52 protein-coding genes and 4 pseudogenes (2 of these 56 running past the window's edge) are annotated in these 57,671 nt (G+C 38.2%); 47 read left to right on the forward strand and 9 right to left on the reverse strand.

Annotated features, from left to right (window positions below):
- Positions 1-1,127, reverse strand: the 5' portion of a protein-coding gene (locus tag QUF86_RS16850; protein ID WP_289334946.1) for a cytochrome P450. 259 nt of this gene lie to the left of the window's left edge; only the first 1,127 of its 1,386 coding nucleotides appear in the window; it begins with the start codon at positions 1,125-1,127; its stop codon lies off the left edge, out of view.
- Between the two features lie 552 nt (positions 1,128-1,679).
- On the opposite strand from QUF86_RS16850, the gene QUF86_RS16855 reads away from it, so the two are divergent.
- The 6 genes from QUF86_RS16855 to QUF86_RS16880 all read left to right on the forward strand — a co-directional run bounded on the left by QUF86_RS16855 (position 1,680) and on the right by QUF86_RS16880 (position 8,122).
- Positions 1,680-3,050 (forward strand): sigma-54 interaction domain-containing protein, encoded by a 1,371-nt coding sequence (locus tag QUF86_RS16855; RefSeq protein ID WP_289334947.1) that lies wholly within the window; start codon positions 1,680-1,682, stop codon positions 3,048-3,050.
- A gap of 410 nt (positions 3,051-3,460) precedes the next feature.
- Positions 3,461-3,778, forward strand: coding sequence for a nitrilase-related carbon-nitrogen hydrolase (locus QUF86_RS16860; RefSeq protein ID WP_289334948.1), 318 nt, complete (start codon positions 3,461-3,463; stop codon positions 3,776-3,778).
- Between the two features lie 34 nt (positions 3,779-3,812).
- Positions 3,813-4,058, forward strand: coding sequence for a nitrilase-related carbon-nitrogen hydrolase (locus QUF86_RS16865; protein ID WP_289336246.1), 246 nt, complete (start codon positions 3,813-3,815; stop codon positions 4,056-4,058).
- 270 nt (positions 4,059-4,328) lie between these two features.
- On the forward strand, positions 4,329-5,675 hold the full coding sequence (locus tag QUF86_RS16870) for an APC family permease (RefSeq protein ID WP_289334949.1): 1,347 nt from the start codon (positions 4,329-4,331) through the stop codon (positions 5,673-5,675).
- Positions 5,676-5,715: 40 nt separating this feature from the next.
- The gene (locus tag QUF86_RS16875) at positions 5,716-7,338 is read left to right on the forward strand and encodes an amidohydrolase (RefSeq protein WP_289334950.1); all 1,623 of its coding nucleotides are present in this window, start codon (positions 5,716-5,718) and stop codon (positions 7,336-7,338) included.
- A 610-nt stretch (positions 7,339-7,948) separates the two neighbouring features.
- A complete protein-coding gene (locus QUF86_RS16880) occupies positions 7,949-8,122 on the forward strand; it encodes a hypothetical protein (RefSeq protein ID WP_169732069.1) in 174 nt (57 codons plus the stop codon).
- 1,044 nt (positions 8,123-9,166) lie between these two features.
- On the opposite strand, the gene QUF86_RS16885 is transcribed toward QUF86_RS16880, so the two are convergent.
- From QUF86_RS16885 to QUF86_RS16895, 3 genes and pseudogenes are all read right to left on the reverse strand, one after another.
- The gene (locus QUF86_RS16885) at positions 9,167-10,378 is read right to left on the reverse strand and encodes a Ger(x)C family spore germination protein (protein WP_289334951.1); all 1,212 of its coding nucleotides are present in this window, start codon (positions 10,376-10,378) and stop codon (positions 9,167-9,169) included.
- On the reverse strand, positions 10,362-11,465 hold the full coding sequence (locus QUF86_RS16890; RefSeq protein WP_289334952.1) for a spore germination protein: 1,104 nt from the start codon (positions 11,463-11,465) through the stop codon (positions 10,362-10,364). Before QUF86_RS16890 ends, QUF86_RS16885 begins: the two co-directional genes overlap by 17 nt.
- Positions 11,466-11,490: 25 nt before the next feature.
- A pseudogene (locus tag QUF86_RS16895) lies at positions 11,491-13,058 on the reverse strand (spore germination protein).
- Between the two features lie 615 nt (positions 13,059-13,673).
- On the opposite strand from QUF86_RS16895, the gene QUF86_RS16900 reads away from it, so the two are divergent.
- The 14 genes and pseudogenes from QUF86_RS16900 to QUF86_RS16965 all read left to right on the forward strand — a co-directional run bounded on the left by QUF86_RS16900 (position 13,674) and on the right by QUF86_RS16965 (position 26,747).
- Complete coding sequence (locus QUF86_RS16900; RefSeq protein ID WP_098177340.1) at positions 13,674-14,306, forward strand: type 1 glutamine amidotransferase family protein; 633 nt, start codon at positions 13,674-13,676, stop codon at positions 14,304-14,306.
- A 297-nt stretch (positions 14,307-14,603) separates the two neighbouring features.
- A pseudogene (locus QUF86_RS16905) lies at positions 14,604-15,337 on the forward strand (class I SAM-dependent DNA methyltransferase).
- A gap of 153 nt (positions 15,338-15,490) precedes the next feature.
- On the forward strand, positions 15,491-15,997 hold the full coding sequence (locus QUF86_RS16910; RefSeq protein WP_289334953.1) for a DUF4367 domain-containing protein: 507 nt from the start codon (positions 15,491-15,493) through the stop codon (positions 15,995-15,997).
- 693 nt (positions 15,998-16,690) lie between these two features.
- On the forward strand, positions 16,691-17,026 hold the full coding sequence (locus QUF86_RS16915; protein ID WP_137020278.1) for an ArsR/SmtB family transcription factor: 336 nt from the start codon (positions 16,691-16,693) through the stop codon (positions 17,024-17,026).
- Between the two features lie 40 nt (positions 17,027-17,066).
- On the forward strand, positions 17,067-18,065 hold the full coding sequence (locus tag QUF86_RS16920; protein ID WP_289334954.1) for an NADP-dependent oxidoreductase: 999 nt from the start codon (positions 17,067-17,069) through the stop codon (positions 18,063-18,065).
- A 458-nt stretch (positions 18,066-18,523) separates the two neighbouring features.
- Positions 18,524-18,909: pseudogene (locus QUF86_RS16925) on the forward strand (IS3 family transposase); the annotation flags it as partial.
- 773 nt (positions 18,910-19,682) lie between these two features.
- A complete protein-coding gene (locus QUF86_RS16930; protein ID WP_289334955.1) occupies positions 19,683-20,393 on the forward strand; it encodes a GntR family transcriptional regulator in 711 nt (236 codons plus the stop codon).
- 57 nt (positions 20,394-20,450) lie between these two features.
- On the forward strand, positions 20,451-21,488 hold the full coding sequence (locus tag QUF86_RS16935; RefSeq protein WP_289334956.1) for an NAD/NADP octopine/nopaline dehydrogenase family protein: 1,038 nt from the start codon (positions 20,451-20,453) through the stop codon (positions 21,486-21,488).
- Positions 21,489-21,531: 43 nt separating this feature from the next.
- Positions 21,532-22,302 carry an amino acid ABC transporter ATP-binding protein gene (locus QUF86_RS16940; protein ID WP_289336247.1) on the forward strand — a complete coding sequence of 257 codons (771 nt, stop codon included), beginning with the start codon at positions 21,532-21,534 and terminating at the stop codon, positions 22,300-22,302.
- A 5-nt stretch (positions 22,303-22,307) separates the two neighbouring features.
- Positions 22,308-23,141, forward strand: a complete 834-nt coding sequence (locus QUF86_RS16945) for a transporter substrate-binding domain-containing protein (protein ID WP_289334957.1) — start codon at positions 22,308-22,310, stop codon at positions 23,139-23,141.
- 191 nt (positions 23,142-23,332) lie between these two features.
- Positions 23,333-24,004, forward strand: coding sequence for an amino acid ABC transporter permease (locus tag QUF86_RS16950; RefSeq protein WP_289334958.1), 672 nt, complete (start codon positions 23,333-23,335; stop codon positions 24,002-24,004).
- Between the two features lie 32 nt (positions 24,005-24,036).
- The gene (locus QUF86_RS16955; RefSeq protein WP_188402312.1) at positions 24,037-24,726 is read left to right on the forward strand and encodes an amino acid ABC transporter permease; all 690 of its coding nucleotides are present in this window, start codon (positions 24,037-24,039) and stop codon (positions 24,724-24,726) included.
- Between the two features lie 413 nt (positions 24,727-25,139).
- Positions 25,140-25,403 (forward strand): hypothetical protein, encoded by a 264-nt coding sequence (locus tag QUF86_RS16960; protein WP_289334959.1) that lies wholly within the window; start codon positions 25,140-25,142, stop codon positions 25,401-25,403.
- Between the two features lie 573 nt (positions 25,404-25,976).
- Complete coding sequence (locus QUF86_RS16965) at positions 25,977-26,747, forward strand: class I SAM-dependent methyltransferase (RefSeq protein ID WP_289334960.1); 771 nt, start codon at positions 25,977-25,979, stop codon at positions 26,745-26,747.
- A 509-nt stretch (positions 26,748-27,256) separates the two neighbouring features.
- Here QUF86_RS16965 and QUF86_RS16970 read toward each other — a convergent pair.
- A complete protein-coding gene (locus tag QUF86_RS16970; protein WP_289334961.1) occupies positions 27,257-28,054 on the reverse strand; it encodes an HAD family hydrolase in 798 nt (265 codons plus the stop codon).
- Positions 28,055-28,373: 319 nt separating this feature from the next.
- Here QUF86_RS16970 and QUF86_RS16975 point away from each other — a divergent pair.
- Positions 28,374-28,664 (forward strand): annotated as a pseudogene (locus QUF86_RS16975) (beta-propeller fold lactonase family protein); the annotation flags it as partial.
- A 418-nt stretch (positions 28,665-29,082) separates the two neighbouring features.
- Complete coding sequence (locus QUF86_RS16980; protein WP_289334962.1) at positions 29,083-29,709, forward strand: cysteine hydrolase family protein; 627 nt, start codon at positions 29,083-29,085, stop codon at positions 29,707-29,709.
- 353 nt (positions 29,710-30,062) lie between these two features.
- Here the strand turns inward: QUF86_RS16980 and QUF86_RS16985 are convergent, their stop codons facing one another.
- The gene (locus tag QUF86_RS16985; protein WP_289334963.1) at positions 30,063-30,695 is read right to left on the reverse strand and encodes a hypothetical protein; all 633 of its coding nucleotides are present in this window, start codon (positions 30,693-30,695) and stop codon (positions 30,063-30,065) included.
- A gap of 158 nt (positions 30,696-30,853) precedes the next feature.
- Here QUF86_RS16985 and QUF86_RS16990 point away from each other — a divergent pair, with 158 nt between their 5' ends.
- The 6 genes from QUF86_RS16990 (at position 30,854) to QUF86_RS17015 (ending at position 37,470) form a co-directional block, all read left to right on the forward strand.
- Positions 30,854-31,963, forward strand: coding sequence for a lactonase family protein (locus tag QUF86_RS16990; RefSeq protein WP_289334964.1), 1,110 nt, complete (start codon positions 30,854-30,856; stop codon positions 31,961-31,963).
- Between the two features lie 341 nt (positions 31,964-32,304).
- Entirely contained in the window at positions 32,305-32,529 is a 225-nt protein-coding gene (locus tag QUF86_RS16995; RefSeq protein WP_289334965.1) for a hypothetical protein, read from the forward strand.
- A 594-nt stretch (positions 32,530-33,123) separates the two neighbouring features.
- Positions 33,124-35,298 carry a DNA topoisomerase III gene (locus tag QUF86_RS17000; protein ID WP_289334966.1) on the forward strand — a complete coding sequence of 725 codons (2,175 nt, stop codon included), beginning with the start codon at positions 33,124-33,126 and terminating at the stop codon, positions 35,296-35,298.
- A gap of 102 nt (positions 35,299-35,400) precedes the next feature.
- Positions 35,401-35,829, forward strand: coding sequence for a transcriptional regulator MntR (gene mntR, locus QUF86_RS17005; RefSeq protein ID WP_063234342.1), 429 nt, complete (start codon positions 35,401-35,403; stop codon positions 35,827-35,829).
- A 250-nt stretch (positions 35,830-36,079) separates the two neighbouring features.
- Positions 36,080-36,775, forward strand: a complete 696-nt coding sequence (locus QUF86_RS17010) for a class I SAM-dependent methyltransferase (RefSeq protein ID WP_289316011.1) — start codon at positions 36,080-36,082, stop codon at positions 36,773-36,775.
- Positions 36,775-37,470, forward strand: coding sequence for an AIM24 family protein (locus QUF86_RS17015; protein ID WP_289334967.1), 696 nt, complete (start codon positions 36,775-36,777; stop codon positions 37,468-37,470). Before QUF86_RS17010 ends, QUF86_RS17015 begins: the two co-directional genes overlap by 1 nt.
- Positions 37,471-37,576: 106 nt before the next feature.
- On the opposite strand, the gene metA is transcribed toward QUF86_RS17015, so the two are convergent.
- Positions 37,577-38,485: a homoserine O-acetyltransferase MetA gene (gene metA / locus QUF86_RS17020; protein ID WP_289334968.1), complete on the reverse strand. Its 909-nt coding sequence runs from the start codon at positions 38,483-38,485 to the stop codon at positions 37,577-37,579.
- A gap of 169 nt (positions 38,486-38,654) precedes the next feature.
- On the opposite strand from metA, the gene QUF86_RS17025 reads away from it, so the two are divergent.
- The 9 genes from QUF86_RS17025 (at position 38,655) to QUF86_RS17065 (ending at position 48,057) form a co-directional block, all read left to right on the forward strand.
- Positions 38,655-39,188 (forward strand): hypothetical protein, encoded by a 534-nt coding sequence (locus QUF86_RS17025; protein WP_289316014.1) that lies wholly within the window; start codon positions 38,655-38,657, stop codon positions 39,186-39,188.
- Positions 39,189-39,267: 79 nt separating this feature from the next.
- Positions 39,268-39,744 (forward strand): glutathione peroxidase, encoded by a 477-nt coding sequence (locus QUF86_RS17030; RefSeq protein ID WP_289325440.1) that lies wholly within the window; start codon positions 39,268-39,270, stop codon positions 39,742-39,744.
- Between the two features lie 149 nt (positions 39,745-39,893).
- Positions 39,894-40,739, forward strand: a complete 846-nt coding sequence (locus tag QUF86_RS17035; RefSeq protein ID WP_289334969.1) for a DegV family protein — start codon at positions 39,894-39,896, stop codon at positions 40,737-40,739.
- A gap of 53 nt (positions 40,740-40,792) precedes the next feature.
- The gene (locus tag QUF86_RS17040; protein ID WP_289334970.1) at positions 40,793-41,437 is read left to right on the forward strand and encodes an HD domain-containing protein; all 645 of its coding nucleotides are present in this window, start codon (positions 40,793-40,795) and stop codon (positions 41,435-41,437) included.
- The gene (locus QUF86_RS17045; RefSeq protein WP_289334971.1) at positions 41,434-43,311 is read left to right on the forward strand and encodes an ABC-F family ATP-binding cassette domain-containing protein; all 1,878 of its coding nucleotides are present in this window, start codon (positions 41,434-41,436) and stop codon (positions 43,309-43,311) included. Before QUF86_RS17040 ends, QUF86_RS17045 begins: the two co-directional genes overlap by 4 nt.
- A gap of 129 nt (positions 43,312-43,440) precedes the next feature.
- The gene (locus QUF86_RS17050; RefSeq protein WP_289316019.1) at positions 43,441-44,577 is read left to right on the forward strand and encodes a conserved virulence factor C family protein; all 1,137 of its coding nucleotides are present in this window, start codon (positions 43,441-43,443) and stop codon (positions 44,575-44,577) included.
- A gap of 290 nt (positions 44,578-44,867) precedes the next feature.
- Positions 44,868-46,553 carry a dihydroxy-acid dehydratase gene (gene ilvD / locus QUF86_RS17055; protein ID WP_289316020.1) on the forward strand — a complete coding sequence of 562 codons (1,686 nt, stop codon included), beginning with the start codon at positions 44,868-44,870 and terminating at the stop codon, positions 46,551-46,553.
- A gap of 207 nt (positions 46,554-46,760) precedes the next feature.
- Positions 46,761-47,198, forward strand: a complete 438-nt coding sequence (locus QUF86_RS17060; RefSeq protein WP_289316021.1) for a BrxA/BrxB family bacilliredoxin — start codon at positions 46,761-46,763, stop codon at positions 47,196-47,198.
- Between the two features lie 67 nt (positions 47,199-47,265).
- The gene (locus tag QUF86_RS17065) at positions 47,266-48,057 is read left to right on the forward strand and encodes a class I SAM-dependent methyltransferase (RefSeq protein WP_289334972.1); all 792 of its coding nucleotides are present in this window, start codon (positions 47,266-47,268) and stop codon (positions 48,055-48,057) included.
- Here the strand turns inward: QUF86_RS17065 and ggt are convergent.
- Positions 48,045-49,733, reverse strand: a complete 1,689-nt coding sequence (ggt, locus tag QUF86_RS17070) for a gamma-glutamyltransferase (protein WP_289334973.1) — start codon at positions 49,731-49,733, stop codon at positions 48,045-48,047. The genes QUF86_RS17065 and ggt overlap by 13 nt on opposite strands.
- Positions 49,734-50,179: 446 nt before the next feature.
- Here ggt and QUF86_RS17075 point away from each other — a divergent pair, with 446 nt between their 5' ends.
- The 4 genes from QUF86_RS17075 to QUF86_RS17090 all read left to right on the forward strand — a co-directional run bounded on the left by QUF86_RS17075 (position 50,180) and on the right by QUF86_RS17090 (position 52,982).
- Positions 50,180-50,797, forward strand: coding sequence for a YpjP family protein (locus QUF86_RS17075; RefSeq protein ID WP_289334974.1), 618 nt, complete (start codon positions 50,180-50,182; stop codon positions 50,795-50,797).
- 199 nt (positions 50,798-50,996) lie between these two features.
- Positions 50,997-51,767, forward strand: a complete 771-nt coding sequence (locus tag QUF86_RS17080; RefSeq protein WP_289334975.1) for a TerC family protein — start codon at positions 50,997-50,999, stop codon at positions 51,765-51,767.
- A gap of 209 nt (positions 51,768-51,976) precedes the next feature.
- Complete coding sequence (locus QUF86_RS17085; RefSeq protein WP_289336248.1) at positions 51,977-52,504, forward strand: dihydrofolate reductase family protein; 528 nt, start codon at positions 51,977-51,979, stop codon at positions 52,502-52,504.
- A gap of 238 nt (positions 52,505-52,742) precedes the next feature.
- Entirely contained in the window at positions 52,743-52,982 is a 240-nt protein-coding gene (locus QUF86_RS17090; RefSeq protein ID WP_289334976.1) for a hypothetical protein, read from the forward strand.
- Between the two features lie 52 nt (positions 52,983-53,034).
- On the opposite strand, the gene QUF86_RS17095 is transcribed toward QUF86_RS17090, so the two are convergent.
- Complete coding sequence (locus QUF86_RS17095) at positions 53,035-53,277, reverse strand: hypothetical protein (RefSeq protein ID WP_289316028.1); 243 nt, start codon at positions 53,275-53,277, stop codon at positions 53,035-53,037.
- Positions 53,278-53,500: 223 nt separating this feature from the next.
- On the opposite strand from QUF86_RS17095, the gene QUF86_RS17100 reads away from it, so the two are divergent.
- The 6 genes from QUF86_RS17100 to tatC all read left to right on the forward strand — a co-directional run.
- Positions 53,501-54,211: an anthrax toxin lethal factor-related metalloendopeptidase gene (locus QUF86_RS17100; protein WP_289334977.1), complete on the forward strand. Its 711-nt coding sequence runs from the start codon at positions 53,501-53,503 to the stop codon at positions 54,209-54,211.
- Between the two features lie 57 nt (positions 54,212-54,268).
- Positions 54,269-55,063: a thymidylate synthase gene (locus QUF86_RS17105; protein WP_289316030.1), complete on the forward strand. Its 795-nt coding sequence runs from the start codon at positions 54,269-54,271 to the stop codon at positions 55,061-55,063.
- Complete coding sequence (locus QUF86_RS17110; RefSeq protein WP_289334978.1) at positions 55,060-55,545, forward strand: dihydrofolate reductase; 486 nt, start codon at positions 55,060-55,062, stop codon at positions 55,543-55,545. The genes QUF86_RS17105 and QUF86_RS17110 overlap by 4 nt, the downstream gene beginning before the upstream one ends.
- Positions 55,546-55,695: 150 nt before the next feature.
- Positions 55,696-56,964, forward strand: a complete 1,269-nt coding sequence (ilvA, locus tag QUF86_RS17115) for a threonine ammonia-lyase IlvA (protein ID WP_289325424.1) — start codon at positions 55,696-55,698, stop codon at positions 56,962-56,964.
- Positions 56,965-57,157: 193 nt separating this feature from the next.
- The gene (gene tatA, locus QUF86_RS17120) at positions 57,158-57,349 is read left to right on the forward strand and encodes a twin-arginine translocase TatA/TatE family subunit (protein ID WP_034307557.1); all 192 of its coding nucleotides are present in this window, start codon (positions 57,158-57,160) and stop codon (positions 57,347-57,349) included.
- Between the two features lie 86 nt (positions 57,350-57,435).
- Positions 57,436-57,671, forward strand: partial view of a twin-arginine translocase subunit TatC gene (gene tatC / locus QUF86_RS17125; protein WP_289316033.1) — the start only. It continues 511 nt past the right edge of the window; the window shows 236 of its 747 coding nt (coding positions 1-236); its start codon is at positions 57,436-57,438; the stop codon falls past the right edge of the window.

Raw genomic sequence — 57,671 nt, forward strand, 5'->3', positions numbered from 1 at the left:
TTGTTTTCAAATCGCTCAGGTTTAAAGGAATCTGGATTATCAAAATACTCAGGCTTGTGGTGCATCACATACTGACTCAACAGGATCATATCGCCTTTTTTAAAAAGATACCCTCCAATTACCACATCCTCCGCCACTTCCCGTTGTATGATATAGGCAGGCGGGTATATGCGCATTGATTCATAGATAACATTTTGTGTGAATGTTAATTTCATAAAATCGCCAGGTGTTAGATTACGGTTACCGATTACGCTATCTATTTCATTGAAAAGTTTAGTTTCCACATCAGGGTGTTGGGAAAGCAAGTATAAGGTCCAGGAAAGCACGTTTGCTGTTGTTTCGTGACCGGCAAGGAAAATGGTCATTAACTCATCACGTAACTGCTTGTCTGTCATAGCTAAGCCATCCTCATCATCTCGAGCATCCATTAGAATCCCAAGCATATCCTCATGTCTCTCTGCCTCTGTTCTACGTTTTTCAATAAAGCTATAAATCACCTTATCAAGTCTCTGTTTCGCAATATTATATTCACGGTTGTTTTTAGTTGGAACCCATAGTGGCATTTGAAGTGTTCGCATTCTTTTAACGGCAATTCTCATGAAGGATTCTATAGGTTCCCCGAGCATGCCATATCCTTCTTTGAGGTTCATGCTGAACATGGTCTTGCTGATAATACCCAGTGCAAGGCTCATCATATCCTCCGTAATAATCCTTTCTTCTCTGTTTTTCCAAGTGGAAATATAGTCCATTGTTATATCAATCATATCCTGACCATAATTGCTAATATGAGACTTTTTGAAAGAGGGTTGAATAAGCCTTCTTTGGCGCATGTGAAATTCTTTTTCACTTGTAAGAAGGCCTTCTCCGAGTACTGGTTTTAAAGCAGAGAAGTCCTTTGATTTCAAGAAGGATTTTTGTTTTGTTACAAGTACCTGCTTAATTAAATCTGAATTTGAAATAAGGTAAACATTATGGAAAGGTCCAAAACGAATTTTAGCAACTTCTCCATATTCATTTGCTAAACGGGTTAGAAAGCCAAGTGTATCTGAAATAAACTCCTTTGAATGGCCAGTAATTAATTTTCCTTTTGGGCCTGGAGAATCATTTGAAAAATCTGTGTCACTCATTGGTTTGTTTCCTCCATTTCTGTATAATTACTTGTATTCATTCTATGAGGAAAGTATCGATTGGTTTGGACAAGTTGTTAATAAGAAGACTAACAAATACAATATTTTTTAAAGATAGTTAATCAATTTGAATGAAATAATAAGTGTGTATAAAGGAATACTATTAATAAACGAAATCAAAGTGTTTATGAAATTGAAAAGGCACCCATCCCTGGTTGTCACTTTCTTTTACTAATGAAAGCAGGTATGTATGGAACTACCTTACAAAAGTTATTATCTTGTTGAACTAACAAATATGGGGTTGGAAACAGCTCCATTTTCTTATGCAACTAACGGGGCAGGTTAGTTCAACAATAAAATGTTAAAATAGGGAGTTGAAACGTGGTGATGGTGAGTGAATGTATTCCCAGAATAAAACGACTTTCTTTCATTATTTGAGTGTGAACCTACATTATTTGATACACTGGGTCTAAGAAACAAGATATTCCCAAAGTGGTAGTGTAAGATTGTTGTTTAACAGTTATAATATTAGTTTTAGTGCGAGGTGTATCTATGCTATCTAGAGAAGAGTGTATTTTAATTTTTGAACATATTGATGGGCTAATCGTTGTTGATAAAGAGGCAAAAATTATCTATATGAATCAGAAAACAGCTAATTCAATAAGAGTTAACCCCAAGGAAGTCGTTGGAAAGCATATAAAAGATGTGATACCTACCACAAAAATCCACTGCACTGTAGAAACCATGAAGCCCGATTTGACTGATGCGTATTTTCTAGATGACTGTACAATTATTAGCACCCGATATCCAATTTTCGACGATGATAACCAATTTTTTGGCGTCGTAGAGTATGATGTATTCGATAATAAAGATTTATTGATGAATTTCTTAAAAAAAATCAAAAGTTTAAACAATGAGTTAGATTATTTTAAAAATGAATTAAAGCGACTTCAAAGTAGCAGATATTCCATCAATAACATTATTGGTGAGAGTGCGTCTATAAAAAAGTTAAAGGGAGAAATTAGGCAGGCAGCTAGCACGAACTCCACTGTTTTAATTACCGGAGAAACAGGCTGTGGAAAGGAGCTGGTTGCACATGCAATTCATGATTTAAGTAATCGCAATCACAGTAATTTTGTACGTTTAAATTGTTCGGCTATACCATCTGAACTATTTGAATCTGAACTTTTTGGCTATGAAGACGGTGCATTTACAGGTGCTAAAAAAGGTGGGAAATTAGGTAAATTTCAATTGGCCAATAATGGAACATTATTTTTAGATGAAATAAATCAAATGCCGTATTTCTTACAACCTAAAATTTTAAGAGCGTTACAAGAAAATGAAATTGATAAAGTAGGTGGGAGTCATAGTTTACCTATTGATATTAGAGTTATAGGTGCGGCGAATGAAAATTTAAGAAGTTTGATTAAAGAAGGGAAATTTCGCGAGGATTTATATTATCGCCTAAATGTAATTGATATTCGTGTTCCTCCATTAAGGGAGAGAAAAGAAGATATTCCTATAATAGCAGAATCATATATTAATCATCTTAATCAATTTTTAAATAGAAATGTAGAATCAATTTCTGAAGAAGTCTTTATAATGTTTATGAACTATCACTGGCCAGGAAATATTAGAGAATTACAAAATATGATTGAGAGAGCAATGAATCGCATTAGTTGGAATGAAGATATGCTAAAGATAGAGCATTTTGATCATCTTTTTAATGAAGAAGATCAAAACAATGTAATAGAATTTAATACAGACAATCCAATTGAAGAGGCGAAGAAGAAGGCTGAGCGTGAAGTTATAATGGAAGCGTTTAAAGTTTGTGATGGAAACAAGACAAAAGTTGCAGATCTTTTAAAAATAGATCGGTCGCTCTTATATCAAAAGATGAAAAGATTAAATATAAGAAATTAATAGGTGAATAATTGTTCTATTCAAAGACTATGGTGATTCTGTACTAACAGTGTGATTCTAAAATCACATCCACTGAAATTCATTATATTTACTAAAACGAATTGTTAAACCGAAAGAAAAGGTGTGAGTGTATAATCACACCTTATTTTTGTTTTACGAAAAAATCATTGATATATAAGTGTTTCAATTATTGGCACAATAATTGCTATTTAATCTTATGTAAGTATCTTAATCACCGAAGGGAGGATTTTGTTATGAGAAAGGTAAATGTCGTATTGGCACAATTCATTGTGAAACCGGGTCAAATGTGAATAGTCTTACTCGTTTGGATAACGTTAGAGAAGTAATTTTCTCGATCTCATTTTGTTTCCTGAGTACATGGGATTACCATCTCCAGAGGTATCCGTATATTGACCGAGCCATTAAACGGACCTATTGTTAAAAATTTGGAACGCCAAGCGAGGGATGCTAATACCTCAATTGTTGTTGTTGGTTTATACGAAAAGGAGGGAGAGAACGTATATAACACAACTTTTCTAGTTAATCCGACAGGTCTGTTGCTCTCTTATCGTAAAACTCATTTGTGGGTAGGGGAATCTGCACAAGTTAAAGCCGGTGATTGTTTTCGGAGCTGCAACTGGCAAGGTACAAAAAAAATAGGGTTACTCATTTGTTACGATGTTGAATATCCAGAAACAGCACGTGCAGTTGCGAGTATGGGAACCTAGCTATTGTTGTTAACAAATGAAAATATGGCTCCTTATGGTCCGGTACACGCGCTGCTATTCAAGTCAGAGGGCAGAGAATCAAATGTTTGTCGCTATGGCAAATCAAGTTGGACGGGTAGGGGAAACTATTTTTGTTGGGGGGAGCGTAATTGTGGATCCGTATGGAAGAATTATTGCAGAAGCTGGATGCGGTGAAGAGATTATATCTTTATCAATCGATTTATCGCTTGTTCAGGAGAGAGGGAAAAATACCATTAAAATAACGTCATGTACAAATTAATACAACTAAAGAAGGTCGGAAACGATTCATGGGAATCAAACATTTGAAATATCAGATACAAAGGTACAGTAACGATAGTTGATGGTAAAGTAGTTTATGATCATATTGGGTCATTGGTAATTTAATAAACGACGAAAAAAAGGCTCCCTAACGGATGTGCGTCAATGTTATCTAACGAAATTTTGGGTATGGAGGATTGGTAGTAGAATTAGAAGGTATTGGAATAAGAATGGCTACGATGTAGCTAATTTAGACAAGGGAGACTGATATGTGAATAATCCAAACTCACCAACTCTTAAACGTTCTCTTTCATTAAAATATGTTGTGTTTTTTGGTTTAGCCTATATGGCTCCATCGACTTTGTTTTCAACATATGGAGTAGCTGTTCATGGCACGAACGGGATGATTTCAACTGCCTATATCGTTGCCTTAATCGTTATGCTATTTACAGCCTACAGCTATGCGCAAATGGTTAAAGCTTTTCCAAATGCGGGTGCTGCTTATACGTTTACGCAAAAATCCCTAAATCCTCACATTGGTTTTCTCGTAGGTTGGTCAATATTACTGGATTATTTGTTTTGTCCAATGATTAGTGCTTTATTGGCAGGAATAGCAATGAAGGCATATTTCCCTTCGATTCCTATGTACATTTGGATTATTATCTTTATCATTACGATTACTATCGTAAATATACTTGGCATAACTGTAGCAGCTAAGTTTAATACAGCAATTCTGTTCCTTCAATTCGGAACATTCGCACTCTTCATTACCTTTTCAATTAAGGGTCTTCTAAATGGTAATGGAGCAGGAACACTTTATTCTATACTTCCGTTTATTGATTCAAGTGTAAATGCGCCGGACTTCATGTCCGTGATCCCTATTTTATGCTTTTCCTTTTTAGGATTTGATGCAGTAACAACTCTTTCAGAAGAAACAAAAAACCCTCGAAAATCTATACCTAGGGCTATTTATTTTATTACAATCATTGGTGGAGTATTATATATTTTCGGTTCTTATTTTTTACAGGTAGTCTGGCCAGACTACCAATCATTTAAAGACCCGGAATCTGCTTATGTGGAAATTGCAATGTATATCGGGGGTAACTTTTTGGCAAGTTATATTCTTGCTGAAGGAATCATGTCAAGTTTTTCATCAGCGGTTGCGTCAGGAACAAGTGCTTCACGTATTTTATACGCAATGGGACGTGAACGTGTACTACCTGTCAAAGTATTTGGATATCTTTCACCAAAATATCGTACACCTGTATACAACATATTAATTATAGGAGGCGTTGCTTTAAGCGCTCTTTTCTTAAGTCTTACTACTGCAGTATCTCTCGTGAATTTTGGTGCATTTTTTGCTTTTACTTTCGTTAATCTTTCGGTTATCTCTTATTTTTATTTCCGAAAAAAACAGAGGTCCATTATGGGGACAATTCGGTACCTTATTATTCCGTTAATTGGTGCTACACTTACAGGATTCTTTTGGGTAAAGTTAGACATCCATTCACTTATGCTAGGTGGAGTGTGGCTTGCGTTAGGATTTGTGTACCTTCTAAACCTTACAAAAATGTTTAGACAACCTCCTCCTGAGCTTGCCTTTGAAGAAGCTCAATAATTAGGGAGTTAATCTATATAAATGAGAGGATTGATTGATAATGAGTCAACAACTAGCTGATGTGATTATTTCAAGTAATGCTGTATTTACAGGACTTTCTGATCAACCGGAGCCTGCTTCAATTGCGATTAAGGATAACAAAATCTTTGCGATTGGTTCTGAGGAGGAGATTAAACCTTATTTAGGTGAGGATACGAAAATTTATCAATTTAATGACCAATTAATTATGCCAGGATTTCATGATTTCCACCTTCATATTATGGATGGGGCAGTTGCCCTCAATAGTGTAAATCTGTTCGCGGCTCGTTCAGAAGATGAAGCGCTAGAAATGATTCGCGAATACGCAGAATCAAAACCGGAAAATCAGTGGGTAATCGGATTTACATGGGATGCAGGTTATTGGGATACACAACAATTACCGACTCGCCATGCATTAGATCGTATTCTCCCCGATCGTCCAGCACTCATGTTTCACGCTGAATGTCATTATGCATGGGTAAATACGAAAGCATTGGAGATTGCTAACATTACTCGAGATACCGAAAACCCTTCTTACGGTATGATCAGTAAAGACGAAAACGGAGAACCCGACGGTCTTTTATACGAAAAAGCCATGAATGCGGTCACCCGCCATGCCTATGATTTTACAAAAGAACAAAAGAGAGAATTTATAACCAGTTTCCTCGCTCATGCAGCTAGTTTAGGAGTAACAGCCGTCCACGACTTATTTTCACCGGAATCGGAAATTCTTAATGACTACGATCTTTTCAAAGAATTTGAAGACAACGGAGAATTAACAACGCGTATTCATTTATGGCCTGCTTTAAATGGCAATCTTGAACATGCCAAACAATTGCGAGATACGTATCAATCGGATAAACTTCGTGTGTCAGGACTGAAACAATTTATCGATGGCGTTATTACATCACGTTCAGCTTATTTACTCGAACCTTATGAGGATCAAACAGAAACACGTGGAGAGACATCTTTCCCTCCCGAGACGATAAAAAAATGGGTAGTTGATGCAGATAAAGAGGGCTTCAGCATTCGTTTTCATGCGATTGGGGATGGAGCGATTCGTCTTGCTTTAGATGCCTATAGGGATGCACAAATGGTCAATAGTAAGCGAGATTCACGTCATTCCATTGAGCATGTAGAAGTGATTCACCCTGATGATATTCATCGTTTCAAAGAGCTTGGTGTTACTGCTTCGATGCAGCCAGATCACTTAGCGATGTCCGAAAGAGGTGTTTACACCGATCGAATGGGTACTGAACGAGAAAAGCAAGTTTTCTCGATTAATGCATTGCATAAAGCCGGTGCAAAATTGGCATTTGGAACAGACTTCCCAATTGATATCCTTAATCCTCTTCTACAAATCTATTGTGCAGTAACGAGAATCGACAGCAGCGGAAAAACGGTATGGCATCCACATGAACGCATTACACTTGCCGAAGCATTGAAAGCTTATACATCTGGATCCGCTTACGGTACATTTAGAGAGCATGAATTAGGGAAATTGGAAGTAGGTAAGCTTGCTGATATTGTCGTCTTGGAACGAAATCTCTTTGAAGTACCCGTGGAAGAAATACCAGATACAAAGGTAAAGTTAACGATTGTTGATGGAAACGTTGTTTTTGATCATACCTATGCAACCAAATAAACACATGAATGAACCATAAACAAAAATAATGTAAATTAAGGAGACCAATTATGTTATGTAGTTCTCTAGAATCTTCACCGGGGATCTTAATATATTATTAGGGCTAGTATTTTAAGTTAAGAAGGGGCAAACGCGCCAAATTGTTGAAGGTTCATGCAAAAAGGTTATTGAAGATAGGCCCTTTTTAAAAGGTTAACTAGATACAAAACTTAAGATAATGAAACAGAACTTGTGATTGTTTTATAAAAATGTTTTAATTCACGAAGACATTATTGATAAACAAAAACGACTTAATGCATTAAGTAAACCATATGATGGATACACAGATGGATGAGGAGTTATGGTTGATTGATTTAATAGCTGTTCTTTTTATTAAATTACCAGTTCTTAATGAACTAACGCTTGCTTTACTTCATTACCAGAAGCTGATCAGCAGCTCCTTTTCTTATGCAACTATAGGGGCAGGTTAGTTCAACAAGCGTAGTGTATACGAACTGTGCATATTTATATTTATTAACTTATCGATTTCCTCTCTTTCAAAAGTTGAATAAAAAGCACTTTCTATTCAACTTTTCTAGAAATATAATTAAACAGAAAGGAGGCAATAAGAATGAAACATAATTCTATGCACCAATGGCATAAAGAGCATAATAAACGGGTAGCAGAATTTCACCAAAAACACGCTACTCAAGTAGCTAATGGAGAAAACGGAAACGGTTGGTTAGCCAAGCTCGAAACGTCTTTTTTTAATAAAGTACTTGTTCCACTTAAAGTTGTGAAATAACATCTTTTTTTCTGCTCCTGCTCTTTGAGGAGCAGTTATTTTTTGATTTTATTTAAATACTTTGTGACACAGTATGTGTCAACTCTGCTATAAGTCTTATAGAACTATCGGGTGCGTTAGTTGCGTAAGGAACACAAAAATGATCAATCTTTTTTATAAGAATAATCCAATTAATTAGTATAAAGGTATGTTTTGATCAATCTTTTTTCAAAACATGCCCTTTCTATTTATTCATTTATCAAGATTTCTTGTATTAGTTTGATCAATTAGTTTCAAATCTAAATTTTAATAGGTTATTGGACGTAGAATAATGAACAGGGTTTTATAACGTGAATGGTAACAAAAAAAGACTTATTCAAAGCGCCATGACATGTGCTCAGAAAAGGACGAGTTTTGGAACATTGATGGTAGAGTTGAATATGCAAAAGAAAACAGTAATTAGGTTATGTATAATGAATGGTTATGTGTTCAGCTTACATGGAACTGTATTTTGTTCTTTCATATAGATTCAATAAGTGATCTAACTCTTGGCTTCATTGGATCGTTTTAAGATGATTGAGTCCATGGTGTTCAACTATATTTAATAACTGAGCTTTTTTCTCTCTAATTAAGTTTTCTAGCATCAAAATATCCATCCATGTCATTGTCAATCTCCTATTTAATACTTTTTCATAGAGGTTGTTAAAAACTATAAGAGAAAATGAGAGTCAAATTGACGAAGAAAATTTTTCTTACTAAAATAAATAAGTAAGCGACCTTGATCATCCATTCGGAATCACAAGGTCGCTTAGGTTATTTCGCCTTCCATTAACCTGAAATCCTTTCATAAGATTGTAGAGGATGTACTAAGAAATAAAATTATAATATTCGTCTGTTTTTAATTATGTTCGTAAAAGTACACTTTTAAAGCCTTTAAATATATTGCTACTAGCTTTTTGATTTAAAGTAGATGTTTAGACTTTTTGTAGTTTGAACATCTTCTTTAATCTTTTCATTCTTCACATTCAAAAGAGGCTAGAAGGTTCAATGTATTGAACCTTAGGCTCACCTCTTTGATCCTCCTGACGTTCCATAATCTTTAATGGCTAATTTTACATTAATGTTGATCGGAGTTTCACTAAATGTTTGATCCCAATCCTTTTTGACCTTCTTCCATACTTTGGGGTTCTCAATTCTCAATCGACGTCCGAAACCAGCAACGTCCACTTGGTATTCTTTTTGCATTTTTTCTAATGAATTCCTCACCAAGCGTTTCACTTCTTTTTCAGATGATTTTTCTGCTTTTTTTAGAAATTCATTTTTAAAAGTATCTCCCGGAACCACCCGACTTTCGGATAACCTTCCCTCTGATTCAATGTTTACATCAAAAGAGATGTTGCTTCCTTTAACTCGAGGTTTAATACTGCTTTTCATGGACTCTATTTCATACACAATCAGCTTACCAGTCTCCTTTTCAAAGCTTTTGACTACACCACCTTTCCCCTTACCTGTTATCCATGTTACGCCCTCCAGTTCTTCCTCATTCAAAGTACCAGTCATTTTGTGTGTCTTTCCATCGATCACCGCAGCTCCCGCAAATTTGACTTTCCCATTCACTGATAGTACATTTTGCAACAGAAAACTAGATTCTGAATGGAGCTTGCTCTCTAATTTAAAAAGCGGCATAGGGGGCAAAATCCTCGTTGTTCGATAGATATTTTCTACAATACCAACCAGACGAAACGCTGGAATTTCTCCTGCTTTCTTTGATTCCAGTGTCTTGCTTGCCCTACCTTTACTAATGAGCACAAGACAGCTTGGTCTATAATCATTATCACGAAGATTATGATCAAGGAATTGTTCTAAATCATACGATCTTGCAAGATCTTCACCGATAACAATCACTTTCATATGGTGAGCTGTTAAGGGTTGTTCACTCAATGATAATTCACGAGCCATTTGAATGACGGAATCTCCAGTTTCAGAAACATTAATATAAGCTTTTTTCTGTGGTCCAGCTTGTTTCGTTGTGGAACTTGCTACTTGTGTAGTGATAAGTTGAAAGGTTGAAGTAATCAGGTCTTTTTTAATATATCCATCCATTTGTTCATTTAACTCTTTCTCGATGGAGGACTGCTTACCTTTATCGAATGCCAAACCTATACCTAAACTTTGCTCTTCAATTTCATGACTGCTCCAACATCCTGTAAGTGATACGAACAAAAGAACGGAGAGCGAAATGAAGAGGGGGCGTATAATGTTATGTGATTGTTTCATATTTTCCTCCCTTTACTCTTGAGATAATAAGCAGGAGAAGCGGGAATAAACCAAATAAAAACAATGCGGTATTGCCTATGATATCTCCAAGTTTAAATAAGTCATTGATATTTTTCGGAATCATGGCAATGATGTAAAGAATGGGAAGCAACCCAAACATGAATGGGTGAATGCTCTTTTTTGAAAGTTGAGCCAGCCCTAAAGCAGCTGCGTAGAATGTTATGGTAAATGTGGCGAATATTTGCATAATCCATACTACCAGTAATAAAGATTCAAACCGTTCAAAGATCAAACCGGCGACTTCAAAACTTCGTATAAGATCAAGTGTCGGCCATGTTCTAGTAAGCACTCCATCTACAGATAATGCTCCGATAACCATGACAACCGTTATCACATAAAATATTAAGGGAATGGAAACTCCAACAAGCATGGCTTTTACTGCTTTTTTAGGCTGATTCATAAACGGGATAAGCAGTAACATGATTTCAGGTCCTGTAAAAGCGAGAGTTGTCGTTTTTACTCCTTTTAGTACAGGGATGACTCCTTCTTCTAATACCGGACGCAGATTATCGATATCGAATATTTTAATGCTCATAAATGTAACGACCAAAAAAAGGATTACCGTCAAAGGTAAAATAATTTCAAAAAGGCGGGCAATCGGGGTAATGCCACCGATGATTAGATAGAGACCTACCCACATGAAAATCATCATAATTGCCCATGTCGGGGTACCTTCCAGAAGCAAATATCTTATTACTTCCGCCATTGAACGAATCTGAAACCCTGAAGTTGTAAGAAAATAACATATTATAAGTAAACTGAGTAATCTCCCCACCCATTTTCCAACAATTTCATTGCTGTATTGATAAAAGGTTTTTTCAGGAAACCGTTGGCTTAATTTCACCATGATAACCCCGGCCATTATGGTGATAACCCCACCTATAATAACGCTTATCCATACATCTGGTGTATGTACCTTCTCCGTAGATGATCGGGGCAGAGTGAGTAGTCCTGTACCAAGTATATAGTTGATGACAATGACAGCTGTTTGAGGAGTTGTAATTTGGTCTTTCGGACTGAGAATCATTCGTTAACCTCCTTTCACCGATAGGTTATCCTTTACGTATGGGGTTTTTTGTATGCATCATCTTTGGACGGCGTTTCATCATCATGAGTGGCATGCGAACCATCAAGTCTTTCCATTCACTTAAGCGATAAGGAACGGCTGGACTCATATAAGGTACACCAAAGCTTTTTAATTTCACTAAATGGCTGGTCATTAAAAGAAAAAAGAGAATGACCCCGTATAATCCAAATGTGGCAGCACATAGCATTGCGGGAAAACGAAGCATCCGTAATGTAATCCCAATACTATAGTGAGGAATGGAAAATGATGAAATAGCCGTTAACGCTACTACAATCACCAAAACAGGGCTAACGATCCCTGCCTGTACAGCAGCTTCCCCAATGATTAATCCACCGACGATACCCATTGCTGGACCAATTGGCTTAGGTAAGCGCAGTCCTGCTTCCCTCAGAATTTCGATGGATATTTCCATGAATAATGCTTCGATAAGTGCCGGAAACGGAACCCCGGCCCTTGTTCCTATAATGGAGATGGCCAGTTTGGTCGGAATCAACCCTGAATGAAATGAGATGAAAGCTATATACAAAGACGGTGTAAAAAGAGCCAGAATAGATGCGAGGTAACGAAGCATACGGATGAATGTGCCAGGAATCCATCTTTCATAATAATCTTCCGGTGACTGCAACATCATGCTTAAGGTAACCGGAACGATCAAAGCGAATGGCGTCCCATCCAATAAGATGGCAACTCGACCTTCCATCAAAGCAGCGGTTACTCGATCAGGACGCTCTGTATTCTGACCTGCGGAAAAGGACTAAGGTAATTATCCTCGATAAGTTGCTCTACATAACCTGATTCCGGCACACTATCAATATCAATTTTCTTAATTCGGTTTTCTACCTCTTGAACTAATTCGGGATCAACAATATCTTTTATGTAAGCGACAACTAAGTCCTTTTTTGAACGCTTTCCTACTTGGAATTTTACTAACGATAAATTTTCAATTTCACCACTACCCCTTAAAAAGGATGTATTATCACTCAATGATTCAGTGAAACCGACCCGTGGACCTCTGACTAATGCCTCTGATACCGGTTCTTCAATCGACCTTGTTTTAAGTTTTGTCGTTCCGAGGATTAGTGCATCCACTGATCCCTCAATTAAAAGAGCGGTAGACCCTGTTAATACTTTTGATGCTAAATCTTTAATGGAACCAACCTCTTCTATGCCACTAATAGATAACACTTCATTTTTTATGAATTCTTTTGAAATGCTTCCTTTGGTATAAGGAAGGTTCTGTTTATATTCTGCTGAAAAATCAACCATCAATGATGGCATAATATGTTTATCAATGAGGTCTTTATCCGATAGTCCATCCACAAAAATGATAATTGACCGAATATCGGTTCGCCCTATATTAAATTCCCGAAAATGCACATCCCAATTATGGCCAATTTCTTGCCTAACCATTTCTAGATTAAAATTAAAATTATCTGTAAACTGACCAGTTGAATCTTGGGAGGAATACGCTTCTTGTTTGTCTTTATCGGTAACTTTTCCTTTTTTACTAATCTTTGATATCCACTCTTTCATTTTCATCACTCATCCTTTGAGTTACGAAGCCTATAAAATAATTTGGCAATCAAAAACGGAATAAGAAACACTATAAAAGCTTGTATAAAAACCTGCCATTCTGGAAGGTAGGAAACAATCGTTTTCCACATTTTCATCACCCTATACTTGCCTAATATCAGCAGCTAAAATCTCTGGAATTTATATGTGAAATTCCTTTATTCCTTAAATAGTATTATTATCTTCTACGTTTCTTATGTGAGAAAGTTTAAAGCAATTAGCCGTATTTCTCTCACTTTATATTTGGTATTAGCTACACTGATACAATAAATATCCTCCTACAATATCCAATGGCTTAATTGGATTAGTTACAGATATCGATTTTTCCTCTTCACTCCTCAAAAATTTTAGTGGAAGTTATTGACATCCTATTAGCTGGTTTAGCTGAAGATCGGAGCTGTCTTTAAGGCAGCTCTCTCTTTATGCAACTAACGGGGCAGGATAGTTCAATAAGAAATAGACTATTGGTTAATTGTGGTATATAATCGCATTAAAAGGAACGTACGTTCTTTTTGATGGAGTAGCTTTTGATGTGGAAAAAATAAACTATGAAAATTATGATTGGAGTGTTAGTGGATGAAAATAAAAAAAGTTTATCTATATGTATTTAATACAATGTCAGACTGGGAATATGGATATTTAATTGCTGAACTAAATTCAGGAAGATATTTCAAAAAGGATTTAGCACCTTTAAAAGTAATTACAGTAGGAGCGAATAAAGAAATTATTACTACGATGGGGGGACTGAGTATAAAACCAGATATTGCCCTTGATGAATGTAACTTTGATAGTAAAGATGTTGTAATTCTACCTGGAGGGAATACATGGGGAGAAGCTATTCATGAACCTATCTTGAAAAAAATTGGCGAGGCTTTAAAGCTTGGCACTATTGTTGCTGCTATTTGTGGTGCAACTGAAGGACTAGCGAATATGGGATATCTAGATTCTAGAAAGCATACAAGCAATAGCTTAGAGTATATTAAAATGGTCTGTCCTAATTATAAAGGAGAAAATTTTTATGAGATGGAACCTGTAGTAACTGGTGAAAATTTGGTTACTGCATCAGGAGTAGCTCCTTTGGAATTTGCGATGGAAGTACTGAAAAAATTAGATGTATTTGCACCAGATACATTACATTCGTGGTATAACCTAAATAAGACTCACAAACTTGAATACTTCTTCCAACTAATGAACTCAATAAATAAGTGAGTTTAAAAATCAACTTGGCAGTTTTATTTTACTTGAAATAATCTCCATACTTTATGCGATGTCAAAGTATAGTTTTTGTACATAACTTAAAAATTTTAGAGAGAAGTTAATAGAGATTGTGAATGATTATACTTAAACTATCGGGTGCGTTAGCTGAAGATCGGAGCTGTCATTATGGCAGCTTTTCTTTATGCAACTATCTGGGCAGTTTAGTTGATGAAGGGGAAACTTTTTGACAAAAAAATAAGGGAAATTTACGATATGATTATTAGGGTTTATCTACTAGGGAGGATTTTAATGGAGTACAGAGGCGCATTAGCTTACAACGATGATAAATTTTTCGAGAATTATATCAACAGAAGAAATCGTGAGGAAAGTCCAAACAATATTATTGAAAAGAGCCTATATTGCTAGAACTTATTGGTGATGTAGAAGGAAAAAAAGTGTTAGATTTAGGTTGTGGAGACGCTAAATTTGGTGTTGAGCTTCTACGAAAAGGATGTATTTCTTATGACGGAGTAGAAGGTTCAGAAAATATGGTTAGAGAAGCTACTAAAAACCTAAATAAGACAGAGGGGAAAGTGCATCTTTCTTCAATGGAAATTTGGAAATTTCAAACAGAAAATTATGATCTTGTTGTTTCACGATTAGCTCTACATTATTTAGCAGAATTAAAGGATATATTTCAAGAAGTTCATAATTCCTTAGCAGATAACGGAAAATTTATATTTAGCGTTCAGCATCCTGTATTAACTTCATCAATAAAAAGTGCAGCAGCTTCTTCCTCAAAAGCAAATTGGATTGTGGATGATTATTTTAATAGTGGCAAAAGAGTAGAGCCTTGGATTGATAAAAAGGTTGTTAAATATCATCGAACGTTTGAAGAATATTATCAACTTTTAAAGCTAGTTGGATTCAAGATTGAAGATATTAGAGAAGGCACTCCAAGAGTTGAGAAATTCAGCAGTGAAAGTGAATATAAACGACGAATGAGAATTCCTCTCTTCTTAATTTTTTCTTGTGAAAAATAAAAGGTTTTTTCACTAACTGGGTGCTTTCCTTCAATAAGGAAGGTTGCTGAGGCAGCCTTTTTCTTATGGCACTAAAGGGGCAGATTAGTTTAATAAGAAACATCAAATTGGTAAAACTACCTATGTAAAAACCAAATAGGAAGAGGTAGTAAATTGAAATTACATTTTATACGTTTATTAGTTGTATTTATTCTAATTCAAAACATTCCACTAATAGTTCAAGCTAAAGAAATCAAATATAATCACGAAAGTATAACTCTTTCTGAAATCAAGAGGAAAGTTGATTTTAAAGTAGTTGTTCCTCAAAATATTCCTAATGATTGGACGTTGGAAATAAAAACATACCCCTGGGATGAAAAAGACAAAATAACTAATTTTAGATTGCACTATATGGATAGCGACGATAAATATTTGCTAATTGGTATTGAGCAAAGTAAGGAATCTTCTAATAAAGAAATGAACATAAATGCAGATCAGGTAGATATAAACGGTCATAAGGGCTTTTTTGTAGAATGGGGTAATAGTGGTGAGTTAGATAAAAAGGGAGAAATTGTTACTGGAGGTTTACTTCGTTGGATACAAGAAGGAACTTATGTAGAAATGGAGAGCTCACGGGTATCAAGGAATAAAATGTTGGAAGTTGCAAGATCAATGAAATAATTTATAGAACTAACAGGTGCTTTAGCTGAAGATCGGAGCTGTCTTTAAGGCAGCTTTTTCTTTATGCAACTATCGGGGCAGGATAGTTTAATAAGGTTCCAATTTCTAATGGGTTAATTTGGTAACGAATAAATTGAAACATATTTCTTCGAGCAACGTAAAAGAAGAAACTCTAAAAAGGAATTGAGAAAAATGGATGCTTTGGTTATTGGATTGTTATTTTTAATTCCAGGATTAATCTATTTCATATGGGTCTTGTTTAAATATACGAAAGAGGAACATTTGAAGGAAGTTAACAAGTGGAAATGGTAAGAAATGATACCTATGCTTCTTGGGCAGAACAAGAGATGATTCTTTTCCACAAAATAGCAAGTAAATCCTACATATTAGCGAAAATAATTCTTATACTGGTATCACTTATTCCAGTTGTAATAGGTGCTTTTGCATTATGGCTCTTTTTTTCGTAGATTGTTCCAGATCATGCTCTCAATTCAAGGCAGCATTTTTGTTATGGAACTATCGGGGCAGGTTAGTTCCAAAACATTAAAAGTTAACGATACCCCCTCTAAGATGTATTCGTCTCGATTTGCTTTCTCAATATTGCACCTAACAGAACAATAGTATATTGTTCTGTTAGGTGATATGGTTCATCAACTTAAACCATTAAACTGATTACTGGAGGTATTTTACTGAATGAATAAACAGGACCAACTAAATATTATCAAAGAGGATTTTATTAATTGTCAAAAAGTACTATTGGCAATTGGTGATGAAACACGGCAATCGATCTTGTTAGTTCTAATGGGGACGGATTGTCAAACAGGATTACGTGTGGGTGAAATCACTAAACAAACTCATCTTTCTCGACCTGCTGTGTCCCATCATCTTAAGGTTTTACGAGATGCCGGTGTTATTTTAATGCGTAAAGAAGGGACAAAAAACTTTTATTATATTAATGTACGTACAGAATTAGGTTTATTAAGAACGCTTGTGTTGGATATTGATAAGTTCATGCAGAACTTTTATTGAAATTATGGAATATAAACACACATTAGTTGGAGGTATAGGTATGAGAGCAATGGTTATTGATAGGTATGGTAAAATTCCAATGCGTTTGGTAGAAATGTCCACACCTGAAATTGGTGAATATGAGGTACTCGCAGAAATTCTTGCAGCTAGTATTAATCCTGTTGATTTTAAGATACGCGATGGGAAAGTGAAATTGTTAGTTAAATATAAAATGCCTCTTATCTTAGGAAATGACTTTTCTGGTGTCGTTGCAAAGGTTGGCACAAAAGTGACTCGTTTTAAAGTTGGTGACGAAATATATGCACGTCCACGTAAGAGTAAAATCGGTACTTTTGCTGAATATATCGCTATTCATGAAGATGACATCGCTTTAAAACCTAAAAATTTAAGCTTTGAAGAAGCAGCATCGATCCCACTGGTTGGATTAACCTCCTATCAAGCCCTAACTGACATTTTGCAATTACAAAAGGGACAAAAGATTTTAATTCAAGCTGGGGCTGGTGGTGTCGGTACCTTTGCTATTCAACTGGCCAAATTAATGGGTGCCACTGTTGCAACGACTGCCAGTGAAGCTGGTGCGAATTTAGTTAAATCTCTTGGTGCAGATGAAATTATCAATTACAAGACAGAAAAATTTGAAGAGAAACTGAAAAACTATGATGCCGTATTTGATACACTTGGGGGTGAGATACTCGAAAAATCATTCGAAGTGATAAAAAACGGAGGGAAAATTGTTTCCGTTTCGGGATTACCGAATGCTCGTTTTGGTAAAGAATATGGTTCCGGATTTTTTAAAACGTTGTTGTTTTCTGCAGCAAGTAATAAACTTACTGCGCTTGAAAAAAAGCATAATGTTCAATATACGTTTTTGTTTATGAAGCCGAGTGGAGAGCAATTGCGTATAATCGCAAACTTTATTGAGACTCGTAAAATTAAACCTATAATTGATAGAGTTTTTCCTTTTGAAGATGCTCAAAAAGCGATGGAATATGCGGAGTCAGGAAGGGCGAAAGGGAAAATAATATTAAAAATCAGATAGTTGTCAAACGAAGTAAAAAATATTTCCCAACTTTCCATTTTTTCTTTTTAATAACTCTATAAAGTCACTCCCTTTTAATCAACCTTTTTTCAGTATGGAGTCTTTTGTATGGATGTTAAATATATGGTAAAGGTAACTTTTCGATCAATCTTTATTCTAAAGCTACAAATGATCTTCAACGAACCGGCGCTTTAATGAAGTAACCAAAGCCTAAATTCACACTTATAACACCGGGAATTTAGGATTAATGTATTGTGGTTTCCTTAACGTTGTAAATCCGCATTTTCCTGACGCTCCCCCTTAATGAACTATCGGGGCAGTTTAGTAAAAGAACAAGTTTATTTGAAACGGAATTATAAATAATATGGTCTATATAGTAAAGGAGGAGGTGAATTTGAAGTTTAAACATTTTTTGTTTCCCTAGTGTAACAGATTTAAAGATTAAGATTTGTTAGAAATATGTAATAAGATTGCATAAAACGCTGAAAATGTCTATTGATACGCTCGCTAAGTTGAGAGAAAAATTAGATGGAAATGTTCATCCAGAAGCCATAATACACTCCGATCAGGGGTTCCATTATACACATCCAGAATTTCAAAAACGTGTGAAACAAATGAATTTGAAGCAATCTATGTCTCGAAGAGGCAACTGTATCGATAATGCGCCAATGGAATCCTTCTTTGGTCACATGAAAGATGAGATGGAATATTAACAATCACAAACCTTTGAAGAATAAAAAAACTGGTCGATCGCTACATGATCTTCTACAATGAATCAAGAAGACAATGGAATCTAAAAAAGATGACTCCGGCGGAATACCGAAGTCATCTGATAGCTGCTTAAATAGAAGGTTGCTTTTATTATACTGTCCGAAATTTATGGCGCAGTTCACTGAAGATGTAGCGCCTTCTATTACCATCTACTAATTGCAGAATCTAGAGTTTCCAATCTCACCAAACCTTTTTGCACAAGCTTTGTTGTACTGCATTATTTTTTCATTCACTTTTGTCACCCTAAATTGTAGACCTTCTTTTTCATCAGCTGCATATTTGCGAGCAATATCGTGCAATTCATCATTTATCTCATGCTGAAACTTTAACCAGTGTGGTTTAAATCCCGCATCCTTCGCAATTTTTTGGAAGTGTTGAAAGATGTCGCCGAAGAAGATGCCAGAATTTCCTGAAGCCTATGTCGTTGCACAGCCTATTTCTTCATAAACTCGCCCATAATTAAATGATAAAAAAAGGGAACCGAATCGTCTTTAGAGATCCGGGTCCTTTTTTTAATTTCAGCAGTCAAAATTTGTTGTAAAATTATCCATATTTGTGCGTGTATAACTAATAAGCAACACTAGCGCACCCGTCGAATTTATACACTACGTATATTTATTCACCACCCCTTGCTGCAGCGAGGTCTTTCTTTATGCAGAGTGAATATGGATGTATAGATTAATTGTTCGGGTGATAGGCACCAAATGGATAAATGCTAGGAATGACGTGGTAGCTACTAATGTCGAGAAATTATTCGATTAGTGCGCACAGGTACACACAAAAAAAACAGAAAAAACTAAATATTCTGTTTATTTTTTAAAAATGTGTGCTAGAATAACTTTATAATTGTATACAATTATTTTAAAGGCGGTGAACCAGTTGAATGAAAGAGCAAAAGCCAGTCGAGTCTCTACGAAAGATATTGCACATAAAGCGTTGAGAGAAATGATCATCAAAGGTGAACTGGAACCGGGTCAACCAATTGGGGAGGAAGAGGTAGCCAAAGAGCTACAGATCAGTCGAACCCCTCTTAGAGAAGCTCTTCAGATCTTGGAACTGGAAGGATTGGTCAATCGTAGTTTAAACGGCCGAATGAATGTGGCGCCGATTTCGATCCAAGAAGTGAAAGAAATATTTGTTATCCGTAGCAACTTGGAAGGGATTGTCGTTGAAGATGCCATTGATAATATCACGCAAAAGGACATTGACCACTTAACCCATCTCATCAAATTACTCAAAATGGCGATAAGCCTGGAAGATTATGAGACAATCGATCGATTTGGTAAGCAATTCCACGAATACATTTACACGGTGAGTGGCAACAAGATGGCGGTCAAGTTCTTGTATCAGCTCAACAGCATGATCAACCGGTACAGGCGATTGGCACACAAAAGTATTGGCGATACAAAACAATCCGTAAAAGAACATAAGATGATCCTTCATTACATCATCCAAAAAGACAAGATTAACGCAGTAGAAGAAATGAAGAAACATATTTTAGGTTCGTTGAATCAAGCCATCAAGACGGTCGAAAAATACGAACATACCCAATTCTAACAAGAGAAAGGTACAGATTGAAACAGATTGCGAACCATATGAGAGGAGGAAGAGTTCATGACATATGCAGTAATGGGCGGTGGAAATACAGGGCAGGCCATTGCAGGATATCTGAGATTGAACGGAGAAAGCGTAAAATTGTATACCCGTGATCCACAGAAAGCTGAAAGAATTTCTACACAAGGGTTGGAAGTGAAAGGGATCTATTCGGGGCACGTCGATTTAGAGGCATCGACCACCATAGATCAGGTGATTGCAGAGGCCCAGTTTATCATTGTATCGACGACGGCTATAGGGCATGAGACGATTGTCAATCAAATTAAACCGTTCTTGCAACCCAATCAAACCATCATCTTTTTTCCAGGCTACTGGGGTGCACTAGAATGTGAACGAATTCTGGGTACTGATTTGATTACAGAAAAGAACATTACAGTGGCCGAAACGAGTGCCATGCCTTTTGTCAGTTTGGCCGATCAAGCCGGTTCTGTTGCGATCACTAAAATTAAATACAACGTACTAATTAGTACGTTGCGTAAAGAGAACCAGATTGCTCCATCGTTTATGGAAAGGTTTCCGCAATTGATTCCGGGAGAAAGTGTATTTGAGACTTCCTTAAATAATTCCAATGTGGTGATTCATCCTCCGATCACCCTGTTTAACGCGGCAAGGATTGACGCATCCGAGAGATTTCATTTCTATCCTGAAGGAGCATCTCCCTATTCCTGTAACTACGTAGAAAAGATGGATAAAGAACGACTGGAAATAGCAAGTCGTCTACATGTCGATCTTCAAAGTATTTTGAGTATCTTGAATGAATTTTATGATTCCGATTATCCCACGTTATATGAAGCTTTGCCTGGCTTGTTCCCTACTGGATTAGGTCCTACGACACTCGATTATAGGTATCTGACAGAAGACATTCCTTTTGGACTTGTTCCGATTTCAGAATTAGGGAAAATCTTAGGGTTGGCAACACCGTATACCGACTCCATCATCAGCACGGCATCTTTACTTATGAACAGCGACTATAGGCAAATAGGGATTCGCTTTCAGGGGTTGACCGAGGAGAATCTACGGCGGATGTCCGTGGTATAGCACATATAGGATTTGAAATAAAGCACTTGGGGAGGTAGAGATTATCTTACACGTTAAAAACTTGCATGTTTCATACAACCAAAAAGAAGTGTTGAAAGGTATTAACCTATCGGTCGAAAAAGGCGAGGTTGTATCGTTTATTGGTCCGAGTGGAACAGGGAAAACCACCTTATTAAAATGCATCAATTACTTAGAAAAACCCCAACAGGGCGAAATTCAAATCGGGGATCTGCATCTCAATTATCAAAGTTTATCCAAGCAAGACACCCTAAAGCTTCGCAGGAAAACCGCCATGGTGTTCCAGATGTTCAACATTTTCAAACATAAGACGGTCATCCAAAATGTAATGGATGCTCAAATAGCCGTTCAGAAAAAGTCCAAAAACGAAGCGTATGCCATGAGTTTGAAACAATTAGAAAAGGTAGGTCTTAAAGATAAAATAAATGAATATCCCTCTCGCTTATCGGGAGGACAATTACAAAGGGTCGGCATTGCACGTGGCTTGGCGCTTGAACCTGAGTTGATTTTGTTTGATGAACCTACTTCAGCTCTTGATCCCGAATTAGTAGAGGAGGTATTGAAAGTAATAGAAGATGTAGCAAAGTCCGGCATGACAACGCTTCTTGTCACCCATGAAATGGACTTCGCCAAGCGGATTTCCGACAAAGTGGTCTTTATGGAAAATGGTCACATTGTGGAAGTGGGAACGCCTGAACAAATCTTCGAGAAATCAGTGAATGTGAGAACAAGGCAGTTTTTGAAAAAGATCTATGCAGAGCAAGACCAACAAAATTTAAACATTAAGGGTGGTTGATGAGAATGAAGATAAAGTCAATTTTAGTAGCAGCTTCTGTACTGGGTTTATCTCTCCTTACTGCATGCAATTCCACTGACAACAAGTCACAAGCTGAGAGCACTGGGGATTCAGGCGTAAGAACAATCAAAGTGGCGACTGGCCACACGTCAAAACCATTGAGCTGGGTCGATGAGAACGGCGAAGTGACGGGTTATGAGCCTGAGCTGATAAAAGAACTGGATAAAGTGCTTGAAGACTATGAATTTGAATTGTTCGGTGTGGAAGATTCAGCGGGTGAAACAGGACTAGCTACTGGAAAGTACGACATGTTGGCAGGTGGTCTAGGGTTCACGGAGGAACGTGCAGAGCAATATATCATTCCTTCAGAATCGAGTGGTCGTGCCCTGATCAAGATTTACGTGGCAGAAGATAGTGGAATTGAGAGCATTCAAGATTTGGTAGGGAAGAAAATTTCTCCTCTATCCCCAGCGGGTGCCACATATAAATCCGTTAAGGATTGGGAAGAAGAAAATCCTAAATTTAAGCTAGAGTATGATTTGGGTGATGTGGGAATTCCAATCGCAGATCGACTAAAAGAAGTGGCGACTGGCAAATATGATGCGTTGTTCTATCCATCGAGTTACGGACAAATCGAAATCATTGAAGATCAAAATCTACCTGTTGTGGGATTGGACCCAGTCAAAATTATTCCTACGTTCTTTATGATTCACAAATCAGAGGAAAATGAGGAACTGAAACAGGCCATCGATGAAGGTCTAAAGGAATTGGCAGAAGCAGGCGTGCTTTCTGAGTTGTCTACTGAATTCTACGCAGAAGATGTGTTTCAATACGATTGAGGCTTTTACATGAACGTCTTGGTTCGAGTCAGATAAGGTCATAGTGAATATCTCCGGATCGACTAGAGCACATCCATATTCTCTCGTTTGGTTGAATCCCTTGAGAATATGGATGTAGACTAAGACGAAAAACATAGACATGACACCGTCATGTACAGAAGAGATATTCATTAGAGAAGGGAGAAATGACGATGGAAACGGGTATGCAAGAATTACTAATGGAGTTTCTTAAAACGCTTCCGATCAATATTATCATCATCATCTTGTCGGCTGCGCTTGGGTTACTCTTTGCTGTGCTATTAACGTTTGTGCGACTAAAGAGAATTCCCGTCATTAGTCAATTAGCCGATTTGTATGTATCTTTTGCGCGAAGTGTTCCTGGACTGATTTTACTATTTATAGCGTACTTTGGAATTCCAAAAGTGTTACCTCTCATCGGTTTGGGCACATATGATATAAGCCCGATGAATGCTGCTATTATTTCCATGGGATTTTATCATTCTGGTTATATTTCTGAAGTGTTTCGACCCGCTTATCTCGCCGTTGAAAAAAGTCAACATGAAGCTGCAGATAGCTTGGGGTACACACCAATGCAAAAGTTTTTCCGAATTATTCTGCCCCAAATGGTCCCTGTTGCTCTCCCGGGATACGGCAATGCCTTGGTTTACTTGATTCATGATACGTCGCTGATCTTTGCCATTGGCATCGTGGATATTATGGGAACCGCAGAATTGTCTATCTCACGATCTTACGGTATTAATCAAATCCTAATTTACTTTATCATTGCCTTGATGTTTTCGGCTATGTGCTTCACAACGGACGGATTGGTTAGAAAACTGGAGAAGAGAGTGGCCATTCGATAAAGGTTTAACCATAATAAGCAGGGGGGATTAACATGTTTGATTTAGAGGCTTCATACGAAATGTTTTTAGGGATATTGGGTGTACTTCCTGAAACCTTACTCATAGCGATTACTATACTTGTATTATCCACCCTTCTAGGAGTGGTGTTGGCTCTGATACAACAATATAACATCCCTGTGCTGGTTCAACTTACAAAATTATTTAAACTGTTTTTACGAGGGACACCTATGGTGGTGTTTTTATACTTGATGTATTATGCACTCCCTGCCATTGGACAGTTCATCGTTACACTTCTAGGTATCGATTATAATATGAACAATATGTCGCCTCTGGTTATTTTAATTGTCACAGTTAGCCTCACGTTGTCTGCCTTTCAATCTGAGATCATCCGAGGCTCATTTTTAGCGGTAGATCCGGGGCAAATTGAGGCGGCGCAATCCTTGGGCTATAGTTTTTCTCAAACGTTTACGAGAATTGTTGCCCCGCAAGCTTTTGTCCATGCCATCCCTGATTTCGCAAACTCTTTCACAGTGGCCATCAAAGCCACTTCACTCGGGTTTTTAATCACCGTGATTGATATCTTTGCACAAGCCAAAATCATGGCAGCCCAGAACTTTCGCTTTGTCGAGGCGTTCATGATGGTGGCACTCATTTACTGGGGAATCGGTATTTTAATCACCAAGTTCGCCGACCGCTATGAGAATGATGTGCGAATCAAATGAGCTCATGCCATCACACAAGCCCCATCCATACATACACATCCGTCCTTGCAGCCGCATGGGCGTTTTTGTATGCCTCTTTAAGCAGCAGTTACTCTTAATCTTGATTGATTTCCTACAGATTCTACACTCGTGACTACACCGTATACCAACTAAATATAACAAAGGTATAGACCACATAGACGACGAAAATCGAAGCGAAAGAGAGGAATGCGGGTTTCTTCGGTTTAGGTGAAACCGCAGTAAAGATGATAGATACGAGTACTCCGGCAAGTAGAGTAAGAGCGTGAAAGACAAGCAGTTCTAGGAGAGACGGCGCTTTAGACATGAACTTAATGGTGCCTGTCACCCATCGCACTAGGAGAGGTTGATGGACGACCTCCAATCTCTTACAGTGAACCTTTTTAGAGGGTGAAATGGTTAAACTCACAATTGAATGTACAAGTGCTGAGACGATTGAGATTGATGAACAGAAAACCATTAATAAAGTAATTAAGGAAATCAACCATTCAAGAAGAGAAGGTACACAAGAAATGGAGTTCGAAATTGGACATCGAGCTACAATTGAAAACAGTGATGGCGAGACAAAATCTTTCCATTTTTTCAGCGAGGGGAAAGCCCTTGTGTCTGGATACTATATTCACTCAAACATTGATGATTTTTGCGGGAAAAAGTTTTGAACAGTTAGAAATTGGTTTTTCCAAAGACCTTTTCTTTCAACTACCATGAAAATAAATTTCTTCAAGAAAAGAAAAATGACAACACTTAAAAAGACCCTGCTCGATCGTTAAAAAAAGAGGAGAGAGTACATTAATGAGTCAATGGATTACGGTGGACTGGATTAAGGTCAATATCAGTATTGACTCCAAACTAATGAAAGTTTGAGTCAAAAAACTACAACATTTGCTTTTGTGAAAACTTAATCTTTTTAATTTGTTAAAATAATTATAGTAGATAGGAGGTGTAAAAATGAAGAGATAACTTTATTTATGAAGAAATAGGAACCTTTAATGCTGAAAAGGCTACTAAACGACTTATAGAATTAGCACTGAAGATTAAGAAAGATGATAATAAGAAGTAGCCTCATTTGCTGTACATATATTAATTGAACTAGTCCTTGGATGGCTATTTATTTTTCTAAGCCATTTTTCAATATCAAAACAAAATGGGAAATAAATTTCGTTGTATCAAAACTCAGCTATCTATCACAGATTAATAACCATATGTAGAAAAAACATATAAGGATGGTACTTATGGTGAGGAGAACAAAATATAAAACATGGATTCGAATGAAAAAACTGACTCTATTTTTTTTAAGCTCATTGCTTCTTCTTTTGGTAGTATTGTTCCCTATTAATATATATTTCCGTGTCTTGGCAGGAATTTTAGCATTTCCCTTTTTATACATTACATTCGTGCTTTCTTATTCTATTTATCAATTCAGTTCAGTCGGAGGAAATTATCAGTCTAAAATACATGACTTGATTGTTTCTAAAGTGAACTGTAACGGAAAAGGAACAGTATTGGATATAGGAGCAGGCAGTGGTTCCCTTATTATCAAATTAGCCAAGTCTTTTTCTGAGACTTGTTTGACTGGAATAGATTATTGGGATGAAAATTGGGAATACTCGAAAGCTCTATGCCAACAGAATGCTGAAATAGAAAGAGTTTCTGACAGAATTGATTTTCTTAAAGCAAGTGCTTCAGAACTTCCTTTTAAGGATGGTCAATTCGATATAATTGTAAGCTGCCTGACATTCCATGAAGTAAGAGATAGGGAAAATAAAACCGATGTTATTAAAGAAGCATTAAGAGTATTGAAACCAGGAGGACAATTTGTCTTTTTGGATTTGTTTATGGATGAAAATTTGTTCAATGGCGAAAAAGAACTCTTGAATGATTTAAAGGAACAAGGCTTATCTAAACTGAATAGCTGTGAACTTTCTCAAGAAATGAAATTGCCAAAGGTTTTATTAGGAAAGAAAGTATTAGGAAACGCAATGATATTGAGCGGGAAGAAATAAGAATTATTAGGAATTACTCTATTTTTACCAAATTAAGAAGTCTCAAGTTTATCTTTAGAAATAGGAATAGGTTTGAGATTTTTTATCTGGGAATTTTAAACGTAAATGGAGAACAAGAAAGTTTGTAAAAAAATGAACTTAAACTAACGGGTGCGTTAGCTAATGATCAGAGCTGTCTTTAAGGCAGCTTTTTCTTATACAAATGCTTATTTGGCGGGTTTAGAAGAAGATGGGCTTCGATAACTTAATAATGATTTTTAACGTTACAACAGATATATGCTTATTCAGCTAACGGGTGCATAACTTCAATAAGAAGAAATGCTTTTTTACTACACCAGCTAATAGAGGTTATTTTTTTTATTGCATTAAAGGGTGCGAATATTGATAATTGGGAGTGATTGGCAATTCTGAAACAGTTGATACTGTTAATAACCAACATAAATGAAAAATGAAAATGTTCAAATGAAGATACACTATCTGATGATAAAAAAAGATATTTAAAAATAACTCTAAATCACATATGAATTATATGATTTATGAAGATAAGTTTCTATAAACTCGGCCAATCCATCATTTTCGTGGTGTCCTGTAACAAAATCAGCTGCTGCTTTAACCTCTTCGCTAGCGTTCCCCATTGCCACGCCAGTACCGACATGACGAAGCATCTCTATATCATTGGGTCCGTCTCCAATGGCTACGACTTCGCTTGGACTAATTCGAAATGCGTAAAGTAAGTTTTTTATAGCAGACCATTTGGAAACATTAGGAGCAACCATTTCAAACCCGTCATTCCAATTGATGACCTCTGCTTCCTTTTTAAACAAAGCGGATAATTCAGGTCTTGGTGCACCTGTTCGAACACTATATTTAAGAACATCTTGATAATTTGCCAGTCTTAAATCTCCAATATAACGTGGCGGAATTTGCCCAACTTTTGTCCAATAATCGATTTCTTCATTTGTTTCCTTACAATAAAGCCCATTTGCTGTATGGATAATAACATTACAAGAATTTTCAGCGGTCAGCTGGTGGAATCGTTCTTCGTTCAGTCGGACGGTTTTCATTTGCATAGCTCTTCCTGTCTCTGCTTCGTGAATAGCGGCACCATTCAAACAGATCATTGGAGTTTGTAATCCAATTTCTTTATGGTAGGGAGCGGTTACTTCATAGTGTCGACCAGTAGCTAGAAAAACCTTGACTCCCTGATTAATGAGCCTATAAATGGCTTCCATATTTCGGCGGGAAATGTTGTTTGAGGCCTTTAGTAGTGTACCATCCATATCAATAAATATTGCACGCATATTCATTTATACTGCCTCCTCATCGTTAGTAAACCAATCATATCATCTGACTATTAAAGTCTTGTAAACTCAGTGTACAGATTTAATAAAGTTTATTGGGAAGTAAGGGACGGTTCTATGCAAGATAAAAATATTATTCCAGTAACGGGTGCTATTGTTGAATAAAACTTAGATTTTTATACGACTTTATTGTTATATTTTTTAGTGTAGTGAAGTATCTTACATTAAAAATTAAACAACTATATTTTTAACCCCGTCCTAAATTCAGAACGGGGTTATGCTTGTTTAAGCTTTTAAAATTAAATAACTTTATTATCTCTACACATTTGCATACATTACCAATACCTTAAACGGCACCATCTCCACTTACCGAATCGATCCCAATGGATCACTTTCGGTGGTAAGGCATATTACCAGTACACCGCCAGGTACAGCTCCAGGACTGCCGATGGATGTTGGAGTGAGTAAAGATAGACGGCATTTTTACACCCTTAACGGAAACCAGGGTACAGTCTCCGTATTTACTATTCAAGGTGATGGAAGTCTGGTTAGATTGCAGGTTGCTGCTTGGACTAACTTTCCTTACCTTGGATCGCAAGGATTAGCTATTCTTTGATTTTATTAAGTTCACTATATTTGGTGGAATAAAAAATAAAGGGATTTTTAAAAACAAGGCTGCCGACATAATGGCGGCTTTTGTTATGAGACAACATAATTTTCAGCATGATTGTGAAGATTGTACTTAAAGTAACAGGTGCAAGAGTTGAATATCTGGCTGCCATTTTCGGCGGTCTTTTTCTTATAGTGCTTACGGGGCAGGTTGAACAAGTGAGGTGAAATACAGCTCGTTTTTATGTTTATTGGAAGGAAATCATACAAAAAAAGAAATGGGGTTTCTATGCAATAGTTGTATTTGTTTATCCGTACTTTATTGTCACTCATTAAATTCAAAATTTCATTTTCCTAAGGAATTTTTAATCAATGTAGTTCATATAATCGATAAGTGAAAACATAAAAAAGGTGGGAACAATTCTATGTTTAAACCAAATCCCGCGAATACTGCAATAGTTATTACTGACCCTCAAAATGACTTTTTGTCTCCAGGCGGAAGAGGATATCATTTGACAAAGGCTAACATTAAACAGAATAATACTTTAGCCAACTTGGAACTACTATTAAGCACTGCCCGTAGTAAAGGTTATCAGCTCTTTGTTTCCCCGCACTTTTTATATCCACATGACTATGATTGGCAGTTTACAGGGAACGAACAAGAGATGTTGATTAGTTTGAGTGTTTATCAGAAATTAAATCAATATAGTCCTCCAACTCCGGAAGCCGATTATGTTCCAACTTTAGCTCCGTATATCTGGGATAAAACATCCGTCATTGCAACACCGCACAAGGTGGCCAGTCCTCAGACAAATGATCTGGTCTATCAACTAAGGCAACGCAGAAAAGAACAAGTAATTTTGGCTGGGGTATTATCAAACGTATGTGTTGAATCGCATATGAGAGATTTAATCGAAAATGGCTTCAAGACAGCTGTTGTTTACGATGCAACTGCCACGATTAGTGAAAACGATTTTCATGCTGCTGTTACGAACTACCGAGCTTTCAGTAGTGCTACATGGACAACACGTGAAGCCATTTCAAATATGTAATGATACTCTTAAAAAGGCATACTAAAGAAGAGATTATTCTTTGATTAATTGTAATGTTTTTCGCTTAACTTCAATCTGGAAGATAAGTAAAGTTTGTATCTAATTATCGCAATCGGGTGCGATTCTTGAATAAGGTTCGCTTTTCTTATAGAACTAACAGGTGCTTTACTTCAATAAGGGAGGTTGTTGCGGCAACCTTTTTCTTACGGAACTAAAGGGTAGTTTAGTTGAACAGGATTGAAATTTTAGGTTTGGAAACAAATGAATTCAAATATCATTTATTCGGCCTTTACAAACGAGTTTTTACCCCGACCTAAGTTCTTTCAATGCCTTCATCACTGTTATGACCTCTCTTAATGTCCTTTATAACATTGATAATGTATATGTAAGGTTAATAACGAAAAAGCTGACTGCAAAAGTCCGTTTAAGGCGGCTTCTGTAATCAGCTTTTCTTTTTTCTCTATAGCTTCCACCAGCATCCTGAAATCAAATATGTATTTTGAGTTGCTTACTGAGACGTTGAATTTCCGAATTAATATAGGATTTGCTGTAATCACATCCGACGATAGCAACGATATTGCCGTCATCATCAATAATTGGTGAAAGGCTTGTTTGCCATTCACCGTACTTGTCTTCATATATGGAGTAACACCTGCTTTACCATTAAACGCCTGGTAAGCAACATTCATCATTTCTGGCGGACCGATATATTCTTCCCTCGGTTCAATTACAAAGCCTTTGTCTGCAACGAGGTGAATCAGACGTCCATCCTCCGTCATGCTAAAGATAAAGACCCATTCAATTACGCCTTCCTTTTCTTGAATCAAGGTAAGCTTTTGTTTCAATTTCTGAGAATAGGAATTTGAGCGGTTCATGTTTTTTTGTAGACTGATAACCTCTTCAGCTGGAATGATTGCTGCAGTCACAACGGCAATGGAACGGAGCCGTTTATTTATTTGTTCTTCTAAAATGCTTTTTGGGTTCACTTCACTTTGGCAGCTCTTTTTCTTATGGAACTATCTGGGCAGGTTAGTGGATAAGTGAATGATCGTCCACCTCTGTTTGTAAACCAATTTACATCCATTTGGGGAATTTAAAGGGCAAAAGAATCATATAAAATTATGAAAAGGAGGAGAGTCATAAAATGCAGATCATCAACAATTATTTTCGTGAGCGTGTGAGTATGGTGTACATGATGACCAATAATGAAGTAATGAATCAAATCATTGCCTTTTACAGGGACATGAATGGAATGCTCACATTTGTGGGTGCCTACCCAACTCATGGTAGAGGTACTGGTTCAAAGGAAGTCTCCACTGCAACTGCAAACGATGGCATCGACCCTCTTGCGTCACAAGGCGCCCTTACTTTGTCTCGTGATCGGCGTTTCCTACTTTCTGTTAACGCGGGTAGCAATAGTATAAGTAGTTTCATCATAACCGAGAGCGGAGCACTTGTTTTCATGGATGTGAAGCCATCAGGAGGTGCTCAGCCCAACAGCGTAGATGTGTTTGGTAATATTGTCTATGTTTCCAATGTAGGGAATGCCGCTAACAATTTTGCTTCCAATATCACTGGTTTTCGCATAGATGAAAACGGACGGCTTACTCCTATTCCCGAATCCACCTATTCTCTCAGTACCTCCAATGCTCAGCCAGCTCAGGTTCTCTTCACTCCTGACGGTAGCAAAATCCTTGTATCCGAGCTTACTTCAAACCATCTTAGTGTATTTCATGTGAATCAAAAGGGTACGCTTACAGGGCCAATCGTTAATGATTCTTATGGTCAAGGGCCATTGGGCGCATATTTTCTATCGTCCGGGATCCTCTTAGTTACAGAAGCTGTTTCAAATGCGATGTCATCTTATTCATTGAGCAATGACGGTATCCTTAAGGTGATCAGCGGCTCAGTACCAAGCGGATATAAGACTGCTTGTTGGGTTGTAACAACGAGGGATAACCGTTTTGCATACATTACCAACACTTTAAGCGGCACCATCTCGACATACCGAATTGATCCCAATGGAGCACTGTCAGAGGTAAGGCATATTACCAGTACACCGCCAGGTACAGCACCGGGTCTTCCGATGGATGTTAGAGTGAGTAGAGATGGACGGCATTTTTACACCCTTAACGGAAATCAGGGAACAGTTTCAGTATTTAATATTCAAGATGATGGTAGTCTAGTAAGATTGCAGGTTGCCGCCTGGACTAACTTTCCATACTATGGGTCGCAAGGTTTAGCTGTTCTTTGATTCTATTGGATATACCATACTGTTCGAAATAGAAAAATTCAGGAGTTACTTAAAAACAAGGCTGCCCACATACTCGGGTGCGTTAGTTCTATAATAATCACTAAAAAAATAATCAAACTATTTTATAAAAATTGTATACTAAATCACTAGAAAAGAACCCTTTTTGATCAATCTCTTTTCAAAATGGATTGTATTTATTTACGCTAATATGAGGGTTCAGGAGGACCTTTTGATCAATCTTTATTTCAAAGCTACAGTTGATTCTATTTTTAACAGATGCTTTAGCACAATACATACATGAACTGAGCTGGAAAGTTCCCTCCTAAGAATAAGGAATAAGAATGGCCGAAAATCAATTTGATTTTTCGGCCATTTTAATTTTTGAAAATGGGGAGTTCAAGAATTATTTTTCTACAGATGCAATGATGTCTTCAGCTAAGAGTTTAGAACCACTAGCACCTTTTAGATATTTCAATGTTCCTTCACTAGACCAATCAAATATCTTTATACTGCTCATTCTTTTATTTACTTCTTTAATGTTTAACTGGTTAGAAACAAAATTATAATTTGAAGGAATAATTTTATTGCCGGCTATAGCTAAAGCATTTAAACAGACTATATGAGTTAATCGATATTGCTTATAATCACTCCGTTCAACAGGTAACAACTCTTTTATACAATTAAAATATGTAAGGGTAATATTAAGTATTTTTTACTTAGGTAACTCGGCTATCTTTGTATTATTAATTAATAATAAAAGAAAGTTATATACATTTTGTAAAGTAATATGCTTTTCTTTAGTTCTTTTGCCAATTAACGTTCCTTTATAAAAGGAGCTTTTAGGGTCAATAATTAGCTGTGTTGCAATCCAACTAATTTCTTCATCTAAACAGTGAAAAGTAATGAACGCACATTTAATATTGCACTATTTGTATATACTCCGATTCCCCCAAAATCCGGAGTTTTTACCTATTAATCTGGCTATATTTGGACGGATTTTGTCATCTCCCTGAAATCTCCACTCTTCACTGTAATAAAGTTAATTATTTCATGCTTTCTTGGAACAGTTCCGTTAAAACGAAGTCATATCTAGCCGATTGTAATAATTAAGGTATAATGATAGGGAAAGATATTTTGTAACGGATTAGGTGAAGATGATCATGAAGCTAATCATTGCGGAGAAACCAGATCAAGGTTCAACGCTAGCAGCTCAATTTAAAACGAAGAAACAGCAAGGCTATATAGAAATCATGCCGAATGAACTTTTTCCCGATGGAGCTTATGTAACTTGGGCCGTCGGGCATTTATGTCAACTCGTTTCCCCTGAAACCTATCATTCAAAATGGAAGAAATGGTCGATGGAAACGTTGCCGATGATTCCGGAGAAATTTCAATATGAAGTGACCCGGCAAAAGGCAAAGCAATTCAATGTTGTGAAGACATTGCTTAGGAAACCGGATGTCGATGAAATCATTCATGCAGGTGATGCGGGGCGTGAAGGAGAATTGATTGTACGCAATATCGTCAATCTATGCAATGTCAATAAGCCGATGAAACGTTTATGGATTTCCTCTTTGACCCCAAAAGCGATTTATGAGGGATTCCAAAATCTGAAGAGCGAGGAAAAAACCAGGCCGCTCTATTATGAAGCGTATACGAGAGCTTGTGCGGACTGGGTTGTGGGAATGAACGCGTCGAGAGCGTATAGTATTTTATTGAAACAAAGGGGCGTTTCGGATGTGTTTTCAGCTGGAAGGGTCCAGACACCGACTCTCGCTTTGATTGTGAAGCGGGAGATGGAAATTGAGCAATTCAAGTCTGAACCGTTCTGGGAAGTGTTCGCTGACTTCAAGATGGATGGAAAGAAATATCAGGGAAAATGGCAGCAGAACAATGATCCGAGAATAAAGACAAAAGAAATGGCTGAAAAAATTGCCGCCTTTTGCAAGGGTAAGGAAGCAGAAATTGCAGAGATGGACACAGAAAGAAAAGAATTTCAGCCACCTTTGCTATTTAATCTATCGTCATTGCAGGCTACAGTAAACAAGATATATAAATATTCACCGAAACAGACGCTTGATATTGTACAAAGTTTATATCAAAAAGGGATCGTTTCTTATCCACGTTCAGATTCCAATTATGTGACGGAGGGGGAAGCCGAAACATTTCCCGATATATTGCAAAAACTAAGTGGGTTTTCAGAATATGAATCACTGTTTCCTTTGCCACAACCGAACATCATGAATAATAAACGGTTTGTAAATGAAAAGAAAGTGACTGATCACTATGCAATTATCCCGACGGAGCAGGTAACCGACCCAAAACGGCTTTCCGCTGAAGAACGGAATATATATGACTTGGTGGTTCGCCGGTTGATTGCGGCTCATTATGAGAAAGCCATTTTCGATTACACCACCATTAAAACGCTTGTCGATAAGCGTGCCGAATTCATTTCTAAAGGCAAGCAGCAGATCCAAGAGGGATGGCGCAAAGTGATTTTCCAAAATGACAAGGATGATGATGATATCATTTTACCGTCCGTATCAAAAGGGGATTCTGGAAAGGTCGCCAATATAAAGGTGAAAGAAAGAAAAACCCAGCCTCCTAAGCGCTATACAGAAGGTCAGCTGATCACTTTGATGAAAACTGCCGGAAAGCATCTGGATAATGAGGAGTTAGAAAAGGTGCTGATGAAAACCGAGGGTCTCGGAACGGAAGCGACTCGAGCTGGCATCATTACCATGCTGAAAGATCGTAAATACATTGATGTCAAAAAAAATCAGGTGTTTGCGACAGATAAAGGGAAAGTGCTGATTACTGCCATCGGGGAGAAAATCTTGGCTTCACCTGAAATGACGGCCAAATGGGAACAGCGTTTAAGGGAAATTGGTGAAGGGAAGGCTTCAGCCGGCGGCTTTATGGAAGCTGTTAAGAAGATGTCAGCAAAAATAATCAGTGATGCCTTGGAATCATCGGAAAGCTGGGATTTTCAAGGGCTGGACACCGAGTCGATTCAACGGAGCGGTCCTAAAAAGAGAAGCTCAGCATCTGTGGGCAGCTGTAAGCTATGTGGTTCTAAGATTGTCGATAAAGGGGAATTCTATGGATGTGTAAGTTATCAAAAAACCAAGTGTAACTTTACTATCTCCAAAAAAATCCTAAATAAGAAAATCAGTCAAGCAAATATAAAAAAGCTGTTGGCGAGCGGTGAAACGGATTTGATAAGTGGTTTTAAAAAAGGAGAAAAGACTTTTGATGCCATATTATCCTGGTCCGACTCTGAAAAAAAGATCAGTTTTACATTCCCGACAGAACAAAACGTCAACCAAACTTGAGAAGAAACATCATTTAAAGGCGCCCTGAGACGATATCTTCTTGTTTCGGGGCCGTTAATATAGTAAAATTTTTAGATATGCGTTTGAATGGGAGGATTCCGAATGCCTACACCGAGCATGGAGGATTACATAGAACAAATTTATTTACTTATTGAAGAAAAAGGATATGCAAGAGTTTCCGATATAGCCGAAAATCTTTCCGTCCACCCATCTTCTGTTACAAAAATGGTTCAAAAACTGGATCAGGAAAAATATTTGATATATGAAAAGTACCGGGGTCTCGTTTTAACTGCAAATGGGAAAAAAGTTGGTAAAAGGCTCGTATACCGCCATGAACTTTTAGAACAGATGCTAAGGTTGATAGGGGTCAAGGAAGAAAATATTTATCATGATGTTGAGGGGATTGAACACCACCTTAGTTGGAATGCCATCGATAGGATTGGAGACCTGGTTGAATTCTTTGAGGAATCTCCTGACCGTGTCGAGGATTTACGAAAGATACAAAAAAGAAATGAAGAAAATTCAAAATAAGCTGCCGCTGGCAGTTTTTTTTTATTTGACCTGGTCGTTCTTCATTTTACACATACGGTTACAAGTGAGGGAAAGTGCAAAAGTATTTTGAAAAAAGGATTTTTAAAGTGAAAGCAGAATAGCTATAATGTAGCCCCAGTATTTGATTCGGGAAAACTGTTTGTTTTGGTGAACGGGGCAGGGATTGTAATTGCCATGAATATTTCAGGTACTTAGATAATTAGGGGTTAAATGAGAGGGGGAATGTCTGATGAATTTACATACTTGGCATAAAGAGTCGGAAAAGGAATGGGATATTTTTGCACCTATGTGGGTGAAGAATTCGCAAGAAATGTGGGAAACGGGGAGCCGGAAAAACATTATTCCTTTCTTTTCTGAATATGTACCTTCGGGAGTGAAGGTGGCTGACATAGGCTGTGGAGATGGAGTTGGATCTTTAAAATTGGCCGAAGCGGGATTTGAAGTAACTGGAGTTGATTTATCCAATGTGATGATTGAATTTGCAAAGGGTAAAACCTCTCAACAACCTGAACTTTCTTTCCTTCAAGGAGATTTTTATAATCTTCCATTCAAGGACGAAGAAATGGATGCCGCAATGGTCATTAATTCTCTGGAATATACGGGTGAACCATTAACGGTGTTGAAGGAAATCCAACGGGTAATAAAGCCTGGGGGTTATGTCTGTTTTGGAATACTTGGTCCGACAGCTGAACCACGAAAAAACTTTAGTTTTCAACGGTTGTTAGGAGATAAAGTCATCATGAATACAATGCAGCCTTGGGAATTTGAAAGAATGGCAACAGAAACGGGATGGAAGGCGGTGGCTGATACAGGCGTTGCGAAGAGAGGGGTGGACTATACAAAACTGGGACATTTTTCAAAGGAATTAAAGCAAGCTGTATCGTTCATGTGGCTGTTCCTCCTTCAAAAAGAGGTGGATATGTGATGGAGAAGTATCAAATCGATCAATTCGTTGAAAAGACGAAACAGCAGGATAAAGGACAAGGCTTATTTGAACTTGAAACGGAACGAATTCTGGAAATTAATCTGGAACAGCAGATATGGGCAAAAATGGGGACGATGGTTTCTTATCGCGGCCATATTAAATTCGAGCGGGAAGGCATCTTGGAGCATGGTCTTGGTAAACTTTTCAAAAAAGCCTTGACGGGTGAGGGTGCATCCTTGATGAAAGCGACCGGAAGCGGCAAGCTATACATCGCTGATCAAGGGAAGAAGATTTCCATTTTACAGTTAAATGGTGAATCGATCTGTGTTAACGGTAATGATTTACTTGCCTTTGAGCCGGGTATTCAATGGGATATAAAAATGATGCGGCGCGTTGCTGGGTTATTGGCGGGGGGATTATTCAATGTAAGGCTCGAGGGGAGGGGAATGGTCGCATTCACCTCCCATTATGAGCCACTTACTTTAATGGTGGAACCAGGGAATCCAGTCTATACGGACCCAAATGCAACAGTTGCATGGTCAGGGGAATTGCAGCCTGAATTCGTAACGGATGTTTCATTAAAGTCGTTTTTTGGAAGGGGAAGCGGCGAATCCGTTCAAATGAAATTCGAAGGTAAAGGTTTTGTTGTCGTCCAACCTTTTGAAGAAGTATATTTCGGTAATAAGGAATCATGAAACAAACAGCCTGAGTCAGAAACTCAGGTTGTTTTCCATGATATTCGAAAGTGACTGTCCAAAAAAACTATTTAGTTAAATGGAAAGCTTCTTTTTTCTTACCCTTTCAATCCCACTCATATGGGGTTGATTGGTAGACATAATAGTTCAGCCAATTCGAGAACATCAGGCTGCAATGGCTCTTCCAGCGGTGAAGGGGTACCTTGGTGGGATCGTTATCAGGAAAGTAATTTTCAGGGAGTTGCGTATTGATCCCACGCTCCCTATCGCGTTTGTATTCTTCACCGAGGGTATCGGCATCATACTCGAAATGGCCGGTAACCATAATTCTTTTTCCATCAACAGAAGCAGCCATCAATACCCCAGCTTGATCGGACTGTGCCAGAACCTTCAATTCTGGATGGTTAACTAATTTTTGATAGTCAATATCCGTATGGCGAGAATGAGGGGCCATAAAATAATCATCGAATCCGCGGACTAGATTTTCATTTGGTTCAAGTACCTCATGAGTATATATGCCGAAGCATTTCTCTGGCAGTTCGTGTTTGCCTATTCCGTAATGATGGTACAGGGCTGCTTGGGCTCCCCAACAGATATGTAGGGTGGATGTTACATTTTCGGTTGACCAATTCATGATATTCTGCAGTTCTTCCCAATAATTAACGTCTGAAAATTCCAGTTTTTCGACTGGGGCGCCTGTAATGATCAGGCCGTCATATTTCTTTGTGCGAATATCAGTAAATGATTTATAAAATTGGTCTAAATGAAATTTACTCGTGTTTTTTGATTCATGTGTGCTTAGGCGCAGGAATGATATGTTCACTTGAATGGGAGTATTGCCAAGAAAGCGCAGTAACTGAGCCTCTGTTTTCTCTTTTTCTGGCATAAGGTTTAAAATTAATATATTCAATGGACGGATTTCCTGATTGGTAGCTCTTTCCTCTTCCATAACGAAAATATTTTCCTGTTCTAAAATTTCCCTAGCTGGCAGTTGTTCCGGAATTCTGATTGGCATGATTAGCCTCCTTCTCCAAAAATCATAATATTTTTATTATATAGAAAATTATTGAATAGAAAAGCAATTTTAATAATTTCTTGTAAATCTCGAAGGAAATGGCTCGGGAATGGTAAAATGGGAAGATCATGAATACATAAACTTATGAAGTTGGAGAGGTGTATGGAGATTGTTTGATCCTACAGCATTTGAGAACATGAAAGTGGTACTGGAAGGAGCTGTCTATGATCGTGACTTCATTGGAGACATATTGGTCATAAACCGTGATGATATGGTGAATCTGTCAACCATGTCCAGATCATATAAGATCGAGATGGAATTGAAAGAACCCATGGCGCCCATTTCGATTAGCGGTGCCATCGAGATACACGCTTCACTCCAGAATCTAAGTGCAGAGTTACTCGATTCCACCATTGATGATACGCATTCCGGTTGCACGGTCGATATTTTCATTTCTTTTCCCCAAAAGCTTAATGAAGTGAATGCTGAACAATTCTTGAACGACCTGGGAAAAATTTGGGGAGATCAGAGAATAATTACAGTGACGACCAGCGAAACGGTCAGTAAAAAGGTGCAACCCGTTCATTCATCTTTATTTAAAGTTTCATTTGGCAGGCTTGTAAAAGAGGAGCAAATGGATGATTTGGAAGACATGGTAGAGTATTTGATACAATCCATAAAAGCGGTGAAGATTCAGGGATGATCGGAAAAGGATAAAAGTTGGTAAACGTACCTTTCAATACGGTAAAATGACATCATCATACTAAAGGGAGCGATCATACATGTCCATTTACGAATTTGAAGTTAATAAAATCAATGGCGAAACCATCTCGCTTGAAGAATATAGAGGGAAAGTGATGATTATAGTGAATACGGCAAGCAAATGCGGTTTTTCACCACAGTATGATGATTTGCAAAGCCTGTATGTACAGTATAAAGAGGATGGTTTAGCCGTGCTTGGTTTTCCGTGTAATCAGTTTTTGAAACAGGAGCCTGGTGATGACCTGGAAATCGATTCTTACTGTAAATTGAATCATGGTGTAACATTCCCGATGTTTGCAAAAGTGAATGTCAATGGAAAGGAAGCCCACCCCTTATTCAGTTATCTGACTGAAAATGCTCCTGGAGTGATGGGGTCCAAATCGATAAAATGGAATTTCACAAAGTTCTTGATTGATCGTGATGGAAATATCGTCAGTCGGTATGCACCTAAAACAAAACCTCTGGAAATGGAAGAGGATTTAAAAAAATTATTATGAAGAATGATATCGAGTCCAACGGATGCTGCAGTTTCTGTTGGGCTCGTTTTTTTTAGGTAAGATATTTATTGCATGGATTCATTTTTAAAAGGGGACAGATGGTTGGGATGTTGAATATAATAGAAGACACACAAATGAGGGGGGAAACCATGGAACGAATTGCATGGGTAACGGATAGTACGGGAACTTTAGACGAAGAATTAGCATTGAATGAGCATGTTTACGTCGTTCCGATGGTCGTCATCATCGATGGGAAGGAATATGAAGATGGCGTCGACCTATCACCTGAGGAATTATACCGAAGAATGAGTGAGGATAAGATGAATGCGACTACATCACAGCCCTCGGTCGGCAGATTCCAAGAGTTATATAAGGAGCTTGAAAAACGCTATGATCGAATCATAGCCGTACACCTTTCAAGTGAATTGAGCGGTACCGTTTCCGCGAGCAGGCAAGCTGCACAAATGGTTACGATCCCCGTTGACGTGTTTGATACTTTACTTATTTCCTTTCCGATGCTATTAATCTTGAAACGGCTCATGAATTATATTGATAATGGCGATTCCATCAATGAGGCTTTCGCCAAAACGAGAATATATGCGGAGAATCATGAAACGTATGTATTAATAGGTTCTTTAGATCAGCTGCATCGCAGCGGCAGGTTAACAAACGCACAGTTTATTCTAGGAAGCCTATTGAGCTTTAAACCCATCATTTCAATCGAAAATGGTGTGCTTCATACCAAATCTAAACCTCGGAACCTTAAAAAAGCGGAAAAACAGATCTTCACTGATTTTCGCAGGTCAGTCGAAGCAGGAAAAGTAAAAGAATGCACCATATTATATGGTGCTGTTTCGGAGCAGGCACATAGATGGAAACAGATGATTTCCGAAGAATTTCCTCATGTGTTGACCCATGTATCTCCGCTCGGCAGTGCAATAGGGGTGCATACTGGCGAACAGACGATTGGACTCAGTTGGTTCAATGAAGATTAAAGCACAACATTATTGAGAACCATGGTAAAATAGAAAGGACATGGAGTGGTGAAATGAAACAAACGATGATAGATTTAACGGAGAAGTATGTATATGACCAATTGAATTCTGATGCCAGCGGCCATGATTGGTTCCATATCGATCGGGTTCGTAAGCTGGCTTTACATATTGCAAAAGAAGAAGGAAAAGGGAATGAGTTCATCATTGAATTGGCGGCCCTGCTTCATGATATCCCTGATGATAAACTAAACCAGGAAGCTGATGAGGGATGGGGAAAGCTGGATCGTTGGTTTCAGGAACTGAAGTTGGATATTGATAGTGTGGATGCCATTAAACAAATCATCAACACAATTTCATATAGTTCCGGGCAGTTGAAGCTTCCTTCCATCGAGGCTGAAATTGTTCAGGACGCGGACCGCTTGGATGCAATTGGTGCCATTGGGATAGCCAGGACATTTGCATTTGGAGGAAAAAAGGGACAACTTATGTTTGATCCTTCACTGCCCATTAGGGAAAACATGACAAAGAAGGAATACAGGACGGGTAAAAGCTCTTCCGTTCATCACTTTTATGAAAAATTATTACGTTTGCAAGATATGCTCAATACTTGCACAGCCAAGAGGATTGCAAGTGAAAGGCATGATTATATGGTTAGATTTTTAGAGGAATTTAAAAAGGAATGGGATGTACGATTATGAAAGTTTTTAGCATGGAACATGTAATGAAAACCCAAGGGGAAAAACTTCTATTTAAAGATGTGTCTTTATCCATTACCGAAGGGGAAAAAATCGGGATCGTTGGCATTAACGGCACCGGTAAATCAACATTATTGAATATCATTGCAGGATTGGAAGACAGTGATTTAGGAACGAAGGATCATCCGAATGATTACACGATTTCCTATCTATCCCAAGATCCGCATTTTGATGAGAAATTGACGATCATGGAATATATGTACGAAAGCTCAACTCCTGTATTTTCATTGATCAAGGAGTATGAAAAGACGCTCGTCCAACTCCAGGTAGATCCACAGAATAGCGCAATACAGGACCGTTTGTTAAAACAGCAACAGGATATGGACACGCTTGGCGCCTGGGATACAAGTGCCAATGCCAGAACGATACTGACCAAGCTGGGCCTTCCCGATCACTCAAGGAAATTGGGGGAACTGTCAGGTGGCCAAAAAAAACGTGCGGCCCTGGCAAAAACCTTGATTGAGACCCCTGATTTACTGATTTTGGATGAGCCTACGAACCATCTCGATTTCGAAAGCATTACTTGGCTTGAGGAATATTTGGGGAAATATCAAAAGTCCGTCTTATTCGTAACCCATGATCGATATTTCCTTGATCGGGTTTCCAATAAAATTTGGGAAATTGCCCAAACGCAGCTTTTCGAATACAAAGGGAACTATGCTGACTATTTAGAATCAAAGGCCATTCGTGAAGAGAACGAATCGACCGAAAGAACGAAAAAAGAAAGTCTATTCAAAAAAGAACTGGCCTGGATCCGAAAAGGTGCAAAGGCCCGGACAACGAAACAAAAGGCCAGGATCCAACGCTTCGAAACATTGGAATCCGGTGTAAAGGATAAGCAGAAAACCGAGAACCTGGAAATGGAATTAAGCGGTGCCCGTCTTGGGAAAAAGGTACTGGAGATGCAGGATGTCACTAAATCTTTCGGGGATCAAACCATCATCAACCATTTTTCCTTCCTCTTCAAACCAGGTGATCGAATTGGGATCGTCGGTAATAATGGCAGTGGTAAGTCAACCTTGTTAAATATCCTTGCGGGACGGGAATCTATAGATAAAGGAAACCTGGAAATAGGGCAAACCGTGAAAATAGGCTACTATACGCAAGAAAGCGTCGATATGGATGAGAATTTGCGCATGATAGAGTATATTCGCGAAACGGCGGATTCAATCGCCCTTAAAGATGGTAGTTTCATATCGGCTGCGCAGATGCTTGAAAGGTTCCTGTTTCCAATGGGATCGCATGGGACGCCAATTCGCAAGCTGTCTGGAGGGGAAAAAAGGCGTTTGTATCTCCTTAACATATTGATGTCGGCACCTAATGTCCTGCTTTTGGATGAACCGACGAATGATTTGGACACGCAAACCTTGACCGTTCTGGAGGATTATTTAGAAACGTTTTCAGGTGTAGTCATTACTGTATCACATGATAGGTATTTCTTGGATAAAACGTGCCATCAGCTCCTTGTCTTCAAGAATAAAGGTGAAATTGATTTCTATTACGGTAATTACTCGGAGTTCTTGGAAGAAAAGACGGAAGAGGCCGTACCAGTGAAAACACCAGAACCTCAGATTAACCGCACGGAAAAGAAAAAGAAAAAACTAACCTATGCGGAAAGTAAGGAATGGGAAGAGATTGAAGGGAACATGGAACGGGTCGAACTGCGTCTGAAAGACATCACGTCAGAAATGTCAGCAGCGGGAAGCGATTTTGAAAGAGTCCGCCTGCTGCTTGAAGAAGAAAAGGAACTAACGGATAAATTAGAGCATTTTTTGGAAAGATGGACGTATTTAGCGGAAAAATTGGAAGAGGAATGAGCGGGGGACTGGTCCAAGGGAGTAAACTTGGACCGGTCTTTTTTTAGCCAATCTCAATTGCATGAGAATCTGTTGCCGTTGTGATAATATCTAGTACATGGAAACGTCTTGTAAAAGGAGAGAAATGGATTGAAAATTAAATCAATAGAACCTACACCAAGTCCGAATACAATGAAAATCAATTTAACTGAAGAGTTATTAGCAGGTAAAAGTAATAACTATAAGAAGGATCAAGCTGAACAGGCACCGCAGCTGATTAAAGATTTATTTAAGATTGATGGGGTGAAAGGGGTATATCATGTTGCGGATTTCTTAGCGGTTGAGCGCAATGCGAAATATGATTGGAAAGATATCTTGGTCCAAATCCGTCAGGTCTTCGGGGAAAAAACCGAAGAACAAAGTCAACAAACGGTTTTAAATGAACATTACGGTGAAGTAGCCGTTGCCATTCAACAATTCAAAGGCATTCCGATGCAAATTAAAGCAAGTGATAGCCAACACGAGAAACGTTTTGCCTTACCGGAATATTTCATAAAGGGCATTGCCGCTGCCCAAAAAGAAGATGATAATGTAGTCCTGCTTCGAAAATGGAAGGATTATGGCGTAAGATATGGTGATATGGAAGATATCGTGAAGGAAGTATCGGATGAGCTGATTGCAGCATATCCGGAAGAACGAATTAATCGGCTAGTAGCTGCTGCTAAAGAAATGGTTGATACAAAAGAAACATTCTTGAAACGGCCAAAAATTAAACTGACTGCAGAAATGCTGAATGACGAAAGTTGGGAAAAGCGATATCAGGCTTTAGAACAAATGGAAGATCCAACTGTGGATGATATTCCAGTATTGGACATGGCACTCTCCGACAGTAAAGTCTCCATTCGAAGGCTCGCGGTTGTATACTTGGGTATGATCGAAGATAGAAAAGTGCTTCCGAGCTTGTACAAAGCTTTGAAAGATAAAAGTGCAGCCGTAAGACGTACGGCTGGTGACTGTTTATCCGATCTAGGGTTTGAAGAAGCGATGGGGGAAATGTCACATTCACTTTCGGATAAAAATAAGTTGGTAAGGTGGAGGGCGGCGATGTTTTTATACGAAGCGGGAAATGAAACGACCCTCCCTTATCTAAAGCAAGCGGAACAGGACCCTGAATTCGAAGTGGCCCTTCAGGTCAAGATGGCCATTGACCGCATAGAAAATGGGGAAGAAGCGAAAGGTTCGGTTTGGAAGCAAATGACAGAATCAAGGCAAACGAATGACAAGTGATTTGGAATAACCCAGGCAAAAGGCATGCAGATGATGTAATCCGCATGCCTTTTTATTTTTGAGTTCTCCTCAGGTCGAATCCCAAAACATTTAAAATGGCCAATTTTTCGATATATAGAAGTTTTTTAAGATATAAATCAGTTCTCTATTATTTTAGTAAAATGATTTTTGTAGATATTTAGTGTTGAATGGTTGCATTTGAATGTAAATATGTTAGAATTTTTAGAGTATACTAAAAATTATATTATATTGAATCATTAAACATTTAGTGGAAATTGGGGGTACAACAAATGTCTACATCAAATATGAGAAGTGACATGATTACAAAAGGGGTCGATCGAGCTCCACATAGAAGCCTGTTGCGGGCAGCAGGGGTTAAAGAAGAAGATTTCGGTAAACCGTTCATCGCGGTTTGTAATTCATACATCGATATCGTTCCAGGTCATGTCCACCTTCAGGAATTCGGAAAAATAGTGAAGGAAGCGATTCGGGAAGCAGGCGGTGTGCCTTTCGAATTTAATACGATTGGGGTAGACGATGGAATTGCGATGGGTCATATTGGTATGCGCTATTCTCTGCCAAGCCGTGAAATCATCGCGGATTCCGTGGAAACTGTCGTATCTGCACATTGGTTTGACGGTATGGTTTGCATTCCAAACTGTGACAAGATAACGCCGGGAATGATGATGGCAGCTCTTCGTGTCAATATTCCTACAATATTCGTAAGTGGCGGACCGATGAAGGCAGGCAAAGACAAAAACGGTAAGTCTCTTTCATTAACATCCGTTTTTGAAGGGGTGGGCGCTTATCAAGCAGGTAATATCAATGCAGAAGATTTACAGGAAATCGAGCAAGTTGCATGCCCTACTTGTGGTTCTTGTTCAGGAATGTTCACTGCAAACTCCATGAACTGTTTGGCAGAAGGCTTAGGACTTGCGCTTCCGGGAAATGGAACGATTTTGGCGGTAGCAGAAGAACGTAAAGAATTCGTCAAGAAATCAGCTAAACAATTGATGGAGATAATCAAACTGGATATCAAGCCTCGTGATATCGTGACGATTGATGCAATTGATAACGCATTTGCATTGGATATGGCGATGGGCGGTTCAACTAACACTGTACTGCATACACTTGCATTGGCACATGAAGCAGGTTTTGAATATCCAATGGAACGCATAAATGAAATAGCTAACCGCGTACCGCATCTAGCGAAAATTGCACCGGCATCCGATTATCATATTGAAGATGTACATAATGCTGGTGGTGTAAGTGCAGTCATTAATGAGTTACTCAAAAAACCAGGTGCCTTTAACGGAGACTGCCTTTCCGTTTCAGGTAAAACGCTCCGCGAAAATGTTGCCGGTTGTGAAATTTTGGACAAGGATGTTATCCATCCGTTAGATAATCCGCATTCTGAGCGTGGAGGGCTGGCAGTATTGTTCGGTAACCTTGCACCTCAAGGCTCCATCATAAAAGTGGGTGCCGTTGACGAATCAGTTGGTGGCTACCACAGGGGTCCTGCGATTTGTTTCGATTCCCAGGAAGATGCACTTTCCGGAATCATCACTGGAAAAGTTAAAGAAGGGAATGTAGTGGTCATTCGTTACGAAGGACCTAAAGGAGGGCCGGGTATGCCGGAAATGTTGGCACCGACTTCCCAAATCGTCGGAAGGGGACTTGGAGCCAAAGTCGGTTTGATTACTGATGGCCGCTTTTCAGGCGCATCTCGAGGCATCAGCATTGGCCATATATCCCCCGAAGCAGCTGAGGGAGGCCCAATCGCCTTTGTGGAAGATGGAGATATCATCGAGTTGGATTTGGAAAATCGTAAAATCCAATTGGAAATTTCCGATGAAGAATTCGAAAAGCGCAAAGCAAATTGGAAAGGTTTCGAATCAAAAGTTAGAACAGGCTATTTAGCACGTTATTCCAAACTTGTGACGAATGCCAGCTCAGGCGGAGTGATGAAAGTTTAATTAAAGGAAGATACTAAAACATGGTGGCAGAATGAAATGGATTCTGTCACCATGTTTCTTTTTGCAGCGTAAATGAATCTTCTTTGATTATGATCCATTATGTTGGAAGGAAGAATATACAACGCTCTAAGCGTCATTTTTGCATAAGCACTTAAGAATATAGTATGATTAAACTAATTGAAGAATTGTAACCAAGGGGGTTTTTTTATGTCGATGGCATATGATGAATATATGAAACAAATGGTAAAACCAATGCGTGCGGAACTGGTGCAAGCAGGTTTTGAGGAGTTGGTATCAGCCGAAGCGGTTGAAAACTTTATGGATTCCGTAGAAGGTACGACACTTGTGGTTGTGAATTCAGTTTGTGGTTGTGCTGCCGGGTTAGCCCGTCCAGCTGCTACTCAAGCCGTACTTCAAGCAGACAATAAGCCTGATCATCTGGTAACTGTATTCGCCGGTCAAGATAAGGAAGCGACAGCTAAAATGCGGGAATACTTCGATGGAATAGAACCTTCTTCACCATCCATGGCTCTCCTAAAGGGCAAAGAGGTCTTACATTTCATTCCGCGCCATGATATAGAAGGACAGCCAATGGAAGCCATTATGGAAAATTTATTGGCAGCATTCAGTCAAGTGAATAAGTGATGAAGTAGAATGTCCTGGAAACAGGGCATTCTTTTCAAATTTAATAGAGTATGGAGGGGGAGGATTCATGTTTGTCACTACAGTAGGAAGAGTCGATAAAGAAACGATGATATTAGCCGAGAGGTTAGCTGAAGAATTACATATTCCCTATATTGCCCGAAGAAAACGATCGGTGAGAGATATCCAATCGGAACATGATGAAGATGATTGCCTCGTTTTTGGTAAAAAGCGGATGGAGTTATATCGGTACCAAGAAAAAGAACCATTCTTTTTTCACCCGAACCTTGCGATGATCAGAATAAAACGATTAATTCGTGGCGAAAGTGATCCATTTCTCATTGCCGGAGATATAAATGAGGGGGATTCTGTGCTTGATTGTACATTGGGCTTGGGATCTGATGCGATTGTCGCAAGTTTCGCAGTTGGTGAACATGGACAGGTTGTTGCATTGGAGGGAAATCAATATTTGGCCATGCTCGTGGAACATGGGATGAAGACCTGGGAGAATGCAGAGGAAAAGATGATACAAGCGATGAGACGAATAGAGGTCATTCAAGCGGATCATTACGATATATTGAAAGCATTGCCGGATGATCATTTTGATGTCGTATATTTCGATCCCATGTTTGAGGAAACGATTCAGGAATCGAATGGAATCAAGGGGTTGACTCATTTTGCGGAAGATAAGGATTTATCGATGGAAATAATGAAAGAAGCCAAGCGGGTTGCGCGAAAGAGAGTCGTGTTGAAAGACCATTTTCGCAGTTCCCGCTTTGAGGAATTTGGATTTGAGGTATTAAAGAGAACAACATCCAAATTTCATTTTGGCTTCATTTCCATTCTTGATCAGGATTTATAATCTGTCTCGTCTAATCCCATTGCACAACCTTCCCTGCTTGAATCGGCAGCACCATAGTTCGAACCATCAGGATTAATTTGAATGGCTTGGACATTCCCTATAGAGTGGGGAACTTCATTAAAGGCAAAGCCCATTCCTTCCAAGTGACCTTTGCTAGTCATATCCATTCCTGCTTCCCATTCAATATGGGGGCCCATTGGTGTGAAAATTCTAGGTTCTTCAATGGCTGCTTTCAAGTCCATTTTTAAATCGAGTACATTGATGATCGTTTGGACGACTGAACTGATGATGGTTGGTCCTCCAGGTGATCCTAGCGTCAAAATCGGCTCGCCGTCTTTAAAGATGATGGTCGGGCTTTTACAGCTGACAGGGCGTTTATTGGGCTGCACTTCATTCATGCCTCCAGGAATGGAATCGAAATCAGTCAGTTCATTATTCAGCATGAAACCATAGTTGGAAACCATGATGCCTGAGCCGAATGGATGTTCAACTGTAGAAGTGCAAGCTGCAATATTACCCCATCTGTCACGGACCGTGAAGTGTGTCGTTTCACTGATATCTTCGTCAATAGGTTGCGGAATGACTTCTCTTTGTTTCACGGAATCATATATCCAAGGGTTTCCGAAGTCAATGGCATTATTCCTTGCTTTGAAATTAATGAATGAGCGGCGTTTGGCTATATATTCATCATGCAGTAGACCCGCTAATGGCAATTCGGCAAATTCGGGATCAGCGAGAAATGCCTTTTTATCTGTAAATGCAAGACGCATCGCTTCTGCAATCAAGTAATATTTTTCCCAAGAACGGACGTCATATTGTTCGATTTGGAAGCTCTCCAATATTTTCAGGATTTGAATGACCGTGAATCCGCCTGCACTTGGGGCCATGGATGATGCAATTCGATAATCCTTATAAGTCCCATACATTGGTTCATCAATCGTTGCTTTATAATCCTGTAAATCAGAAAGCTCCATGAACCCTCCCAATTCCTGTATACAGGAAATGATGCCCTCTCCGATTTCTCCATCATAAAATGCGGAAACGCCTTCACGTTGCAATATCCGATAGGTATTCGCCAAATTTTCTTTTATCAGCAATTCGCCATCTTGATAGGGTTTTCCGTTTGGCATGAAGAACTTACGGGCTTCCTCGCCCAATCGATATTCAAAATTTTTAAGAGCATCGCAAAGGACCCAATTGACGGGAACTCCTTTTTCTGCAAATTCAATGGATGGCTCGATGAGGTCAGCTAAAGGCTTGCTTCCATATTCGGAGAGTGCTTCATCCATAGCTTTCAGTATTCCAGGAATTCCAACCGCTGTAGCTTTGATCGAGCGTTCTTTAAAGGGGATGACTTCCCCTTTTTCATCAAGAAACATGTCTCGATGCGCTGCTTTAGGTGCTCTAACATGGCCATCGAATATTTTTGTTTTCTTATCTTTAGCGTTATATACCATAAGGAAACCACTTCCGCCGATTCCAGTCATCATGGGTTCTACAATATTCAGGGCAAATTGGATGGCGACCGCCGCATCGACAGCATTTCCACCTTCACGTAATATTTTTTCCCCAATGGAAGTGGCTACGGGATGAGCGGTAACGACCATTCCGGCGTTCCCTGTAGCTGTTTCCCTCTTGTAATCTTTATCTTTAGTGTGTTCATTGGTGTGTTCCATAATGATTCCTCCAGTATTCAGTCCTTTTATCTGCCAGAAGGTAAGGCTTTATGTGATTGTGTGAAAAGAAAACCTTGTCATTGTGTATAAATGACAAGGAGATTTTTCGTAGGTATTTATTTATTCTTAATCAGCAAATGCTAAATATACGAAAAATGCTAATGTTACAAGACATAAAGCCACCATGGCAGTCGTAGTCAAAGCCATATAAGACCCCTCCTTAAAAAGACTTGAATCTAATTAAGTTCTCCAAATATCGTCAAAATCCTTCATTTAATTTTAGAATTGTTGATATTTAGTAAAAAAAGTTCGGGTTTATAAAGTTTATATAGGTATTTATCCTTTTTTTTGATTTTTGAAACATGGGTAACTATATATTCGTAATTACTAAAAAATAAAAGTATACTAAATATAATGATAATACAAAAAAGGAGGGGGAGTGTGATTTGAAAGCAGCGGTTTGGTTCAGGAAAAGTCTGGTCATTTTAGTATCCGTTTTAACGTTTGGTCTTGTCACTCCTTCAGATCTGGCGTGGCTTGCTGAAGCCGATTCGTTAAAGGATACTAAAAAAGGGTTGGTGGATGAAGAAGGGTTAGCCTATCTTTCTTCACAGAAACCGACTGAACCTGAAGAGGAATTCGACCGGGAAGAATTTTTATCGGGCATATTCAATAAAGCAGAGGAAAACGCATTTATGAAATTTGGCGATAAGATCAATCCTAAAATAGGCGATGAGTTCAAAATGGTAATATTACCAAAAATGGAAGAAGTCATTACAGAAATGGCTGCCCAATTTCCAGATGAAAAATTACAGCAATTAACCATCACTGAGCAGCCGAGTGCTGGCAGGGCCGAGAAAATTTTTCATATTTATGATTCTAATAGCGGCAGGGATATCATCAGATTCCATGTAAGGCAGGAAAATCCTCCACTGGATGGATATTGGTTCAATTTTCACTATCATACCTACCATGATTCATTTGCCTCCCATTATGATATAGGGAAAATATATTGGGATAAAAATACGCCGCCAGAGTGGACGAGTAAACAAAGGCTCTCATAGTGTGGATGGTTTCGTTGATTTTAATTAAGTGTAAGCGTATGATGAAAATGAAATTTCTAATAGGCATTAAATGATACGTTGTCATGCAACGTATTTATTTTGTGTTTAAAACATAGTAGAGTTTTTATCATTACTGGGAAGAATGTTATTTTAAATGGTTTTCTAATTTTGCTGTAATAGTAGCAGGGGAGTCTTTATCATGTCAGATTTGTTAAATAACATCATTCAAACATATGCTCAATTTTTTGATTGGCATATGTGGGTGGAGGTTTTATCCGACCCTGTGAGCTGGGGATTGATAGGAACACTTGTATTAATGGAAGGATTACTATCGGCGGATAACGCTTTGGTATTAGCTGTAATGGTCAGGCATCTTCCGGAAAAACAACGGAAAAAAGCACTTTTTTATGGATTATTAGGTGCTTACGCTTTTAGGTTTATAGCGATTGGAATCGGTGTTTTCCTCATTAAGCTTTGGTGGGTGAAGGTGATTGGAGCAGCCTATCTTGGTTGGCTCTCGTTTAAATACTTTAGGGATAAAAGGAAAAAACAAGCGGGGACCGATGAAGATATCCAGGGAATGAGTAAAAACAGCTTACTAATCCGTATGTTTGGTACATTATGGGGAACGGTTGCGGCAGTGGAATTGATGGATATAGCATTTTCCGTCGATAGTGTCTTGGCCGCTTTCGGGGTGAGTGAAAAGGTCTGGGTCCTTCTGACCGGCGGGATGATTGGTGTTTTGATGATGCGGGGAGTCGCAGGTTTATTTTTAAAATTGATAGACAAGGTTCCTGAATTGGAAACTGCCGCATATGTGCTTATCGGGTTCATTGCTATAAAAATGCTAATCGCCGTTGCAGGGATCGAAATCCCTCCTACGATCTTTTTTGCCTTTATCTTGATGATTTTCGGCACCACGATCGTAATTCATTTGAAGAAAGGGAAAAAGCTCAAAGAACATGGTTGAGCACTATGTAAAAAGCTGACACAAAAATGATGTCAGCTTTTTGTTGACAAAAGGATTCGGAATGTTCTCATCCCGACCCCCTTTCAAATTTAGTGAAGAATTAACCTTGTAAAGAGTGGTGTCTTACCTGGAGGAAGTATCAATGGAATTACAAGATGGTTTATATGAAGAAATATCAAGTTTATGTTCCGAGGGGGATCAGTTGGTTGATGGAAAAACAGCGTAACATTATTTTATACATTGGTACTTCAATTGATGGCTATATTGCAAATGATGATGGTACATTAGAGTGGTTAGAATCAACAGAAGTAGAAGGAGATTCTGGCTACAATTCACTCCTGGAAAGAATTGACACTGTTGTTATGGGAAAAGGAACTTATGATGTCATTCGTGGATTTGATATGGATTATCCTTATAGTGATTATAAAAATTATGTATTTTCTAAATCTGTTAGTGGATCAGATGAATATGCTTCATTTATTGATGAAGATGTCAAAACTTTCATTAAAAATATAAAACAAAAGCCTGGTAAAGGTATATGGTTAATTGGTGGAGGAAACATAGCTCGTGAATTTTTTAAAGAAAATTTAATTGATGAATTCCAACTAGCCATTGCACCCATTATTTTGGGGAAAGGAATCTCCCTTTATATCGGAGATGATATTACCCTAAAATACACATTAACCAAAGTGGAAAAATTAGGTCAACTTGCTATGCTTCATTATATAAAAAAATAATTCCTCATCATCTTTCCCTTTTTTAGTAGGGGAAGATTTTTACCTTTTCAATTACACTTTTTACTGAAAATCGTTCGAAAAATTAATGGATGTTTATACAACTAACGGTGAGCTTTAGTGCAATTAGTTACACATAACATACATTTTTTAGAACAAATAAAGATTTTGAGACAGTTATCAGAACCCGTTAAGGCAAACTAGCGTTTCTTCAAATTTGTCTATAGTCTGGAGGTTCGGATTGATCTCACCCCGAAACATGATTTTAAAAGAAAACTTGATTATCCTTCATGTTTTTTTACTTGTTTATACGGATGAAACCCTTACAAGATTGAAGAAATTTGCGACACTCCTGCCGAATAACGGGCTAGCCAAGACCCCACAGACGCTTGCTTTGATGCGGCTTGGCAGACAGTCGGCGGAAAGGGAGCGGATTTCTGAAATCAACTTAAAATTCTATAAAAGTAAAAATTGTAGGTGAAGTGTCTTTTCATCGAGTTTGCATACAGTCTGTGCTGACATCAAATATGATGTCAGCTTTTTTTTTGGAGAATATCAAGTAATTGAAGAAGGGCGGTAAATGTAGTGAAGAAAATCAAAGGCAATAAAATGTTAAGCCAGAGAGAAGGGAGTAACGGATGCAGCAATATGCCAAAGAAAATGGAGAACAAAAAAAGATCGAGAATGATGAACACTTTTAAACTGTAAATATCAAGGACTTCTTCAGCAAGTTCACGGTGCTCATTCAAGCTGGCGTTTTTATTATTGGTTTCCATGCAATCACCTTAAACCTTTTACGATTATATACTGTTGATATATGAAAAGAGCGGAACATTGGTTCTTTTCAGGAATGGGCTGGAACCAAAATTACCAAAAAAACATAGAGTTTTTACATTAAATCAATATGTTATACTAATATAATAGTGTTGAAGATTTATAGATTTAAAAATACATATATTTCTTGACGATAATGAGAAATGATTGAAAGGGGAGAAGATTGTGAAAAGTAAAAAATGGTTAACCGTTCTTGCATTATTTGCCTTTTTCCTCTCGATGCTCTCCTATTCCCTAGCAAAGGATGAAGGGGTAAAATGGCGGAATTTGCCCAAAGATAACCTATTAAGACAAGCAGATATTTTTAATGATAATAAAGAATTACAAAGAATATTTTTATTTCCAGAAGGGAAATACAATGAAAAGGAAGCATTAGGAATTGTTGGAACAATCAACAAACTGCCTCATTCCCTTTTAGTGAAGACTGCTGACAGAGGTGTGAGGGTCAAACTATTTAATGGTAATTTAACAGAAAATCAATCTGCGGCTAAATTAAAGGGAAAATCCCCCCGTGGTTATTTGAATAAAGAAACAACTTGGGATGATGTTCCTGGGATGGGCGGATCTCATACCGTATTGGTTAAAATCGGAGCAAGTGACAAGGGTAACGGGCATGGATCCGTTAATTTGGAACTGCATGAGCTAGGGCATTCCATTGATAATATAGTTTATGATGGTATCCGTGAAGACATGGATTATTTGAAGATTTGGGGCAAGGAAGTGGAAGGACTGTTTCCTGGACAGTCGTATTTTTCCAATTATCCTGAAGAATACTTTGCAGAAACGTTTGCTATGTTTTATGTAAACTTCGAACAAAATCAATTACTTAGAAAAAAAGCACCCGAGACTTATAATTTTATTAAACAATTAGATTAAACATTGGGCTATAATACGTTAAAATAAGGAGAATGAAAGTAGAAAAGGTGGTTTATCATGAAGCAATATTTAGATTTATGTAAGCATGTACTCGAGAATGGCACTCAAAAAGGTGATCGTACGGGAACAGGGACGATCAGTACCTTCGGATATCAAATGAGATTTAATTTAAAAGATGGGTTCCCTGTCCTTACAACGAAAAAGGTTAGTTTAAAAGCGATTATCCATGAACTATTATGGTTTTTGAAGGGTGATACAAATGTTGGCTACCTTCAGGAAAATTCCGTACGCATTTGGAATGAATGGGCTGATGAAAAGGGAGAATTAGGTCCGATTTATGGTCATCAATGGCGTTCTTGGGGAGCGGCTGATGGAAGGCAAATCGACCAGATCAGTGAATTGATCGAACAAATCAAAACGAATCCAAATTCAAGAAGGTTGATAGTGAGTGCTTGGAATGTTGGGGAACTAGACGAAATGGCATTGCCGCCTTGCCATGCTTTCTTTCAATTCTATGTGGCTGATGGCAAGCTTTCGTGCCAGCTATATCAACGTTCAGCGGACGTCTTTTTAGGTGTTCCTTTTAATATTGCTTCGTATGCGCTCCTAACGATGATGATCGCGCAGGTGTGTGATTTGGAAGTTGGCGAATTTGTACATACTTTTGGGGATGTCCACATCTACTCTAACCACCTTGAACAAGTGGAACTGCAGTTGACTCGTGATCCGAAACCATTGCCAATCATGAAAATAAATCCGGAAGTGAAAAATATCTTTGATTTTAGCTTCGAGGATTTCGTTTTGGAAAATTACGAAGCCCATCCCCATATAAAAGGAGAGGTTAGCATATGATATCGTTGATAGTGGCCATGGATCAAAATCGTGTGATCGGGAAAGACAATAAACTGCCATGGCATCTACCGGCCGATTTACAGTATTTTAAAAAAGTGACGATGGGGCATCCAATCGTCATGGGCAGAAAAACATTTGAATCAATCGGCAGGGTACTGCCTGGCCGTGAAAATGTCATCGTTACCCGCAATCAGGATTTTAAAGCGGAAGGTTGCGTAGTGTTACATGATATTACACAAATCAAAACGTTTGCAGACAATAGTGATGAGGAAGTCTTCGTGATTGGCGGAGCCGAAATCTTCAAGGAAATCCTTCCTGTTACCGACCGCCTGTATATAACGGAAATTCATGAAACCTTTGAAGGTGATACTTTCTTTCCCGTGATTGATGAAAATGAATGGGATAAAATTTCCTCAAACCCAGGCAGCATCGATGAAAAAAATCGATATGCACATGATTTTATTATTCTACAAAAAAAATAAATGACTATCCGATTATGGGGAAATAACCATAATCGGATTTTTTTTGGTATGGAATGAACAAAAGATAGAATTTTTAGAAAAATCAATTACATTAATAACAGTAAAGTGCTATAATGATTGAATTGATTAGGAAGGAAATGAGGGATTGATATGAACCAGACAGCATCCATGAATAGGGGGATTCAATTGGAAGATATTCTAATTGCCTACAGAGAACTGAAAGAAATCGTTTTACATACTCCTTTACAAAAAAATCAGAGGCTCTCTGAAAAATATGAATGTAATGTATATTTAAAACGCGAGGACCTTCAACATGTACGTTCCTTTAAATTAAGAGGGGCTTACTATAAAATGAAAAGCTTGACCGAGGAAGAGACGAAGAATGGAGTCGTTTGTGCAAGTGCAGGTAACCATGCACAGGGAGTTGCTTTTTCCTGCAGTCAATTAGGTATCCACGGAAAAATTTATATGCCTGCTACAACACCAAGGCAAAAAGTCGATCAAGTTCAGTTATTTGGTCGGGATAATGTGGAAATCATCCTGATCGGAGATACATTCGATGATGCATTTGCCATGGCGATGGAATGCTGTGAAAAAGAAGAGCGTTCCTTTATCCATCCATTTGACGATGAAAAGGTAATCGCCGGGCAAGGAACAACGGCTGTAGAAATCCTGAATGATTGTGAAGATGGAATTGATTATGTATTTGCGGCTATCGGCGGTGGCGGTTTAATGGCCGGAGTATCAAGTTATTTCAAATCGGTTTCACCAAAAACGAAATGCATTGGCGTGGAGCCGCTTGGGGCTGCTTCGATGGAATACTCCTTCAAGGAAGGAAAAGTTTCTGAACTTGAAAGCATAGATACATTTGTTGACGGAGCAGCTGTCAAGTGTGTAGGACAGATGACATATCAGCTCTGTAAGGAAAACCTGGAAGATATCGTTGTCGTTCCTTCAGGGCAGATCTGCACGACGATTCTCGATTTATATAATCAGCATGCAATTGTCGCTGAGCCGGCAGGGGCCATTTCTGTAGCCGCTTTGGATTTGTACAAAGAACAAATCAAAGGAAAAACGGTTGTTTGCATGGTCAGCGGAGGGAATAACGACATTGGTCGTATGCAGGAAATTAAGGAGAAATCCTTATTATATGAAGGACTGCTTTATTATTTTATCGTGAATTTCCCGCAACGCGCTGGTGCTTTAAGGGAATTCCTTGATGAGGTGTTAGGACCGAATGACGATATAAGCCGATTTGAATATACGAAGAAAAACAATAAAGAAAGCGGGCCGGCCCTGGTTGGTGTAGAGCTAAAGGATAAAAATGATTATCAAGGGCTCATTCAAAGGATGAACAAAAAAGGATTCTCTTTCGTTGAGGTCAATAAAGACAGTAATTTATTTCATTTATTGATTTAATCATGGACAAAATGTTAAATTAGGATAGAATAATACCTATGTTTTTACATTTTATTCTGCCGGCACAGTCGTTACGGCCATACTGTCGAAAATTGTTACCATTCTATGACGAATTGCCAGTTCCCTTTCAATTGGTTGGAAATGGTATTATAATCGGAGTAGGTCTAATTACAACACCAAAGGGGATGTATCCATGTCGAACATTGGAGTACCTGGTCTGATTCTCATCTTAATATTGGCATTAATTATCTTTGGTCCGAAGAAACTTCCAGAAATTGGCCGTGCTTTTGGACAGACACTTCGTGAATTTAAAAAGTCCACGAGTGACTTAACAAAAGGTGATTATGAAGAAGATAAGAAATTACAACAAAAAAATCATGAATGATTGAAATGCTGGGCGTAAGATGTAATCGTCTTGCGCCTTTATGCTGGAACAAAGATACGGATTTTCAGATGAAGGCGTGATCAACTTTGGAAGATAAAGAATTAAATATCATCGATCATCTCGATGAATTGAGAAAACGGCTCATCATTACTGCTGTTGCTTTTTTCATCTTTTTTATCGCCAGTTTTATTTATGTTGAAGAGATTTATAATTGGTTCGTGAAGGATCTCGATTTTGACCTGATGGTATTGGGACCAAGTGATATTATCTGGATTTACTTTATGCTTTCAGGCGTCGTAGCCATTGCGGCAACGATACCGAT

The sequence above is a fragment of the Peribacillus sp. NJ11 genome (assembly GCF_030348405.1).
GTDB lineage: Bacteria > Bacillota > Bacilli > Bacillales > DSM-1321 > Peribacillus.

Excerpts from the sequence above, each read along its gene's own strand:
- QUF86_RS17045 (WP_289334971.1), top strand. The coding sequence starts at position 41,434 with ATGAAAGTTTTTAGCATGGAACATGTAATGAAAACCCAAGGGGAAAAA.
- QUF86_RS16995 (WP_289334965.1), top strand. The coding sequence starts at position 32,305 with ATGGCCGAAAATCAATTTGATTTTTCGGCCATTTTAATTTTTGAAAAT.
- QUF86_RS16880 (WP_169732069.1), top strand. The coding sequence starts at position 7,949 with ATGAAACATAATTCTATGCACCAATGGCATAAAGAGCATAATAAACGG.
- QUF86_RS16915 (WP_137020278.1), top strand. The coding sequence starts at position 16,691 with ATGAATAAACAGGACCAACTAAATATTATCAAAGAGGATTTTATTAAT.
- QUF86_RS16875 (WP_289334950.1), top strand. The coding sequence starts at position 5,716 with ATGAGTCAACAACTAGCTGATGTGATTATTTCAAGTAATGCTGTATTT.
- QUF86_RS17035 (WP_289334969.1), top strand. The coding sequence starts at position 39,894 with ATGGAACGAATTGCATGGGTAACGGATAGTACGGGAACTTTAGACGAA.
- QUF86_RS16900 (WP_098177340.1), top strand. The coding sequence starts at position 13,674 with ATGAAAATAAAAAAAGTTTATCTATATGTATTTAATACAATGTCAGAC.
- QUF86_RS16950 (WP_289334958.1), top strand. The coding sequence starts at position 23,333 with ATGGAAACGGGTATGCAAGAATTACTAATGGAGTTTCTTAAAACGCTT.
- QUF86_RS16965 (WP_289334960.1), top strand. The coding sequence starts at position 25,977 with ATGGTGAGGAGAACAAAATATAAAACATGGATTCGAATGAAAAAACTG.
- ggt (WP_289334973.1), bottom strand. The coding sequence starts at position 49,733 with ATGGAACACACCAATGAACACACTAAAGATAAAGATTACAAGAGGGAA.
- QUF86_RS17085 (WP_289336248.1), top strand. The coding sequence starts at position 51,977 with ATGGAAAAACAGCGTAACATTATTTTATACATTGGTACTTCAATTGAT.
- QUF86_RS17015 (WP_289334967.1), top strand. The coding sequence starts at position 36,775 with ATGGAGAAGTATCAAATCGATCAATTCGTTGAAAAGACGAAACAGCAG.
- QUF86_RS16885 (WP_289334951.1), bottom strand. The coding sequence starts at position 10,378 with ATGAAACAATCACATAACATTATACGCCCCCTCTTCATTTCGCTCTCC.
- QUF86_RS17000 (WP_289334966.1), top strand. The coding sequence starts at position 33,124 with ATGAAGCTAATCATTGCGGAGAAACCAGATCAAGGTTCAACGCTAGCA.
- QUF86_RS16920 (WP_289334954.1), top strand. The coding sequence starts at position 17,067 with ATGAGAGCAATGGTTATTGATAGGTATGGTAAAATTCCAATGCGTTTG.
- QUF86_RS17030 (WP_289325440.1), top strand. The coding sequence starts at position 39,268 with ATGTCCATTTACGAATTTGAAGTTAATAAAATCAATGGCGAAACCATC.
- QUF86_RS17080 (WP_289334975.1), top strand. The coding sequence starts at position 50,997 with ATGTCAGATTTGTTAAATAACATCATTCAAACATATGCTCAATTTTTT.
- QUF86_RS16890 (WP_289334952.1), bottom strand. The coding sequence starts at position 11,465 with ATGATTCTCAGTCCGAAAGACCAAATTACAACTCCTCAAACAGCTGTC.
- QUF86_RS16855 (WP_289334947.1), top strand. The coding sequence starts at position 1,680 with ATGCTATCTAGAGAAGAGTGTATTTTAATTTTTGAACATATTGATGGG.
- QUF86_RS16935 (WP_289334956.1), top strand. The coding sequence starts at position 20,451 with ATGACATATGCAGTAATGGGCGGTGGAAATACAGGGCAGGCCATTGCA.
- mntR (WP_063234342.1), top strand. The coding sequence starts at position 35,401 with ATGCCTACACCGAGCATGGAGGATTACATAGAACAAATTTATTTACTT.
- QUF86_RS16990 (WP_289334964.1), top strand. The coding sequence starts at position 30,854 with ATGCAGATCATCAACAATTATTTTCGTGAGCGTGTGAGTATGGTGTAC.
- metA (WP_289334968.1), bottom strand. The coding sequence starts at position 38,485 with ATGCCAATCAGAATTCCGGAACAACTGCCAGCTAGGGAAATTTTAGAA.
- QUF86_RS16980 (WP_289334962.1), top strand. The coding sequence starts at position 29,083 with ATGTTTAAACCAAATCCCGCGAATACTGCAATAGTTATTACTGACCCT.
- QUF86_RS17110 (WP_289334978.1), top strand. The coding sequence starts at position 55,060 with ATGATATCGTTGATAGTGGCCATGGATCAAAATCGTGTGATCGGGAAA.
- QUF86_RS16970 (WP_289334961.1), bottom strand. The coding sequence starts at position 28,054 with ATGAATATGCGTGCAATATTTATTGATATGGATGGTACACTACTAAAG.
- ilvD (WP_289316020.1), top strand. The coding sequence starts at position 44,868 with ATGTCTACATCAAATATGAGAAGTGACATGATTACAAAAGGGGTCGAT.
- ilvA (WP_289325424.1), top strand. The coding sequence starts at position 55,696 with ATGAACCAGACAGCATCCATGAATAGGGGGATTCAATTGGAAGATATT.
- QUF86_RS17040 (WP_289334970.1), top strand. The coding sequence starts at position 40,793 with ATGAAACAAACGATGATAGATTTAACGGAGAAGTATGTATATGACCAA.
- tatA (WP_034307557.1), top strand. The coding sequence starts at position 57,158 with ATGTCGAACATTGGAGTACCTGGTCTGATTCTCATCTTAATATTGGCA.
- QUF86_RS16865 (WP_289336246.1), top strand. The coding sequence starts at position 3,813 with ATGGTCCGGTACACGCGCTGCTATTCAAGTCAGAGGGCAGAGAATCAA.
- QUF86_RS16945 (WP_289334957.1), top strand. The coding sequence starts at position 22,308 with ATGAAGATAAAGTCAATTTTAGTAGCAGCTTCTGTACTGGGTTTATCT.
- QUF86_RS17105 (WP_289316030.1), top strand. The coding sequence starts at position 54,269 with ATGAAGCAATATTTAGATTTATGTAAGCATGTACTCGAGAATGGCACT.
- QUF86_RS16960 (WP_289334959.1), top strand. The coding sequence starts at position 25,140 with ATGGTTAAACTCACAATTGAATGTACAAGTGCTGAGACGATTGAGATT.
- QUF86_RS17065 (WP_289334972.1), top strand. The coding sequence starts at position 47,266 with ATGTTTGTCACTACAGTAGGAAGAGTCGATAAAGAAACGATGATATTA.
- QUF86_RS17095 (WP_289316028.1), bottom strand. The coding sequence starts at position 53,277 with ATGGAAACCAATAATAAAAACGCCAGCTTGAATGAGCACCGTGAACTT.
- QUF86_RS17010 (WP_289316011.1), top strand. The coding sequence starts at position 36,080 with ATGAATTTACATACTTGGCATAAAGAGTCGGAAAAGGAATGGGATATT.
- QUF86_RS16955 (WP_188402312.1), top strand. The coding sequence starts at position 24,037 with ATGTTTGATTTAGAGGCTTCATACGAAATGTTTTTAGGGATATTGGGT.
- QUF86_RS17060 (WP_289316021.1), top strand. The coding sequence starts at position 46,761 with ATGTCGATGGCATATGATGAATATATGAAACAAATGGTAAAACCAATG.